This window comes from Niallia sp. HCP3S3_B10 (assembly GCF_052064465.1).
Classification (GTDB): Bacteria; Bacillota; Bacilli; order Bacillales; family Cytobacillaceae; genus Niallia; species Niallia hominis.
The window spans coordinates 1-50,444 of record NZ_JBQHVO010000040.1 but is presented as its reverse complement, the minus strand read 5'-3'; the positions used below and the strand labels follow the sequence as shown (position 1 = coordinate 50,444).

General features: G+C 33.8%; 50 protein-coding genes. 36 read left to right on the top strand and 14 right to left on the bottom strand.

Annotation, left to right across the window (positions count from 1 at the left end; genetic code table 11):
• A partial coding sequence (gene tnpA / locus ACTNDN_RS16570) for an IS66 family insertion sequence element accessory protein TnpA (protein WP_441131568.1) occupies window positions 1–192 on the bottom strand: 192 nt, incomplete at its 3' end.
• A gap of 176 nt (window positions 193–368) precedes the next feature.
• On the opposite strand from tnpA, the gene ACTNDN_RS16565 reads away from it, so the two are divergent.
• The 3 genes from ACTNDN_RS16565 to ACTNDN_RS16555 all read left to right on the top strand — a co-directional run bounded on the left by ACTNDN_RS16565 (window position 369) and on the right by ACTNDN_RS16555 (window position 3,774).
• On the top strand, window positions 369–1,517 hold the full coding sequence (locus ACTNDN_RS16565; protein ID WP_441131567.1) for a murein hydrolase activator EnvC family protein: 1,149 nt from the start codon (window positions 369–371) through the stop codon (window positions 1,515–1,517).
• Window positions 1,518–1,595: 78 nt separating this feature from the next.
• Window positions 1,596–3,602 carry a ferrous iron transport protein B gene (feoB, locus tag ACTNDN_RS16560; RefSeq protein ID WP_441131566.1) on the top strand — a complete coding sequence of 669 codons (2,007 nt, stop codon included), beginning with the start codon at window positions 1,596–1,598 and terminating at the stop codon, window positions 3,600–3,602.
• 19 nt (window positions 3,603–3,621) lie between these two features.
• Window positions 3,622–3,774: a FeoB-associated Cys-rich membrane protein gene (locus tag ACTNDN_RS16555; RefSeq protein WP_441131565.1), complete on the top strand. Its 153-nt coding sequence runs from the start codon at window positions 3,622–3,624 to the stop codon at window positions 3,772–3,774.
• Between the two features lie 103 nt (window positions 3,775–3,877).
• Here the strand turns inward: ACTNDN_RS16555 and ACTNDN_RS16550 are convergent, their stop codons facing one another.
• A complete protein-coding gene (locus ACTNDN_RS16550; protein WP_441131564.1) occupies window positions 3,878–5,485 on the bottom strand; it encodes a multicopper oxidase family protein in 1,608 nt (535 codons plus the stop codon).
• 312 nt (window positions 5,486–5,797) lie between these two features.
• Between ACTNDN_RS16550 and ACTNDN_RS16545 the strand changes: the two genes are divergently transcribed.
• Together ACTNDN_RS16545 and ACTNDN_RS16540 are read left to right on the top strand one after the other, a co-directional pair.
• Window positions 5,798–6,868 carry a YVTN family beta-propeller repeat protein gene (locus ACTNDN_RS16545; protein ID WP_441131563.1) on the top strand — a complete coding sequence of 357 codons (1,071 nt, stop codon included), beginning with the start codon at window positions 5,798–5,800 and terminating at the stop codon, window positions 6,866–6,868.
• An 89-nt stretch (window positions 6,869–6,957) separates the two neighbouring features.
• On the top strand, window positions 6,958–7,176 hold the full coding sequence (locus tag ACTNDN_RS16540; protein ID WP_441131562.1) for a DUF2933 domain-containing protein: 219 nt from the start codon (window positions 6,958–6,960) through the stop codon (window positions 7,174–7,176).
• Between the two features lie 37 nt (window positions 7,177–7,213).
• Here the strand turns inward: ACTNDN_RS16540 and ACTNDN_RS16535 are convergent, their stop codons facing one another.
• Both ACTNDN_RS16535 and ACTNDN_RS16530 read right to left on the bottom strand, forming a co-directional pair.
• Window positions 7,214–8,461 carry a hypothetical protein gene (locus ACTNDN_RS16535; RefSeq protein ID WP_441131561.1) on the bottom strand — a complete coding sequence of 416 codons (1,248 nt, stop codon included), beginning with the start codon at window positions 8,459–8,461 and terminating at the stop codon, window positions 7,214–7,216.
• Between the two features lie 978 nt (window positions 8,462–9,439).
• Complete coding sequence (locus ACTNDN_RS16530; protein ID WP_441131560.1) at window positions 9,440–9,748, bottom strand: AbrB/MazE/SpoVT family DNA-binding domain-containing protein; 309 nt, start codon at window positions 9,746–9,748, stop codon at window positions 9,440–9,442.
• 380 nt (window positions 9,749–10,128) lie between these two features.
• On the opposite strand from ACTNDN_RS16530, the gene merR reads away from it, so the two are divergent.
• From merR to ACTNDN_RS16515, 3 genes are all read left to right on the top strand, one after another.
• Entirely contained in the window at window positions 10,129–10,530 is a 402-nt protein-coding gene (gene merR, locus ACTNDN_RS16525) for an Hg(II)-responsive transcriptional regulator (RefSeq protein WP_441131559.1), read from the top strand.
• Window positions 10,531–10,548: 18 nt separating this feature from the next.
• Window positions 10,549–10,749: a hypothetical protein gene (locus tag ACTNDN_RS16520; RefSeq protein WP_441131558.1), complete on the top strand. Its 201-nt coding sequence runs from the start codon at window positions 10,549–10,551 to the stop codon at window positions 10,747–10,749.
• Window positions 10,750–11,246: 497 nt separating this feature from the next.
• A complete protein-coding gene (locus ACTNDN_RS16515; protein ID WP_031539461.1) occupies window positions 11,247–11,981 on the top strand; it encodes an urease accessory protein UreH domain-containing protein in 735 nt (244 codons plus the stop codon).
• Between the two features lie 229 nt (window positions 11,982–12,210).
• Here ACTNDN_RS16515 and ACTNDN_RS16510 read toward each other — a convergent pair whose 3' ends face one another.
• Window positions 12,211–12,858, bottom strand: coding sequence for a cupredoxin domain-containing protein (locus ACTNDN_RS16510; protein WP_231512597.1), 648 nt, complete (start codon window positions 12,856–12,858; stop codon window positions 12,211–12,213).
• Between the two features lie 821 nt (window positions 12,859–13,679).
• Between ACTNDN_RS16510 and spoIIP the strand changes: the two genes are divergently transcribed.
• The gene (spoIIP, locus tag ACTNDN_RS16505) at window positions 13,680–14,549 is read left to right on the top strand and encodes a stage II sporulation protein P (protein ID WP_269320391.1); all 870 of its coding nucleotides are present in this window, start codon (window positions 13,680–13,682) and stop codon (window positions 14,547–14,549) included.
• Between the two features lie 24 nt (window positions 14,550–14,573).
• Entirely contained in the window at window positions 14,574–14,978 is a 405-nt protein-coding gene (locus ACTNDN_RS16500) for a hypothetical protein (protein WP_048717239.1), read from the top strand.
• 90 nt (window positions 14,979–15,068) lie between these two features.
• Here the strand turns inward: ACTNDN_RS16500 and ACTNDN_RS16495 are convergent, their stop codons facing one another.
• The 3 genes from ACTNDN_RS16495 to ACTNDN_RS16485 all read right to left on the bottom strand — a co-directional run bounded on the left by ACTNDN_RS16495 (window position 15,069) and on the right by ACTNDN_RS16485 (window position 16,719).
• On the bottom strand, window positions 15,069–15,506 hold the full coding sequence (locus ACTNDN_RS16495; protein WP_031539466.1) for a hypothetical protein: 438 nt from the start codon (window positions 15,504–15,506) through the stop codon (window positions 15,069–15,071).
• A gap of 110 nt (window positions 15,507–15,616) precedes the next feature.
• The gene (gene cysK / locus ACTNDN_RS16490) at window positions 15,617–16,561 is read right to left on the bottom strand and encodes a cysteine synthase A (protein ID WP_031539467.1); all 945 of its coding nucleotides are present in this window, start codon (window positions 16,559–16,561) and stop codon (window positions 15,617–15,619) included.
• 23 nt (window positions 16,562–16,584) lie between these two features.
• Window positions 16,585–16,719, bottom strand: a complete 135-nt coding sequence (locus ACTNDN_RS16485) for a hypothetical protein (RefSeq protein WP_269320390.1) — start codon at window positions 16,717–16,719, stop codon at window positions 16,585–16,587.
• Between the two features lie 399 nt (window positions 16,720–17,118).
• Here ACTNDN_RS16485 and ACTNDN_RS16480 point away from each other — a divergent pair, with 399 nt between their 5' ends.
• The 4 genes from ACTNDN_RS16480 to ACTNDN_RS16465 all read left to right on the top strand — a co-directional run bounded on the left by ACTNDN_RS16480 (window position 17,119) and on the right by ACTNDN_RS16465 (window position 19,163).
• On the top strand, window positions 17,119–17,376 hold the full coding sequence (locus ACTNDN_RS16480; RefSeq protein ID WP_031539470.1) for a hypothetical protein: 258 nt from the start codon (window positions 17,119–17,121) through the stop codon (window positions 17,374–17,376).
• Window positions 17,377–17,952 carry a LemA family protein gene (locus ACTNDN_RS16475; RefSeq protein ID WP_031539473.1) on the top strand — a complete coding sequence of 192 codons (576 nt, stop codon included), beginning with the start codon at window positions 17,377–17,379 and terminating at the stop codon, window positions 17,950–17,952.
• Entirely contained in the window at window positions 17,952–18,728 is a 777-nt protein-coding gene (locus tag ACTNDN_RS16470; protein WP_031539475.1) for a TPM domain-containing protein, read from the top strand. The genes ACTNDN_RS16475 and ACTNDN_RS16470 overlap by 1 nt, the downstream gene beginning before the upstream one ends.
• 159 nt (window positions 18,729–18,887) lie before the next feature.
• Window positions 18,888–19,163 carry a CC/Se motif family (seleno)protein gene (locus tag ACTNDN_RS16465; protein WP_031539477.1) on the top strand — a complete coding sequence of 92 codons (276 nt, stop codon included), beginning with the start codon at window positions 18,888–18,890 and terminating at the stop codon, window positions 19,161–19,163.
• Between the two features lie 48 nt (window positions 19,164–19,211).
• Here ACTNDN_RS16465 and ACTNDN_RS16460 read toward each other — a convergent pair whose 3' ends face one another.
• From ACTNDN_RS16460 to ACTNDN_RS16450, 3 genes are all read right to left on the bottom strand, one after another.
• Window positions 19,212–21,023, bottom strand: a complete 1,812-nt coding sequence (locus ACTNDN_RS16460) for a carbon starvation CstA family protein (protein ID WP_031539478.1) — start codon at window positions 21,021–21,023, stop codon at window positions 19,212–19,214.
• A 138-nt stretch (window positions 21,024–21,161) separates the two neighbouring features.
• Entirely contained in the window at window positions 21,162–21,899 is a 738-nt protein-coding gene (locus tag ACTNDN_RS16455; protein ID WP_031539480.1) for a LytR/AlgR family response regulator transcription factor, read from the bottom strand.
• Entirely contained in the window at window positions 21,874–23,658 is a 1,785-nt protein-coding gene (locus ACTNDN_RS16450; RefSeq protein ID WP_031539482.1) for a sensor histidine kinase, read from the bottom strand. The genes ACTNDN_RS16455 and ACTNDN_RS16450 overlap by 26 nt, the downstream gene beginning before the upstream one ends.
• 366 nt (window positions 23,659–24,024) lie before the next feature.
• On the opposite strand from ACTNDN_RS16450, the gene ACTNDN_RS16445 reads away from it, so the two are divergent.
• On the top strand, window positions 24,025–24,963 hold the full coding sequence (locus ACTNDN_RS16445; RefSeq protein ID WP_031539484.1) for a metal ABC transporter solute-binding protein, Zn/Mn family: 939 nt from the start codon (window positions 24,025–24,027) through the stop codon (window positions 24,961–24,963).
• Between the two features lie 101 nt (window positions 24,964–25,064).
• On the opposite strand, the gene ACTNDN_RS16440 is transcribed toward ACTNDN_RS16445, so the two are convergent.
• A complete protein-coding gene (locus ACTNDN_RS16440) occupies window positions 25,065–25,268 on the bottom strand; it encodes a hypothetical protein (protein ID WP_031539485.1) in 204 nt (67 codons plus the stop codon).
• A gap of 455 nt (window positions 25,269–25,723) precedes the next feature.
• Here ACTNDN_RS16440 and lgt point away from each other — a divergent pair, with 455 nt between their 5' ends.
• From lgt to ACTNDN_RS16345, 19 genes are all read left to right on the top strand, one after another.
• Window positions 25,724–26,551, top strand: a complete 828-nt coding sequence (gene lgt, locus ACTNDN_RS16435; protein ID WP_031539488.1) for a prolipoprotein diacylglyceryl transferase — start codon at window positions 25,724–25,726, stop codon at window positions 26,549–26,551.
• 335 nt (window positions 26,552–26,886) lie between these two features.
• A complete protein-coding gene (locus tag ACTNDN_RS16430; RefSeq protein WP_031539159.1) occupies window positions 26,887–28,053 on the top strand; it encodes a cation:proton antiporter in 1,167 nt (388 codons plus the stop codon).
• Between the two features lie 250 nt (window positions 28,054–28,303).
• Window positions 28,304–28,468 carry a hypothetical protein gene (locus tag ACTNDN_RS16425; RefSeq protein WP_155986779.1) on the top strand — a complete coding sequence of 55 codons (165 nt, stop codon included), beginning with the start codon at window positions 28,304–28,306 and terminating at the stop codon, window positions 28,466–28,468.
• A 246-nt stretch (window positions 28,469–28,714) separates the two neighbouring features.
• Window positions 28,715–29,140: a cupredoxin domain-containing protein gene (locus ACTNDN_RS16420; RefSeq protein ID WP_048717233.1), complete on the top strand. Its 426-nt coding sequence runs from the start codon at window positions 28,715–28,717 to the stop codon at window positions 29,138–29,140.
• A gap of 15 nt (window positions 29,141–29,155) precedes the next feature.
• On the top strand, window positions 29,156–29,977 hold the full coding sequence (locus tag ACTNDN_RS16415) for a cytochrome c biogenesis CcdA family protein (RefSeq protein ID WP_031539157.1): 822 nt from the start codon (window positions 29,156–29,158) through the stop codon (window positions 29,975–29,977).
• A gap of 135 nt (window positions 29,978–30,112) precedes the next feature.
• Window positions 30,113–32,182, top strand: a complete 2,070-nt coding sequence (locus ACTNDN_RS16410; RefSeq protein ID WP_051641005.1) for a copper-translocating P-type ATPase — start codon at window positions 30,113–30,115, stop codon at window positions 32,180–32,182.
• Window positions 32,183–32,196: 14 nt separating this feature from the next.
• The gene (locus ACTNDN_RS16405) at window positions 32,197–32,586 is read left to right on the top strand and encodes a cupredoxin domain-containing protein (RefSeq protein WP_031539155.1); all 390 of its coding nucleotides are present in this window, start codon (window positions 32,197–32,199) and stop codon (window positions 32,584–32,586) included.
• On the top strand, window positions 32,583–32,735 hold the full coding sequence (locus ACTNDN_RS16400) for a hypothetical protein (protein ID WP_155986778.1): 153 nt from the start codon (window positions 32,583–32,585) through the stop codon (window positions 32,733–32,735). The genes ACTNDN_RS16405 and ACTNDN_RS16400 overlap by 4 nt, the downstream gene beginning before the upstream one ends.
• 319 nt (window positions 32,736–33,054) lie before the next feature.
• Window positions 33,055–33,750: a Crp/Fnr family transcriptional regulator gene (locus ACTNDN_RS16395; RefSeq protein ID WP_031539154.1), complete on the top strand. Its 696-nt coding sequence runs from the start codon at window positions 33,055–33,057 to the stop codon at window positions 33,748–33,750.
• Window positions 33,751–33,893: 143 nt separating this feature from the next.
• On the top strand, window positions 33,894–34,967 hold the full coding sequence (locus ACTNDN_RS16390) for a PIN/TRAM domain-containing protein (protein WP_031539153.1): 1,074 nt from the start codon (window positions 33,894–33,896) through the stop codon (window positions 34,965–34,967).
• Between the two features lie 303 nt (window positions 34,968–35,270).
• On the top strand, window positions 35,271–35,942 hold the full coding sequence (locus tag ACTNDN_RS16385) for a methyltransferase family protein (RefSeq protein ID WP_109769042.1): 672 nt from the start codon (window positions 35,271–35,273) through the stop codon (window positions 35,940–35,942).
• 80 nt (window positions 35,943–36,022) lie between these two features.
• On the top strand, window positions 36,023–36,697 hold the full coding sequence (locus ACTNDN_RS16380) for a response regulator transcription factor (RefSeq protein WP_031539149.1): 675 nt from the start codon (window positions 36,023–36,025) through the stop codon (window positions 36,695–36,697).
• 5 nt (window positions 36,698–36,702) lie between these two features.
• Entirely contained in the window at window positions 36,703–38,082 is a 1,380-nt protein-coding gene (locus tag ACTNDN_RS16375) for a HAMP domain-containing sensor histidine kinase (protein ID WP_160314245.1), read from the top strand.
• 465 nt (window positions 38,083–38,547) lie between these two features.
• Window positions 38,548–38,736: a DUF2933 domain-containing protein gene (locus ACTNDN_RS16370; protein ID WP_031539147.1), complete on the top strand. Its 189-nt coding sequence runs from the start codon at window positions 38,548–38,550 to the stop codon at window positions 38,734–38,736.
• 97 nt (window positions 38,737–38,833) lie between these two features.
• Window positions 38,834–39,175 (top strand): metal-sensitive transcriptional regulator, encoded by a 342-nt coding sequence (locus ACTNDN_RS16365; protein ID WP_031539146.1) that lies wholly within the window; start codon window positions 38,834–38,836, stop codon window positions 39,173–39,175.
• 294 nt (window positions 39,176–39,469) lie between these two features.
• On the top strand, window positions 39,470–39,706 hold the full coding sequence (locus ACTNDN_RS16360) for a cation transporter (protein WP_031539145.1): 237 nt from the start codon (window positions 39,470–39,472) through the stop codon (window positions 39,704–39,706).
• Between the two features lie 28 nt (window positions 39,707–39,734).
• A complete protein-coding gene (locus ACTNDN_RS16355; protein ID WP_031539144.1) occupies window positions 39,735–42,191 on the top strand; it encodes a heavy metal translocating P-type ATPase in 2,457 nt (818 codons plus the stop codon).
• A gap of 43 nt (window positions 42,192–42,234) precedes the next feature.
• Window positions 42,235–42,450, top strand: a complete 216-nt coding sequence (locus tag ACTNDN_RS16350; RefSeq protein ID WP_031539142.1) for a heavy-metal-associated domain-containing protein — start codon at window positions 42,235–42,237, stop codon at window positions 42,448–42,450.
• 133 nt (window positions 42,451–42,583) lie between these two features.
• Window positions 42,584–43,660, top strand: a complete 1,077-nt coding sequence (locus ACTNDN_RS16345; RefSeq protein ID WP_051641004.1) for an NAD(P)/FAD-dependent oxidoreductase — start codon at window positions 42,584–42,586, stop codon at window positions 43,658–43,660.
• Between the two features lie 219 nt (window positions 43,661–43,879).
• On the opposite strand, the gene ppaX is transcribed toward ACTNDN_RS16345, so the two are convergent.
• Window positions 43,880–44,554: a pyrophosphatase PpaX gene (ppaX, locus tag ACTNDN_RS16340; protein ID WP_031539138.1), complete on the bottom strand. Its 675-nt coding sequence runs from the start codon at window positions 44,552–44,554 to the stop codon at window positions 43,880–43,882.
• A gap of 230 nt (window positions 44,555–44,784) precedes the next feature.
• Between ppaX and ACTNDN_RS16335 the strand changes: the two genes are divergently transcribed.
• Both ACTNDN_RS16335 and ACTNDN_RS16330 read left to right on the top strand, forming a co-directional pair.
• Entirely contained in the window at window positions 44,785–49,014 is a 4,230-nt protein-coding gene (locus tag ACTNDN_RS16335) for an acyl-CoA dehydratase activase-related protein (RefSeq protein ID WP_441131542.1), read from the top strand.
• 104 nt (window positions 49,015–49,118) lie between these two features.
• Window positions 49,119–49,448, top strand: coding sequence for a four-helix bundle copper-binding protein (locus ACTNDN_RS16330; RefSeq protein ID WP_031539133.1), 330 nt, complete (start codon window positions 49,119–49,121; stop codon window positions 49,446–49,448).
• Window positions 49,449–49,654: 206 nt separating this feature from the next.
• On the opposite strand, the gene ACTNDN_RS16325 is transcribed toward ACTNDN_RS16330, so the two are convergent.
• Window positions 49,655–50,251, bottom strand: coding sequence for a response regulator transcription factor (locus ACTNDN_RS16325; RefSeq protein ID WP_197030901.1), 597 nt, complete (start codon window positions 50,249–50,251; stop codon window positions 49,655–49,657).
• Window positions 50,252–50,444 lie beyond the last annotated feature (193 nt).

The following is a 50,444-nucleotide window of genomic DNA, read 5'->3' as shown; positions in this document are numbered from 1 at the left end:
ATCCATTTCTAATGTAATCCATTGTGAAGGGGTATTTGACGTGTCTTCGGTTGTTTTAAGCTTCTTCTTCCAATACCAGAATTGATGAATATTGACCTCGTTGGCTGCACACCAATTTGAAGCACTTAGTCCGCTTGTCATATAGTTAGCAATCCGTTTTTCCCATTCAACTCTAAGATCGGATCTCTTCATATAGCAAAACCTCCATTATGTGTAATCTCTAGGAGATTATCGCATATAAAAAAGCGTCAAACCATGTGGGTATAGTTTGACGCTTACTTTAGTAATACGATAGGATTAAATTCACTCTTGTTAATAGTAGAACTTTGTTTAATTATGAGTAGCGCAAAGAAAGGAAGAATACGAACGTGAAGAAAACTCTTGTTGCATTTTCATTAATCACTTCATTAGGGTTAGGCACTGTGTTAGGCGAGGTTTCTCCAGTAAAAGCAGCAGAATATACATCATCAGATGTAGAATCTGTTAATAATAAAATACAAGAATTACAAAAGAAATTGGAAACAGCTTCACTAGAGTTAGGAAAACTCAACTCTTCGATAAAAGAAACACAGACAGAAATAAATAATAAAAATCAACAAATTACCGAAACAAAGAGGAATATAGAAGGCCTTCAGGCAGAAATCGATGAGATATGGAAGCGAATAGAAGCAAGAAATGTAGTGCTAAAAGATCGTGCACGTTCATTGCAAGAATCCGGAGGAACCATTAGCTATTTAGAAGTTTTGCTTGGCGCTCAAAGTTTTGGTGACTTTATTAACAGAACAGAAGCAGTTTTAACCATTGTAGAAGCAGATCAAGACATCCTAAAGGAACATCAAAATGATAAGGAAAGAGTCGAGAAAGCTCAAGCAGAGCTAGAATCTGAACTATTATCAATAGAATCAATGCGTTCTGAATTGAAGAATAAAGAAGCAGATTTAATCACTAGTCAACAAGAACAAGAAACCAAAGAAAAGGCCATTCAAGATGAAGTGAAAGTTTTAGAAAAAGAAAGAAATGAAATGATGAATCAAATAAAAATAGCTAATGCCAATAAAACGAAAAAGGAAAGTACCCAAAATATTCAAAAACAATCTACTAGTTCATCTAATGATATAAAAGTGGAAGCCCCGCAAGGCAACGGAGATTTTATTTGGCCAACTATCGGTGGAGTCATTACCTCTTACCAAGGACCTCGTTGGGGGAGTTATCATAAAGGTATTGATATTGCAGCTCCTTCAGATTACTCTATCATTGCTTCAAAAGGTGGGACAGTTTACTATACAGGATGGTATTACAGTGCAGGTTTAACGGTTAAAATTAAACATGATAACGGTTATACCACAGAATACTCTCATTTAGATTCTATAGGTGTTGAAGTAGGGCAAATTGTAGCGCAAGGGCAAAAAGTAGGGATCATGGGTAATACAGGTGAATCAACTGGTACCCATCTTGACTTTAAAGTCTATCAAAATGGTAATTTATTAAATCCAATCGACGTTCTGCCTAAACGTTAAGGTTATTATCGATGATAAAAATTAATGTATTGTAATTCGTAGAAAGGGAGCTTTATAGACAGAAGTGGAGAGATAATAATGGAAATTGCGCTTCTTGGAAATCCGAATACAGGAAAGACATCTTTATTTAATAATTTAACAAGTTCATATGAATATGTAGGTAATTGGAGCGGTGTTACAGTAGAAAAAAAAGTAGGCTTATTGAAAAATAAAAGGGATAAACTTATTGATTTACCAGGTATTTATACATTAAGTCCACTTTCAAAGGATGAAGCTGTTGTCTCCCAATTTTTATTAGAAGACCATGTAGACAAGTTATTAAATATTCTGGATGCGTCTCAATTACATAGAAATTTGCATCTGACCATACAAATTTTAGAATATGGAAAGCCAGTTGATATCTGTTTGAATATGGTAGATGTTGCAAAACAAAGAGGTATATTAATTGATATAGAGAAATTATCCTCCCTTCTTGGAGTGAAAGTAACACCGGTTATTGCTAGATCAGGTAAGGGTTGTGAACAATTATCAGCCACATTATCGGTTAGCAAAGATAAATATTTTAACCGAAATTTAGTTGACTACGGCAAAGAAATTAAGGAAGCAATTGAAAAGATACAAGGGTTCCTTCATGAAAATAATAGCCTATCAACTAAATGGTTAACACTTCAATTATTGGAAGGTAACCAATACGTCAAGACATATTTAAAAGGTTATATGGAAGAAGAAGTACTAAATAATTTAATGGATGATATTGAGGTAAAAATAAAACAATCATACAAAGTTAAATCAGTTAGTCAATATATATACAGAAAACGCCAAGAATTTATAGATCACTTACTTAATAATTCTGTTACAAGAACTCATCAAAGTAACATTCCTTTAACAGATAAAATTGATCGAATTGTTACAAAACGAATATTGGGGATTCCTATCTTTTTATTCATGATGTATATCATGTTTATGTTAACCTTTGATTGGCTTGGAACCCCATTATCCGATTTATTGGATAGCCTTATTTCAGGTCCTGTTACAATAGGATTTGAAAGACTGTTATCTTTTTTTGGTGTTTCCGTATTTATTCGTGATTTAATCGTAGATGGAATTATTGCTGGTGTCGGTGGGGTATTAGTGTTTATTCCCCAAATGTTTATTCTGTTCTTTTTTATTGCTCTTTTGGAGGACTCCGGGTATATGGCAAGAGTGGCACTTGTTATGGACCGTATCATGGATAAAGTTGGTTTAAATGGAAAGGCATTTATCCCAATGATTATCGGATTTGGTTGTAATGTGCCAGGAATAATGGCAGCCAGAACGATTGAAACCCCAAAGGAAAGATTATTAACGACACTACTAACGCCTCTGATGTCCTGCTCTGCAAGACTTCCTATATATGCGTTATTTGTAGGTGCATTTTTTATCAAAAATAAAGCAATAGTTGTTTTATCATTATATGTACTTGGGATTGTACTCTCGTTAGTGTTAGCAAGAGTATTTTCAAAAACGATATTAAAAGGAGAAACATCTCTTTTTGTTATAGAATTACCGCCATATCGTCTACCCCAAGGGCAAGCATTATGGAAAAGTACGTGGGAAAAAGGAAAGGGATTTCTAAGAAAAGCAAGCACGTTTATTTTTGCCGGCTCTGTCCTTATATGGTTATTGTCTTATACAGGACCTGGCGGCTTAAATGTAGAGATGGATAAAAGCTTTTTATCAGTTATTGGTGGTGTGATCGCCCCTATTCTAGCTCCACTTGGGTTTGGTTCATGGCAGGCAGCTTCTTCCTTGTTAACTGGTTTTCTAGCAAAAGAAGCCATTATTTCAACCATGAATATCATTTACTTTGTACCAGATGAAGCGACGTTACAAGGTTTACTTGTTTCTCAATACACACCTCTAGCTGCATATAGCTTTATGGTCTTTATCTTGTTGTATATTCCTTGTTTAGCAACAACAGCAACCATTTATAAAGAAAGAGGTTCAAAAAAGTGGACCATTTTTTCTATTATATATTCACTTACTTTGGCCTATATAATTTCATTTCTAGTGTATCAAGGAGGAAGAATGTTTGGATTAGCATAAAGGAAAGAGGTGAAGTGGGATGATAGCAAGTATTGTAATTGGGATAGTTATTTTCGGTTATGCTGGATGGGCTTTCATTCGTCATGTCAAAAAATCAAAAGAAGGTAAGTGTTCTTCATGTAGAGAAGAAACTTCCAACACGAGTAGTTGTTGTAGTGGGAAAAATAATTAGTCTTATAAAGTGGATTATATAAAAAGCAGAAATAACTTTAATCATAAAAAGGGAAGTAGACACCGCAAAAACGGTTTCTACCTCTTTTTTTGAGAGACTATAGTTACTCAGGTTTATTATTGGCATTCGGATCAGGTGTAAAACTTGGTTGAAATCCTTCATATTTTATCATATCCACCATACCTGCTGTTGCATGGTGTAAATCATGACAGTGGAACAGCCAGTTTCCTGGATTGTCAGCTTCGAATGCGACAACATATTCATCACCGGGCTCTAAACTAATCGTATCTTTGAAAATAGGAGCCCCATCTAATGGATGACCATTTTTACTTAATACTTGGAAAAAGTGTCCATGTAAATGCATTGGGTGAATTACTCCAGTTGGAGAATTGTTGACTAATTTTACTTTAACTAAATCACCTTTATTTACATTAATACCATCGGTATTTGGGAACGTTTTACCATTAATTGTCCAGATATTATCTGTATTATTTCCGTTTAGATCCATTGTATATTCAACGTCATACTTTTGGTCAAGAGTAAATCCTCCATTTGTTGCATTCCCATAATTCGTATACGAGAATATAGGTAATTTTTCATCCTGATTAGATTTATCATTAGAATCGTTATTTCCTTCATATTGAATCATGGCTTTCATTCCTTTTGAACCTTCCATGTCACCGTGACATTCTAGATACCATTCGCCAGGATTATCTGCAGTAAACTCGATATCATAACGTTCCCCTGGAGCAATTGAGATTAACTGATCTTTGATTTCCTTTGGTTCGTTTAATTCCTGACCGTCAATGGCTACCACTTTAAAGGTATGACCATGCAGATGAATGTTATGAGGTAAATAACCAATATTGGCTAAGCGTATCCGAATTTTTTCTCCTTCTTTTACTTTCAACGGTTCAATCGCTTCTCCACTCTTCCCGTTCATCGTGTAAATGTCGTACATATTCATATTATGTCCCATCGAAGCATTACCACTTTGTTCTTGATCATTAGAACTTGAGCCATGATCCATACCACTCATATTGCTGTGATCCATTCCGTTCATGTTGCTATTGTCCATACCAGCCATATCGCCAGAAGACATATCAGATACGGCAGAACTGCTGATCCACTCATCTAACATTAGAGTGTAATCTCTATCATATGTTTTCTCTTTTGGTTCTACAATAAAAGAGCCGTAAAGTCCCTTATCTAATTGGTTTACTGCATCTTGGTGTGTATGGTACATGTAAGTTCCTGGAACGGAAGCAATAAATTCATAAGTAAAGGATTCACCCGGTTGAACTGCATTTTGGGTTACACCAGGTATTCCATCCATTTCATTCGGAAGGGGAATACCGTGCCAGTGTATGGAAGTAGGCTCTGGTAATTCATTTTTAAAATTAATTTTAACCTTTTCTCCTTCCTTGACACGAATTTGTGAACCGGGTACAGAACCGTTAAAAGTAAAAGCCTCCACAGTCACCTTACTGTTTAATTGGTGGATGGCTTTTTTTGCTACTATAGTAAATTCATTTCCTGTTAATATTTCAAAATTAGTTGTTTTTAGCCCATCCACTTTTGATTCAGTTGCATCTACTATTTCATTTTCTTTGTTTTTTTCCTCTTCCTTCTCATTTGAACTTTGTTTTGAGGTACAGGCAGCTAGAATAAGAATCAAAAATACTACTAAAAAAGTAAGTTTACGTTTCATTAAAAATATCCCCTTTGTTTTAATTTTACAAAAAATATTTGCAGAAATTGTGGATTTTGTTACAAAATAATAAAAATAAATGACAAATATCACTTTTTTAAAAAACAGTAAAGAAGTTTAATAAGCTTTTTAGAAATAATTTGGTTAGTTTAAGAAAAACTAAAATTATAATTCTTATATTTGCATTTTCCATGGATTTTCACAAATCTTTACGAAATGAGCTTATTTTTTTATTAGTGTGAAATAGTTCACACTAAAGATACAAGTATGGTTTTATTATGAGTTTAGATTTTTATAAGGAGGAAGAAGTTAGTGAAAAAATTTAAATTAGGTATAATTACTTTTTTAATCATATTGGGGCTAATTTTAACAGGATGTAGCACTGAGAAAAATAATGAATCTCAATCAACAAAGAATACAAGTAAAGAAAACGCCCCTACGTCTGAAAAAGCTGAGGATACTCAGTATTACTTTACTGCAAATGAGGGAGGGACTATTTCAAAAATAGATGCCTCTACTAATGAAGTATTAGTGGAAATAGAAGCTGATGGGTCTGTTCACAATGTTCAAGTTTCTCCTGATGGAAAAATACTCGGAGCGGTTGTTGTTCCCGCAATGAATCATGGAGGAGAACAAATGGAAATGCCAGGATTAGCAGTATTTTATGATACGGAAACAAATGAGCTTTTAAAATCAATAGAAGTTGGTAATCATCCCGCACATATTGTTTTCACAGAGGATGGGAAACTCGCTTTAGTAACTAATAATGAGGATAATAATGTATCTGTCATTGATATGAATAACTATAGTGTCATACAAACGATCAATACAGGAAAAGGACCACATGGATTTAGAATTTCAGCAGATAGCCAAAAGGCTTATATTGCCAATATGGGAGAAGATACAGTTAGTGTCTTAGATCTTAAAACAATGAAAGAAGATAAGAAAATAACAGTAGGATCAACTCCAGTTACAACAGGAATATTATCCGATGGTAAGACGCTTGTTGCAACCTTAAATGGAGAAAATATGCTTGCGATTGTGGATCTAGAAACGGAAGAAGTTCAAAAAATAGAGGTTGGAAATGGTCCAGCACAAGTTTATATTGATGCTAATAATCAATATGCATATGTGGCTAATCAAGGTACTGAAAATGCACCTTCTAATACAGTTTCTGTTGTTGATCTTGCTACGAAAACAGTATCAACAACAATTGAAACTGGTAAGGGTTCCCATGGGGTGGTAACAAGTCCTGATGCTAAGCGACTATATGTGACAAACATGTACGAAAATACGGTTTCGGTTATTGATACAAAACAAATGAAAGTGACTAATACAATAGAAGTCGGTAAAACACCAAACGGAATCAGTATAATGAAGTAAAGTAAAAAATAATTTGATTTTCTCATTTTCTCCATAAAATCTCCACTTTTTCTTAGTATGATAAAGAAATAATACGAAGGAGTGATTTTATGGAGTGGTTACCCTTTTTACTGTTGTTGGCTTGTCCATTGATGATGATTTTTTGTATGAAAGGTCACGGAAGTCATGGGGGTCATGGGAAAGGTCATAATCATGATGCACATTGTTCAAATGATTTGGAATCAAAAATGTCAAAACTTGAATTAGAAAATGAAAAGCTGCGAAAAGAAATCGACTCTCTTTCAGCTATGGTGAAAAAAGAATCATAAAACAAAGCCGTTACCAAGATAGGTAGCGGCTTTGTTTTTAGATGCTTATAGCTATTTTGTCCAAAACTGCTGAATTCGTACCAAACTTACACATAGCATCACAATCGCATCGAAGGTCGGAAAAAAGAATATAGGAAATACTGCACATTTGTTCATGTTGAAAGGAGGGTCTTAATAGTTGGGCTTTAATTTCTTTTTCACGTTTATTTGGAGCAACTAAATATAGTTTACAATTATGGTCCTGTATAGTTAGAGCTAAATCATAGAGTCTTAAAATCCCTGAATAGATGGATGTACTTTTTTCTACTTCAAAGGCACAAATAATAGAACCACTATCATTTAACCAGAGAACATCAATAAGTGAAATGGTATCCTGTACTTGGGCTGATACGTTTGGAAGTTCCAATTGGTGTAACGAAAATTCACCTAGTTTTTGATTATTCCATTCCCGTTTATGATCATTTCTAGCAATCCAAACCTGGTATCCAAGAGATTTTCCTAATCTAGCCAAATGGTATTGCATTTCCGAATGATCATTATTTTCGATTGCATCATTGATAACCTCTGAATGTCTTTTCTGATTTGTTTTTTCTCGTTTTTCTATTTGTTTTAAAACCATCTTATGATTTTCTTCGATAACTAACCTTCCAACACCAACTTCAAAAAAGAGTCCCCCAATAGCCCCTAAATCTTTTGAAAGTAAGACACTGTTTTGTTTATTATAATCTAGCATAATTTCTCGCATCCGAAGGTATTCTGTCCATGAACCGAGTTTTATCTTTTCATTAAAAAGAACGTTAAAACCGTTTACAATTGCAGTGTTAAACGGAGGAAATACAGTAGGGTGTAAGAAATATAATATATTCGCTACTGCAGGACCCAGTCCTTTGATATTCTTTTCATTAAGTTTTAGCACTTCTTCTAATAAGGTTCTCTCATTAGTATTTTGTAGACAGCTTTTAAGGAAACGGGCAAATATTTGTTTATTATTTTCATTCTCATAGATATCAGGAATACGAAGTTTCGGTTTCCAATAAAACGCATGTGCTGCTCCTGTGAAAATCTGCTTTTGTTCTGCAATTGCTGTTACTACTACTTCTAATGAAGTACCTTTATAATCATTACCAAATTGATTACGTTCAATCTCTTCAATCACTTGTTTAATACCATTACGTATGGTCCGGAAAGCTTTTAATCGTTCATCATTATTAATAAACCAAGTTTGATAGACAGACTCTGCATCCGAACGATAGGATGCAATCAACTTTTGAATATAATTTTGCATAGTATTATTCTCCTTGGGAAATATGCATCAACCTATATTTTACCCCCAAAACGTGCACTTTTTATGCAGATTTATCCAAAAAAAAAGACGTCCAATAGACATCTTCAAAAAAGATAGAATAAATTAATCCCGGAGAAGTCATTAATTATTCTATAATAGATTGTAACAATTATATAATAGGGGAAATATTTGCAGAAAGTAAGGATTTTTTATTGCAACTTTTTTACAAGTTTAATAAGGTACTAAAAATGTTTAACTAAAAAAACGAACATGGGAATTACTATTTATTTATATTTATTTCTGATTATGCCCCAACAGATATAACGGTCTGCTGTATTGCACAGTGGGAATCGATGCTTTTCCTAATTTTGTAGTTTTTTCTCCTGGGAAATACATTAATCCCAATTTACACACAAATTTCACTCTGTTTATAGGGGTATAGTAAAAAAGACGTCTATAAGACGTCTTCGTAAAGATAGAATAAATTAATCGCGGAGAGGCCATTAATTATTCTGTAGCAGGATAAGATTATAATAAGGGATACATTTGCAGAAAATAAGGATTTTTTATTGCAACTATTTTACAGTTTAATATGGTACGAAAAATGTTTAACAAACAAACGTTGAAATTTCTATTATTTATATTTACTTCTGATTATGCCTGAAAAGATATATCGATCAACCTGTATTGCAAAGTTGGAATCGATGCCTTTCATTCTCTTGGGAAATACATTAATTCCAATCTTATACCCAAGTTTTACTCTTTTTATAAAGATATATTAAAAAGACGTCTATGAGACGTCTTCGTAAAGATAGAACAATTAATCGCGGATAGGCCATTAATTATTCTTGTAGTAGGATAAGATTATAATAAGGGATACATTTGCAGAAAATAAGGATTTTATATTGCAACTATTTTACAAGTTTAATATGGTATAAAAAATATAAAACATTCAAATGTTGGAATTTTTTTGGTTTTTTATTGTACGTCTTTTAATAAATTTTGTTTCACTATATTTATGATTATTTTATTATGTTTATTATTTATATTTATTTCTAATAATGTCCCAACGGAAATACCAAGCAGCCTGCGTAACTCAGCTGGAATGGAAATTTTTCCTTTATGGAATATACATTTGTTTAATGTATGATCTGTATGATGTTTAACAATAACAATATGATCTTGCTCTTGGTATAAATATAGCGAGTCCCCATCCTGAATTCCAATGTGCTTCTGAGCTTTATTCGGAATGGTGACTTGGCCAGATTTTAAGAGTTTATTATACATAATCTATATCTCCATCCTTTTATAATCCTATTAGTTATTATCATAAAATATATAATAAGATAACTACTAATTAATAGTTATCAGTAAATTTATCATACATAGAAAATATGAAAAAGTTATGCAGAATATATAAAATATAAAGGATTTTATTATAATAAAGTCCTTGTGTATTTAAAAGTTGAATATTTCATACAAATATAACCATCATCACGGAAAAATTGAACCAGTTTCACTCAAAGAGAGACTGTCCATCGATTTGGTACATTGATGATTCAGTAATCTTTCCTAACGACCATAGAATTGAACAAATTAAATTTCAAAGTTACCCTTTACCCTGTACTATGATACAGGGTTTATAATTTATATGAGGTGAATTAGCTATGTATCGAATTAGTGAGCTTGCAGTAAAGAGTTGTGTCAATAAAGAAACAATAAGATATTACGAAAAAGTTGGGTTACTTAAAGAGCCTCCTCGAACGAATACTGGTTATAGGATGTTTTCAGAAGAAAGCGTCATTCGTATAAAATTTATCAAAAGGATGCAAGATTTGGGATTCACTTTAACCGAAATTTGTAAATTGCTCGGAGTCGTAGATAAAGACGGTGAACGATGTAATGATATGTATAACTTTGTTGTTAATAAAGTTGAAGAAGTACAGAGGAAAATTAGGGATTTAAAAAAGATTGAACAAATCCTTTTTAATCTTAAAGAAAGTTGCCCTGATGAAAAATCTATGTACGACTGTCCAATTATTGAAACTTTAATGATTGAAGAGAAATAATATAACTGGAGGTATAATATGGTTATACAATCTAATATGTCTCCTAAAGCAATAGTTGAAGCATGGGAGATAACAGCACCTATTTTTGCGGAATTTAATGTACCATTAACTAATAATACATTAGAAAGTATTGTCGAATCTGAGATTCTTCCTAATCTTCTTAATAAATTAAATGCTGCTGTCGGAAGTTCAACGGCTACTTGTGTAGAAGGTGGCTGACAAATGCCATCCAAAAGGGAGTAGGTTACTCCTTTTAATAAAATTACAGCGAAATCAATAATCCATATTCGGACGCGATTGTTGAAATCTATTAAAGCCATAACATACAAGTTACAACTATCTGACACTGTATATTATGGCGTATTTTTTATATAAAAATAGTATCTTGTTTTAAAAGGATTACTGAATAAACCCAAAATAAACTAAATTTTCTATTTAACATTTTTTTATCCTTACTCCTCGATTTTGGCTCCCTTTTTCAGTGACAAGTGCTCGGATTTCCGTTAGAGTGGTTCAATCTAGACGAAATTCCCAAAAGTGGTAATTTAAATGAATTTGTTTAAACCTTCAGAAAAATTTCAGTTACTCATAATTTCTGCAAAAATAAATAGTAAACTAGCATTTAATGATTGATTTTTGGATAATAGGAATTTAAATCATTAATATATCTAACGAACAAAAGGGTCATTGGAATTTTAGGGATAGGGGGATAAAAAATGTATGAGTTCTTTAGTCAAATCAGTTATGTACTTAGCCAACCATTCTATAATTTGATAAGCAGTACGGAAGGGATTCCGATTTTATTTGCCTTAGTTTTAGGACTTGTTGGAGCCTTAACACCTTGTCAATTCACAGGAAACTTAGGAGCTATTACGTTATATGGAAATAAATCTATACAGAAACGAATGGCTTGGAGTGAAATTCTTTTTTTTATACTTGGAAAAGTTGTAGTCTTTACCACTCTTGGGATAATCATATGGGTGTTAGGAAATGAAGTAAAATCTATTCTTGCTCTCTATTTTCCGTGGTTTAGAAAAATAGTTGGACCGATATTAATACTAATTGGCCTTTTTATGCTTGGCATTATTAAATTCTATAAATCTATTACCTTAGGAAGTATCCCAGAAAGATTAATGAAAAGTGGAAAAATAGGCGCCTTTTTAATGGGAGTTAGTTTTACACTTGGGTTCTGTCCAACCATGTTTGTATTGTTTTTTATTACCTTAATGCCAATGTCCTTATCTGTTTCTTACGGGATTGTTCTTCCAGGCGTTTTTGCCTTGGGTACTTCTTTACCTTTAATACTTGCTGCATTTTTTATTTGGTATTTTGAATTAAGTGGAAAATTAATGAAGAAAGGAAGAAAAATAGGATTAATAGTTCAAAGGTTTGCGGGAGTGATAATGTTGGTTTTGGGTATTTTTGATACGATAACTTATTGGGGTTCCTAATGAAGAAACGATGAAGTCTATGGGAAAATCGATTTATCGGTTCATCCCATAGACTTGAATAGAAAGGGAATCATTTATTTTTCGGAAAACCTTTTGCTTGTTCTTAAGTGATTCATTCAAGTAATAACTGCCTATAGAAGTTTATTTATAAGGATGCTACCAATTTAACAAATTAAAAGTAAATACTGAACACAAAACACTAATTTTGTTATTATGCTACTGTTATACCCTATGATATTATCAAAAGCCCCACCATGCCATTTTCCTTATGACCGGGAAGAGTACAGTAAAATTCATAAGTTCCTTGTTCTAGAGGGGTAAAGGTTAATTTTGTTTGTTTTTTGGCAGGTGCATGCAAATGAAGGTTAGTATTATTGTTCATATGGTTCCGATGGTTTATTGATTCCTTTCCAGAAAATAAAATATCCTTAATTTCAATATCATGCTCGATATTATCTTCATTTTTAAGGATAAGTGATACCTTTTCCCCTTTCTTTAGGGTCACTTCTGATGGGTTATATGAAAACTGGGAGGGTAATACCTTAATAGTCCATTCAAGTGATGTATTTTCCTTTTTTACCAAATCACTTTTATTGTTTAAATGGTGAATTTGTTGTTGAGATGAATTAGATTTAGATAACATTTGTTTATCTAATTGACTTCCAATAAGTAAGTAAGATGATAAGAAAAACAAGATAAAAAGTGGTTTGAAAATCCATTTTTTGGTTTGGATTTTTTCTCCTTTATTAGAGGAACCTGATAAAATAGGAAATAAAAACAGACTACTAACAGTAAGGGCCAGAAGTAGGTTTACCATAATAATTGATTGATCATAGGTAATCATCTCCCCAAGCATGGCTCCCATCATACCACCCATTAGTCCACCCATAGAACCTTCAAGTGAAGGAAGGATTCCAAATATCCCCCCTAAAGCAGCTCCTACAAAAATGCCTATTAAAACAGAGTAAAGTGTGGAATGAAAAAGGTTCCCTTGAAATAGTGATCCGAAAAAGACCCCAACGGTTAATCCTATACTCGTACCAATTGCCATAGAGAGTATCATACTTGACATCCCTCTTAATCTACTTCTAAAGAAAAGAGACATTGCTATAGCTGTTATGAAAATAAGGCAAAGAGTTAACATGACAAAGTAATGAAAGAAATTCAATTATTTCGCCTCCTTTTTACATGCTATATAATATGTTTATTTGTGATTGGACATGCCAATAAGTTGGGAAAGAAAGGAATCAGGTACACTTTAAAATTGCTCACCCTTATCGATGTTTACAACTTTATTTTCTGAATGAAGGATGTACTCTATTAAAATAATAGGATTTTACTAGTCTTTCTGTTCTTTTCTTTTCATAAAATAGAAGACATTCAAATTTAAGAGGTGTAATAATATGAGAGAAAAGAGTAAGGAAGATTACCTTTTTTATTCAACTTCATTCGATCGTTATGATTCTATTTATATCAATATTTGGTATAGTGTTCACTGTAAACTTTTTGGATTTTAAGCACAAATTCACTTCAACTTTCATTCATTCTACAAGTGAAGGAATTTCTTCTGATTTTTTTCTCTCATTGATGGCGGGTGAAATTGGACAACTTAAGGCTATGACAGATAAAGAGAATAGCTGGCAAATTTCTATCCCAAAAATTCTATTTACTACAATGACGAATATATGACCAGACGATATTCAAACGTTTTTAGGTCGAGAACTACCTGGATTTTCCTCTTATCATACAGAAATAGCAGTGGCAGGAAATGGAACCAATTTAACTAATATACCTGTTGAGTCTGCTCCTCCACTAGAGGTATTATTAAAGGAAATCGAAGAATCAGAGAAAAAACCAGTTTCTGAGCCAAATCCAAATAATAAACAAGAATTTCCCACTACGCCAGGGGAAAATGGAGTATTTGTATATCATTCACATAGTTGGGAAGCGTTTATACCCTTCTTAAGTGGTGTTAATAACCCAGATGAAGCTGTTAGTATTAATGAAGATAAAAATATTATTGCAGTTGGTAAGAGGCTTCAAGAGGAATTAATAAAAAGGGGGATAGGTACAAGTCAAAGTAAAGCAAATGTAACGGAGGAGCTAAAGAAAAAGAATTGGAATTATAATCATTCTTACGATCTTTCAAGAGGTTTAGTACAAGAAGCCTTAGCAACCGAAAAATCGATAAACTATTTAATAGATATTCATAGAGATTCACAGCCTAAAGAGATTACTACTACAATGATAAATGGAAAGCCATTTGCTAGATTGTTTTTTGTGGTAGGAAAAGAAAATAAAAATTATGAAGAAAATTTACATCTTGCAAAAGAATTACATCAAAAATTAGAAGAAAAATACCCTGGAATAAGTAGAGGAGTATTTGTAAAAGGAAAGGATGAGGGAAATGGTGTATATAATCAGGACCTTACTAATAAATCTATGTTACTAGAATTTGGTGGTGTCGAAAATAACATGGAAGAACTCAATCGTTCTATTGAAGCCTTTGCTGAAGTATTTGGTGAATATTATTGGAAAGCAGAAGAGGTTAGCGGGAATCCAGCATAGAATATAATTATGTAGGGAATAAATATGAAATTTATGAACAATTATAGTTTAAGTGAGTTGATAAATGTGTGTATTTCAAATAATTTTATGGAACAACAAGCTTATAAAATGAGTAAAGAGATCCAAAATAATTCATTTTACAAAGTGGTAAGAGCAGAAGATTCAGAAGGAAACGATTTAAAACTGCGATTACATGATGAACAATGGAATGGAAAAGATTTTATTACAAAAATCATTCTGGAAGATAAAAAAGGGAATTATTATTCTGTTAAACCTGATTATAATGGATTAAGGTTTGCAAAAGGAGAAATTAATTATAAAGAGTATTACAAAACAATGAGAAAAGAGAACTTCAAGGGATACGGTTATTTCTTTGTTAGTATCGTTTTCATTACACTGATGTTCTCGTTAATAAGGTTTTTAACCTAAAACATAATTTTAGAATGAAGTTTCATTTTATAAAGGAAAGGGCTGTATCACTAAAGCATTACGCCAAATTTGATACAGCCCTTCTTGAAATTAATTATGATGACCTTCGTGCTCCTCTTGTTGATCCTGTAGTGGTTCTTCTTTAGGTTGTTGTTGTTGATCCTGTTGTTGGACTGGGTCTGGTTGATTTAAACTTGTAATGGTATCAGGTATTGCTGTTATGACAAGAATGATTGAAATTATAGATGAGATCAGATAAACCCACGCTGCAGGGCGGTCTTTTGACCATTTCTTCTTTGCAACTCGTAGAAACCATATAGACAAAGCCAATGAGATAACCAAAAACACTAGTCTAATGGATGGTGGCATTGCCAATAAACTTGTACCTAACGTAGTTAGGCCTAACGCTATCAGTAGAGTATGAATCCAATGATGAGAGGAAGCTATAATGGCAAATAATACAGAACCAACTGCTTTTAGGAAGGTTCTTTCTTTTTTAGGATTCGAATGATTTTTATCTTCAGTCATGTGGCAGCCTCCATTAATTTTTAAAATATAATGTATGGATAGTAAAAGAAGAGGTCGACTCTTAATACTTCCCCTTAGGTGAGTCTAACCTCTTCTTTTTCATATTGTAACTAGTCTTGGAACAAAGCGGTTGATAGGTATCTTTCACCTGTATCAGGGAGAATCACTACTATTGTTTTACCTTTATTTTCAGAACGGGCTGCTACTTGATAAGCTGCAGCAATGGCAGCACCAGATGAGATCCCGACCAAAATACCCTCTTCTTTTGCTACACGTCTGGATGCTTCAAAAGCGTCCTCATTAGAGATTTTTATAATTTCATCATAAATCTCTGTATTTAAGACATTAGGAATAAAACCAGCTCCAATTCCTTGAATTTTATGTGCTCCTGAGTTTCCGCCAGATAAAACAGGGGAAGATTCGGGCTCAACCACAATAGAAAGGAGAGATGGCTTACGTTTCTTTAGAACCTCTGAAATTCCGGTAATGGTTCCTCCAGTACCAACACCACTAATTACAATATCAACATCTCCTTCTGTATCATTCCAAATTTCAACTGCTGTTGTTTTTCGATGAATCTCAGGATTTGCAGGGTTATTAAATTGTTGAGGAATAAAGGAATTTTGAATATCTTCTGCTAGTTTATTAGCTTTTTCAATCGCTCCTTTCATGCCTTTTGCACCTTCCGTTAGCACAAGTTCTGCCCCAAATGCTTTTAATAATTTACGGCGTTCTATGCTCATTGTTTCCGGCATAACAAGAATACAGCGATAGCCTTTTACAGCAGAGATATAAGCTAGAGCAATTCCGGTATTTCCACTAGTTGGTTCAATAATAACCGTATCTTTATTAATTAGCCCTTCTTCTTCTGCTGCTTCGATCATGGCCAAACCAATGCGATCTTTCACACTTCCTAAAGGATTAAAATATTCCAATTTTGCCAAAACTTCTGTCCCTGTTTCATTACTAATTCTATTAAGTTGAACAAGAGGGGTATTACCTATTAATTCTGTGATATTATTAACTACTTTTGGACGATTAAGTTTTATTGACATATTTTCAAACCTCTCCTTATTTTTTAATCAATGAAATAAATGAGCCCTCCAATTACAACAAAACCAATTATCCAGGGCCAAATCGATGCCATTAAAGAATCCTTTTTTGAATGTTTATCATTACTAGAATGATTATGACCACCACCACAACAACTCATAAAAATCTCTCCTTTCCATTAATTAAATAAAACTTTTATCACAGTAATAAGAATAAATAATAAATATGGAGAAAATATGAAGTATCAATGGAGAAATAATAGATTCACAATTTGTTCACATTCCTAAGGGATTTTAATTAAATAAGATATTTTCCTTTTTAAAATAAAAAGTCTAAAGTTCATTGGAGCAATCAAAATTTATCGGGTGATAATTGGATAATATAGATACGAAATAAATTAGTATTGTTATTAAGAAATATTAATTTGCACTTTTTATTCAAAAAAGCATAGCATTTTTTCGATTCTTAAGAAATTCTCATATCTAATTAATCTTGAGTTCAGATTTCCTATATAAAATGAGATAAAAGATCTATATCAAAAATGAGAGGAGACGATCATTTGCTTCTTATTAGGCATAAGTTTGAAAAAGGACAATGGAAATATTCAAATAAACTAGATTTATGGTTAACTAGAGGGGAAAATTTAGATGAGGTAGGCTATCCATATGGTTTGCACTATCAACTTAAATATAGTACTCATGAATGCAATGATCATCAATATGGTTATCATAGATGTCAATTTATATTTCCATTATGTGCAGACCTAGATAATCCCACTGAAATAAAAAAACCAATTGATAGAAAGGAGTCTGTATAAGTGAAAAAAAGTTTCTTGGTATTCGGAATAATAGCAACGGTAATACTAATTTTAGGTGCTTTGATTGTACCTAACTATAATAGTTTTATTGATTTGGAGGAAAATGTAGATCAATCGTATGCTCAAATTGAAAATCAGTTACAAAGGAGACTTGACTTAATCCCAAACCTTGTTAATACGGTTCAAGGATATGCCGCACATGAAGAAGACGTACTAACAGAAATATCAAATGCCCGCGCTAGGTTAGCAGATGCCAATTCCCCAAAAGAAGAAGCAACAGCTAATAATGAATTATCTGGTGCTTTAAGTAGATTACTAGTTGTAGTGGAAAATTATCCCGATTTAAAAGCGGATCAGCAATTTTCTCAATTAATGGATGAATTATCTGGTACAGAAAATAGAATTTCTGTTGCTCGAAAGGATTATAACGAACGTGTTGCAGAATATAACAAAAAAGTAAAAAGCTTTCCTGGGGTGATTGTGGCGAATGTAATAGGTTTTGAAGAAAAGGAATATTTTGAAGCTGACCCTAGTGCACAACAAGCACCAAAGTTTGACTTTGAAGGCAAAGAATAATGAGGAGTAAACGGATCTTCAGTATTTTGATGCTATTATTCACCATTTTTCTTTTTGCTGGGAAATCATTTGCTGAGATGCCCCAAATTCCAGATCCTATTGGAGATATATATGTACAAGATTTTGCAGGTGTTTTAACTGAGCAAGAAAAAATAGAGGTAGGAAGGATTGGAAGTAATGTTGAGGAAAAAACAACCGCACAAATTTCTGTCCTAACCGTAGAATCAATTGGTGATCAATCGATTGAGGAATTTGCAAATGAGGTATTCCGTCAATACAAAATTGGCAATGAAGAAGAGGATAATGGAATATTAATGGTTATTGGGATGAATCCATCATCAGGTAGTGATGAAAGACCATTAAGAATTGAAGTTGGTTACGGTTTAGAGGGTAGACTACCAGATGGGAAAGTTGGTAGGATTCTTGATGAAATTACAATCCCATACTTACAAAAGAATGAGATAAATCGTGCTATAATTGAAACATATAAGGTGCTAGCAAGTGAGGTATTGGCTGAATACGTTATTGAAGGAGAAAAACAACAAGTCGAGCAGCCAACTCAAGAGCTTAGAGAAGATGAGGGGATTGGGATTCCCTCATGGTTATTGATCATTATTGTTGTGGTAGTATTGTATTTAGATTTTAAGTTTTTTGGAGGAGTCCTTACTCATATTCTTCTTTCTATCCTCTCACGAGGAGGAAGAGGCGGAGGGGATGGTCCTAGAGGTGGTGGCGGCGGTTCCTCAGGCGGTGGCGGTGCAAGCAGGGGATGGTAAAAGTCGTTTGTACCCAATAATTCTTTTATTTCTAATGAAACTTTCTATACCAATTTTTAGTCTATCAAATTTCAATCTTAAAATAGTTCATTTTTAAATTCGTATACTAAATTAATATATATAATATGGATTGCCAGGTAGAAAAGGAGGGATTGGTGAATGCATGTGGAAATAGACGAAGAATCAAAAAAGTGGATTGAATCTAAAGGAAATCAACTAACAGTAAAAATGTTAGAAGTCGATGCTTGCTGTGCACCATGTGTTCAAGAATTAGTTGCAATTCCAGGGGAACCTAAAACGTTTGAACAATATAAACTATTAAAAATAGGAAATCTTACAATCTATATACAAAATTTCTTATACAGTAAAGAAAAACTCACATTAAAAATATCAGGTGTAAGCTTTTTAAAATCTATTTCTGCAAAGATTCAATAGGATAAAAAAAACAGCACCCAAATCACTTGTGTGAATGGGTGCTGTTTTTTATGCTACTTCTGCTTCTGATTGTTTTACTAATTCCACCTGTGGAATTTTCCATAATGCAATCCACTTCTTGATAGCTGCAACCAATATTATTATACCAAGGATCAACATAACTATTGAAAGTATTCCATTTATTACGTTATATCCAGCACTTTCAGTATTCAAGTAGACATTCGTCACCATCCAATATCCACCAACCATAACAGTTACAAATAGGTATGCAAGAGGGATTAAGCATGTAAGCATGTACCATCGCTTGTTGGCTATTTTAAGAATCACTGTTGCACCAATAATTAAACCAATCGAAGCCATTAATTGGTTGGAAACTCCGAAAAGTGCCCAAACAGAACTTATGTCTCCGGAGAAAAGTAGATAACCCCAGAAGAAGGAGGCAAGAGCACTAGCAATAAGATTTGCTACTAATGAGTCCGTCTTTTTTAACGGTTTAATAAAGTTTCCAAAAAAGTCTTGTATCAAGTAACGGGCAACCCGTGTCCCAGCATCAATAGCTGTTAAGATAAAGACAGCCTCAAATAATATGATGAACTGGTAAAAATAAGAAGCGATTTTTTCAAAAGCTGGAAATTCTGTGAAGATATATGTCATTCCTGCAGCTAACGTTACTGCACCGCCCGTTCTCCCATTAAGGTCCTGTTGAACTTGTCCTTCTAAAGTATCTAATTCGACGGTTTGCATTCCCAGTGTTTCATATGCCTCTGGTGTTGAATTGATAGCAAAGTAATCTCCTGGCTGCATGGAGATAGCTGCTATTAAAGCCATGACACCTACTACACACTCAACAAGCATAGCCCCAAATGCAACAGGTTTAATATCCTTCCAACGATTAATCATCTTTGGTGTAGTACCTGAACCAATAAATGCATGGAAACCCGAAATTGCTCCACAAGCAATGGTAATAGAAATGAACGGCCAAACTGGACCGGCAACAATTGGACCTCCACCATTAATAAATTCTGTTAATGCCGGAAATTGAACAGTTGGATTTACAATAAAAACCCCAATTATCAATGCACCAAACACACCAATTTTCATAAAAGTACTTAAATAATCCCGTGGTGCCAGTAATAACCAGACAGGTAAAACTGCGGCAAAAAATGCATAGGTTGGAAGTGCTATTGCTAGAGTGCTTTTTTCAAGTGTTAAAAAATCACCAAGCCATGTACCTTGCAGGTAAGGCCCAATAGCGACAGCAACCATTATAAGAAGAAAACCGACAGTAGATGCAAGTTTTAAGTTTCCTGTCTTTTTATAATATAAACCAACACCCATTGCGATTGGAATCGTCATACCTACAGCAAAGGTTCCCCATGGGTTTCTTTCTAGTGCGCCCAAGACTACTAATGATAGACCTGCCATCGTAATAATAATGATAAATAACATTGCTAAACCAGCACAAAACCCTGCGACAGGACCAAGTTCATCCTTGGCTACTTCTGATAAAGATTTTCCATCTCTTCGCATAGATGCAAAAAGTACGACTAAGTCATGAACAGCACCACCGATTACCGCCCCTACTAATAGCCATATTAAGCCTGGTAAATAACCGAACTGTGCTGCTAAAATTGGACCAACTAATGGACCTGCAGCAGCGATTGCCGCAAAATGGTGTCCAAACGCAACCCATTTATTCGTTGGAACATAGTTTTGACCGTCTTCCATTCTATGAGCTGGAGTCGGTTTTGTTTCATCTTCGGTAACTTTTAAAACTTTAGCAGTCATAAAAGTACCATATAATCGATAAGCAATGGCCAAGATACAGAGAGCACCTATTACAATTGTAATCGCATTCATTTCATCATTCTCCTTTATTATTTGGCTTAATTTCATTTTACAAATGAAAACGGGGATATTTCATTTTTCAAACTAAATTACACAAATAACAGGATGAAAAGCAATAATGAAAAGATGAAATACAATTTATAAATGATTTTACAAACCAAGACACTTTTTCAATTCTTTTACATAGGTTCTACTAACTGGAACTTTAGAGTTATCCTTCATGATTAAATTATATGTTGAATTAAACCAAGGATCGATTTCCGCAATATGATCTAAATTGACAAGGTAGCTTCGATGAACACGTAGAAACGGAGCTTTATTTAACTTCTTTTCCATTACGACAAGCGTATCATTAACTTTAAATTCCTGTACCGATGTTTTAATCAAACACTTTTTCTCAAAGGATTCTATATAAAGAATTTCATCATAGTTTAATAAGATTATTCTATCATCTACAAGAATAGGTATTTTTTCATTTCTATCGTTTTTAATATAAGGATTGGTAGAAAGATCTTTATTCCCAAGGCTTTGCAATTGTTTAATTTTATCTAATGTTTTTTGAATACGTGCTTCATCGAAGGGTTTTAAAACATAATCTAGCGCATTTAACTCAAAAGCTTGCAGTGCATATTCGTCATAGGCCGTGGCAAAAACAACTATGGGGGAGGGATCAAAGGTTTGTAACTGCTTTGCTAAAGTCAATCCATTATCTTCAGCAAGTTCAATATCTACAAAAACAATATCGGGTTTTAATGTAGCGACTTCCATCTCTGCATCCTCGATACAATCTCCTTCCCCTAATATTTTTACTTCTTTGCTTCTATTTAATAAATATTTTAATTCATCTCTTGCTAAAGGTTCATCATCCACTATATACGCTGTTAGCATCTTGATCAAACACTCCTTTATTTTCGGAAGGGATCGAAATAGTTATGTTTGTTCCATTACCCACTTGACTTTTTATAACTAAACTTGCTTGGCTACCATAAATTCCTTTTAGTCGTTCATTTATGTTAAAGATAGCTGTACCATTTCCTTTTTTAGAGCTTACTATTTTTTTTCCGAGGACATCAATCTTGTCATTCGGTATCCCTATTCCATTATCCTTTACAATAATGATTAAACGACTATTTTCAGAGAAGATACGAATTTGAATAATTCCTCTATTTTTACTTCCCGGGAACCCGTAATGAATGGCGTTTTCAACTAAAGGTTGTAACATGAAAGGTGGAATAAGTACCTTTTTAAGATTGGGTTCAATGAGATAATCTATTTGATATTTATTTGGAAATCGTGTTTGCTCTAACGAAATATACGCTTTTACATTTTCTAAGTCTTTCTCCAAAGGGATAAGCATCTGCCTTGCTCCTTGTAGATTTCCTCGAAAAAAGGAACTTAGCTCTAGTAACAATTTACGAGCCTTATCTGCATCAGTACGGCAGAGTACAGAAATTGTATTAATGCTATTAAATAAAAAGTGAGGATGAATCTGTGCTTGTAATGCTTTAATTTCAGCATCTTTTAATAGCTTCGTTTGTCTTTCCGCTTCTGCAAGTTCCAATTGTGTAGAGAACAAATTAGCAAGACCTTCTGCTAATTGTTGCTGTACCTGATTAAGCTTTTCAGGATCGGTATAGTACATTTTTAAAGTCCCAACCATATTATTTTTCACCTTTAATGGTAGTACAATGGCAGCTTCTAAAGGGCAGTTACTATGAATACAGGAGATTTCTGCTTTCGTTCTTGCAACTAAGATCTTTCTGTATTCGAGCACTCTTTTTGTTAAAAGAGTTTCAGGTTTTGCAAGAGGAATATGGTGATCGGAAGCAGCGCCGACATGCGATAATATTTTTTGATGATCGGTTATTGCAACAGCATCTGCGTCTGTCAGCTTCAGCATAATTTTTGATATTTCCTTACACGAATTAGTATTAAGTCCTTCACGAAAGAAAGGGAGTGTCTGTTCTGCTATATAAAATGCATGGTTCGTTTGATTGGCACGTGTACGCTCGTGATCGCGTTTGATCGATTGGATCATAAACATGAACAATAGCGTTCCAAAACCGTTAACGAAAATCATGGGTAAACCAATAATCTGCACGAGTTGCCATGCTTGTTCAAACGGTTTGGCAGTAACAAGAATGATGAGCATCTGAACCGTTTCTAATGCCATACCAACAGTTACAGCAAATGTGGAAGTAATCTTTTTTTTCTTCTGTTTTCGTACTTTCCCTAAATATCCTGCTACGGTTCCTGCCAAAATGGTTGAAATAGCACAAGAAAATGCTGTAAATCCACCCAATGTATAACGGTGGACACCTGCAATCATCCCAGCGCCGATACCAACCATAGGTCCACCAAGCAGACCTCCAATGACTACTCCCATTACTCTTGTATTTGCTAAAGCGCTTTCGGAGTCTAGTTCGTAATTCCACTCAGCTTTGTTAATGATATTATGATGAATTTCTATTCCTGTATAATTACTAATTACTCCAAATGCACCAAAAAGTAGTAAAAGCATAACTTTTTCACTCGTTTTATGCTCATGTTGAAAAAGCTGGCGAAATGAATTCATTTGAGAAAGAACATAGGCAACAATAACGATAATTCCAACCTTTTCTAGCATTATTGGAACTAAATAGAACATTGTTTCATTCCTCCGATACAATTGTCATTCAACAACTTCTTTGGTTTCACATTGGATATTTTTACCCCTGAAATAATGTAATTCATTCTTTTCTGAATGAAAGTTCCCTATATTATGAAAAACAGTACAATAACTTAAACCAACCTTGCTGATTTTCAAATTTAATAAAAAGATAGTATATAACTATATTAATTATAGCAATACAGAAATATTTTAGAGTCTCTAAATTTGGTTTGAAAGGAACTTTTTTAAATAAATTTTTTATTTCTCAATACTTTTTGCATATTTATTGATTATATTTTGATAGTTGAATTGATTATAAGTTGTAAATCGTAATAATTACTATTTAAAGTTAAGGAGAAATTTATGAAAAAGTATATCGTTGTCATTATTTCTATTTTATTTGTATTTTTAGTCCTAACAGGCTGCAGCCAATCATTATCTAGAAATGAAAGTGGTATCGGAAAAGAGAAACTTAATATCTATACCACCATTTTTCCACTTCAAGATTTCTCAGAGAAAATAGGCGGTAAATATGTACAGGTAGAAAACATTGTCCCAACTGGTTCCGATGCGCATTCCTTTGAACCCTCCACCAAAACAATGGTTAAAATATCTGAGGGAGATGCCTTTGTTTATTTAGGAACCGGAATTGAAGGTTTTACGGATGCTGTTATTGAAGCTGTTAAAAATGAACAGACAAAAATAGTAAAAGCATCCGAAGGTGTTGCTTTAATAGACTCAAACGGAATCATAGTGAAAGAAAAGGCGGTAAAAGGGGATGTCGACCCACATGTATGGCTTGATCCTAATAGAGCTATCCAACTTGCCGAAAATATTAAAAATGTATTTATTGAAATAAAGCCAGAACAAGAGGAGTATTTTGAAGAAAACTTTAAAAAGCTGAAAGAAGAACTAGAAATATTGGATTTATCCTTTAAGAAAATGGTCAGAGAATCTTCCAATAAGAATTATATTGTGGCTCATTCTGCTTTCGGATATTGGGAGGATGCATATGGTTTGGAACAAATAGGAATTAGCGGACTTTCCCCAAGCAATGAACCTTCGCAAAAGCAATTAGAAGAAATCATTAAAGCTGCAAAAAAACAAGAAATTAAATATATACTTTTTGAGCAAAATGTGGAAAATAAGGTAGCTGAGGTACTTAAAAAAGAAATTGGGGCAGAAACACTAACTCTGCACAATTTAGAGGCCTTAAATGAAGAAGATATTAAAAAAAATGAGGATTATATTTCTATAATGGAAAAAAATATCGAAACGCTTAGAAAAGCTTTGGACTATTAAGGAACAGGGGATATTTGATTAAAAATAATTGAAAGAAGAGTACGAAATTTGTACTCTTCTTAATAAAAATGAAAGAAAATCAGTATAATTGAGCTCTCTCACTATCCTTTTATATCAATATTACCACCTAGGTAAGGTTGTGCTGCTTGTTCTAGAGCTTTAGTACTAGCCTCTTCTAACAACTTGTTGCTTTTATTGCTGTAATCAATCTTTCCTTCTGTTTGATCCAATGCTTTCATCCTAGATGATCTAGAAGCCATCTGCTGGTTCTGACCCTGACACTTTTCAACAGACGTCATTTCCATAAAATTTTCACCCTTTCCATTAAAAATGATGTAAAATATTTCTTCATTTTGTTTTTTAAAAGATTTTTAATCTTATACCAGCTTAAGTTATTTAATTTAGGAACTATTTTAAAAGGATTTGATTTCTGTAAAGTAATTATGAAACCTCTTAAAAACTTGATATAGGGAAGAATAGGAGCTAGGGGAAAGCGCCTATTCTTCTGTTAGGGATAAAAGCAGATGTTTCAAAAGTATAATAATCAATTAATATGCAGAAATTTAGGATTAATAAATACTTTTTGTGTAAATTTTTATAACAATCTCATCAAAATGAATCGTTTATTTTACAATGTTAAAATTTTATACACATTTTCTCGATAAAAAATTCACTTTTTGCTTTTATGATAGTTAACAAGTTAGAAGTTATGCTTTTTTCAAAAAACTACTAGACGATACATTAGAAATGAGGAAAATACATGATACCTTTATTTAGTATAGGTCCGTTAACGTTTTACTTTTTTGGTTTAATGATAGCGGTAGGTGCATCAGTTGGCATTTATATTTTTACAAGAGAAGCCAAAAGAAAAGGGCTTGATCATAAGGTTTTGATGGACATAGCTATTTATTCATTAATCGGGGGGATTATTGGAGCCCGAATAACTTATATATTAGTGTATAATCCATCCTATTATTTTGCCAATCCTATTAAAATACTCCATATAACGGAGGGTGGACTTTCTATTCATGGTGGAATTTTAGGGGGATTATTAGTTGGTTACTGGTTTTTAAAGCGTCACAAAATACCTATTTGGGAAACATTAGATATTGTAGCTCCAGCATTAATAATAGCTCAAGGAATTAGCCGAATAGGCTGTGATGTATTTGGCGGACCAATCTCAAGTGCATTACCTTGGGGAGTGGAGAAGTATGGTGAATACCTTCATCCTGCCCAAGCCTATGAATTTTTATTAGACTATTTATTATTTGGGTATCTATGGTTGCGTTTAAAGAAGCCTTCTTATTCAGGTCAAGTGTTTATTCATTATTTAATCGGATTTTTAGTTATTCGTGGCATTGTGGAGTTTACTAGAGTAAACCCAATGGTTTTTGGTCCTTTTAGTGTAAGCCATGTGATGAGTTTAATAGGAATCATCATTGCATTTATTCTAGTAAAATACCGAAAGAAGCATAAACTTATCAATCAAGAAAATGTAATTAACACCAACGAGTATCTAAAAACTGGATTGTTTGTTTTGATCATGATGGCCGTATCCCTCGTAATCTATTATTTAGTTCAAGTTTAGAAGTTTAATTTTAAACTATTAATTTCTTAAGTAATTCTTATATTCATTTCATCTATTTCTAAGGAAAGACGATTATTATGAAATATACATTTAGATTTTGATAGGAGGAGATTAGCTCAGATTTTGAGAAATATTTGTTAAAACAGCTCGTAATATAAACAAGATTCTAGTTAAACGTTGTTAAAATAGTATAAAAAAGCATACGATTAATTCTTTGTTTAATAATAATATAGAAAAACTTTGGAGGAGTCTGTCATCAAGGGATAATTATGTCCTTAGATGATGGATCCTTTTTTATTTTATACTAGATATACATTTTGAGAGGTGGAGGGATATTGTTAGTACTTCAATTAGCTATAATTATATTGGCAGCCAAACTTGCAGGAAGTTTAAGCGTAAAATTTGGTCAGCCATCCGTTTTGGGAGAAATCATAGTTGGTATTCTAATAGGACCATCTGTTTTTGGATTAATAAGTGCGACTGATACCTTATCAGCATTTAGTCAAATTGGTGTAATTCTACTTATGTTTACAGCAGGATTAGAAACAGATATAGATGAATTTAAACGATCTGGCAAAGCATCTGCATACGTCGGTTTTGGAGGAATTCTGGTCCCTCTTGTTTTAGGTTATTTTGCAGGGATAATGATGGACCTAACCTCGTACCAATCTTGGTTTTTAGGCATTATGCTTTCTGCTACAAGTGTAAGTATTTCGGTTCAAGCACTTAAAGAAATGAACCAACTAAAAACACCTGAGGGAACCACAATTTTAGGGGCTGCTGTTATTGATGATGTTGTTGTTATGATTGTTTTAGCATTCTTAATGAGTTTTGCAGGTGGAGAAGTTTCTTTAACTACAGTCATTTTAAAGAAAGTATTATTTTTTGGAGGAGCTATTTTGATCGCTTGGAAAGTTGTTCCTTGGTTCATGAAGAAATTCGTATTGTTAAAAGTCAGTGAGCCTGTTATTACGGCTGCTTTATTTATCTGCTTTGTTTTTGCTTTTGTCGCAGAATACACGGGGGTCGCCAATATCATTGGGGCTTATATAGCTGGTGTAGCGATAAGTGTAACAGGTTATAAACATGAAATATTTGAAAAAGTTGAAACGATAAGTTCTTCAATCTTTGTTCCTGTATTCTTTACATTCATTGGTATTTCAGCTCAGTTTGTTGGTATTCTTGATAATCTAACTCCAATAATATTGTTAAGTATTTTAGCTATATTAACAAAATTTATTGGTGCAGGTACAGGTGCTAAATTAGCTGGATTTGGTTGGAATAACTCAATGGGAATAGGTTCAGCAATGGTATCTCGTGGAGAGGTAGCATTAATAGTAGCAGCAATTGGTTTAGAATCAAATCTAATTACACAAGGTTTGTTTGCTATTATCATAGTTGTAGTTATTATTACAACCATTGTGACTCCTCCAATGATGAAGTATTTTCTACAATTAAATATAGGACGAGAATTAATACGAAGTAGGAAAATTTATGATTAATTAGAATTTTTTGATTTTGATTCTGTCTTCCTCTTATTATAAAACATTAATTTTCCTATTTCATATTAATTGAAGACTTGACCTGAGCAAGATATCCAGTCTTTCATTTCTATCAAAATTGAGTGATTTTTGAAAACTTATATAATCTAAGACAGTTTAATTCTTAGGTTATTCTTATATTCATTTCAGCTGATACTAAGGAAGTTAAATTAGAATAACATTGTAAATAAGGAATCTAGGAGGAGATTTTATGTTAGATAAAAATGTAAAAAAAGAAGAAAAATGTTGTTGCGAAGAGGAAAAACAGACTGAGAAAAATGAGCATCAACATGATAAGCATCATGACGATGACCATTGCTGCGGTAAAGGTAAAGATCATCAAAAACACCATGAGCACCATCATCATTGTCATTAATAAGCTAATAACAATATAAATAATAGGAGAATCTCTATTTTTAAAAATCGTCTGGAATGTGATTCTAGACGATTTTTTTAAGAACTTATTAAGATCAAACGGAATTTTTTTAAAAAATACAAAATAACGTATAAAAGTTTAATCGTTTGTATTAAATAGAATCTTTTATTTAAATTCATTTATCAAGGAATGTTAAATAGTTTCACTGCAAAAAAACAAAAATTCTATCTATAGTGGGGATAAAAAATGACGAAAGTAAAAAAAAAGCAAGCTAGAAAATATTTGTTAGAATTCACATTTATACTAATTATCATAGCCGCACTTATTCCATTAATATTGAGTATTACTAAAAGCATGGCAAATCAAGAGGATGAAAAAGGGACTCGTATAGAAGTTTCCATGGCAGGTTTTACTCCATCAACTATTGAGGCTAAAGCAGGAGAAGAGATAACCCTTCAATTAATAAATCCAGACAACTCAGCACATTCCGATGGTGGTGGATGGCATCAATTTGCTAGCGATGAACTAGATTTTGATTATAAATTGTCTCCTGAATCTACCAAAACAATTAAGATAAAAGTCAATGAACCTGGAGAATATGAATTTTATTGTGATATATGCTGTGGAGGTCGTGAGAATCCAACTATGCAAGGTAAGTTAATCATAACGTAGTGAAGGAAAATTAAAATGAAAACACCATTAAAAACTACTATTATAAGTTTGTTTCTCTTTTTTATATTATTGTTTTTTTCCTTTTTATTAAATCAAAGTATTATGGCTGCTAGTATAGCTGCAACAACAAGTATCATCCTTCTATTTGGGTTTATGTTATTAGCGGGAATTTTGGATGGATTTAATCCTTGTGCATTTAGTACTTTATTATTATGGACAGGGTTTTTGCTGAACCGCTTTGGATCAGAGATAGACAATGATTTGAATATTGAAAGACAACGAAAAAATATTTTAAGTTATGCCTTTTTTTATGCATTTGGTATTTTCTTGATTTATATTCTTTTGGGAATAGGAATTCTTGAGTTATTTCAAATATCATCCTTTCAAACAAAAACACTCGCACAAACTGCTGGATTTTTAGTTGTTGTTCTCGGTGTATTCATGGTCCGTGATTCCCTATTTAAGCAATCACAAGCAATTATTAAAATGCCAAGATTTTTACATCCCATTTATAAAAAATATAGCAATCCTGTTTCCAAATTTGGCAGCTTCTTTAGTGGACTAGTTATTGGGCTTTGTACCGTGCCATGTGGCGGAGCCATCTATATGGCCATATTAATCATCATCCAATCTAAACCATTTGTAGTTAAGTATCCGTTATTATTTGTATATAATTTGGGCTTTATTTTGCCTGTGGTTATCTTTGCATTAATCCTTTCAAATAAAAAACTATTACAAAGTATAAGTCAGGATTTTATTTTAATGAGAAATAAATTGAGATTAATGATTGGAATAATCACCATACTACTAGGTTTTTCTTCCATTTGGTTAGCCTAAAGAAACAAGTTTTTTTAGTTGATAGCGAATAAAAATATAATTCTTATGTAATTCTTAGATTTGTTTCAGCTGAAGTTAAGTAAAGTTTTTTAGAATCGAAGTAAAGAAAGACATTTGATGAAAGGAGAATGGGAGATGGGAACTCAAAAAAATAGCCATGTTCATGAGCATCATATGCATCAGCAGGAAGAGCCGACAGAAGAAATGGAATATCGTTCTTTAATGAAAAAGTGGTGGTTTGCAGCTGCTATTTCCGTACCGATTATTGTTGTTTCCTATCCAAATTTGATTCCAGGTATACGTGATTGGCTTCCAATGGGTAGTGTGGAACTATGGTGGGCAAGGTTAATAATGGGATTTTTTGCTCTCCTTGTCCTGATTGTAAGTGGAAACCAATTTTTTATTGGCATGTGGGAAGGATTAAAACAACGTTCTGCTAATATGCACACATTAATTGCCACCGGTGTAAGTGCAGCTTGGCTTTATTCTCTCGTTGCTCTCTTTTGGCCTGGGATTTTCCCAAAAGAGGAAATGGCTGAGGTGTATTATGATGTCACAACAGTCGTTACAGCTCTAGTAATTCTTGGAATGGCGATGGAAGTAAAGGCGAAAGGACGTTCATCTGAAGCGATTAAAAAATTAGTTGGACTTCAGCCAAAGACTGCAAATGTAATAAAAGAAGGAATAGAAGTTAAAGTACCAATTGAAGAAGTGAAGATTGGTGATAAAGTAATTGTTCGACCGGGAGAGAAAATTGCTATAGACGGGATTATATTAGATGGGAATTCTGCCGTTGATGAATCCATGTTAACAGGTGAATCCATGCCGGTTGATAAAATCCCTGGTAATGAAGTATTTGGCGGAACTTTGAACAAAACAGGTAGTTTTACTTTCGAAGTTACAAAGGAACAAAAAGATTCGGCTTTAGCTAATATAGTAGAAATGGTTAAACAAGCACAAGGTTCACGGATTCCCGTTCAAAAGGTAGTGGATAACGTATCCGCTTACTTTACTCCTGGTGTAATTATTGCAGCAATATTAGGATTTATCGTTTGGTATAATTTTGGTCCACAGCCTGGTTGGGTATATGCATTAATCGTCGCCGTAACTACTTTAATTATAGCATGTCCATGTGCACTCGGAATGGCAACCCCAATGTCTTTAACAACTGGAGTTGGAAAGGGGGCCGAAAATGGTATTTTAATCCGTTCAGGAGAGGCCTTACAAGTTGCCCAAAAATTAAATACAATTGTATTGGATAAAACAGGTACGATTACGGAAGGGAAACCTTCTTTAACAGATATTGTATCATTAGGTAAGTATTCAAAAACAGATTTATTAAAATTTAGTGCTTCCATCGAAAAGGGATCAGAGCATCCCCTTGCAACAGCAATAATGGATAACGCAGAAAAAAAGAAAATACCCCTTGCTAAAGTAACCGGGTTTAATGCTATACCAGGACATGGTGTAGAAGGAATCGTGGAAGATAAGAGAATTTACTTTGGAAACTTAAAGTTAATGAAAAAAGAAGGTATTCCACTTAACGGGTTTAACAAGTATGCATCTTCGATGGCAGATGAAGGAAAAACCCCAATGTTTATGGCTATTGACGGGGAGGCAGCAGGTATCATAGCTGTAGCAGATACGGTAAAAGAAGACTCCTTGTCTGTTATTCAGGAATTAGAAAAGATGGGTTTAGAAGTGGTAATGATTACTGGTGATAATCAACGCACGGCTCAAGCTATTGCAAAGCAAGTAGGAATAAAACGAGTATTAGCAGATGTACTTCCACAAGATAAGGCGGAAAATGTTCGAAAGTTACAGGCAGAAGGTAAAAAAGTGGCTATGGTCGGGGATGGTATAAACGATGCACCTGCCTTGACACAGGCAGATGTTGGAATTGCCATTGGAACCGGAACAGATGTAGCAATTGAAGCAAGTGATATTACGTTAATCTCAGGAAGCTTAAAAGGCGTTGTAAGTGCAATTAAAATTAGCAGGGCAACCATGAAAAATGTTTATGAAAACTTGTTTGGGGCGTTTATTTATAATACTGTTGGAATTCCCATTGCCCTTGGTGTACTGTATCCATTTACAGGAATCTTATTATCACCTTTGCTTGCAGCAGCGGCAATGGCCTTTAGCTCCGTAACAGTCATTTTAAATGCAAACAGGTTAAAAGGTCTAAAACTAAAAACATTTTAAAGGAGTGGAGAAAGATGGATGTTTCTAATTGGATCGTCACAATTGGGGGACTATTATTTATTGGCTTAATTGCATGGTTTTTCTGGAGACCCAAAAAAGGTGGAAGCCTTGCCGCGAAGGGAAATTCAGGTTATCAAGAAACAACTATTCAAGTGAAAAATGGCTATCATCCTGCACGAGTTATCGTACAAAGCGGAAAACCAGTTCGCTTTGAGTTTACAAGAGAAGAAACAGCTGCCTGTTCTGAAATGGTCATTTTCCCGGATTTTCAAAAAAGTGCTACATTACCTGTTGGAAAAAAAGTAATAATTGAACTCCCACCAATGCAGACAGGTACTTATGATTTTACTTGTCAAATGGGAATGTATAGAGGAACCATTATTGCTAAAGGGGATAAGAAATGATAAAAAAACTTTTTTTGTGGTTTATCATTTTAGAGATTATAGGGGCAATTTTTATATATTGGGATGTTAAAACGTCCGAGGAGCAAGAGACATCCATTTTTTACGTACCTAATGTAGGAGAAGGTACTATTTCAGTGGTAAATTTATAAAAGAAGAAACAATAGATACGATCCCCTTGGTATTCATGTAATTAATATTAGTAATAACCGGAATATCTTTATGTTACCTTAATCAATGGAGACGGGGCCCTTTCTGTTTTGAAAACATATAATATGAAGAAAATTATCAAAAGTTAAGACAGGAGGCTGCCCTGCACTTGTTGTGTAAAACCTAGTAGGATGAATTATTATAAAGAAGGAAAGTCTGTATTATCATTGTTAATGAACATTAAATTATTTATTCTAATATCGTAATCACAGGGCATTAAGTCATATTTCAAATAAAAGGAATCAGTGTAAGAGGTGAAAAATGATTAAAGAGGAAATTATAAAAATATTATCTGAATTTCCACTATTTCACGAACTAAATAATCATGAAATAGGTGAAATTGCTAGTATCTCTATAACAAGAGAATGGAATAAAGGAAGCCATGTTTTTTTTCAAGATGAACCAATCGAAAACGTTTATTTTATTTTTGAAGGTAAAGTGAAAATATATAAAACGGATATGGAAGGAAAGGAACAAATAGTTTCTTTATTAAAAAAAGGAGATATGTTTCCACATGTGGGTTTTTTCCGAAAAGGAGGATATCCAGCCTTTTCGGAAATACTAGAGAATTCCATACTTATTGTTATTCCAATAGCACAATTTGAAAAAGTATTAATTGAAAATCCTGATCTATGTATTAAAGTATTAAAGGTATTAGGAGAAAAAATTATTGATTTTCAAGAGCGCTTAGAATCACAAATACTGAATAATACCTATCAACAAATTATTAAATTAATCATTAGACTTGGGAAAGAACATGGACAAGTACTTCGCGATGGCAGTATACTTCTTAAAAGTGAATTTACAAATCGAGATCTGGCAAGAATGATTGGTACAACAAGAGAAACAGTCAGCCGTATGCTAACAAAACTTAAAAAGGAACATCGAATTAAAACAGATGCTAATCATAATTTAATTTTTGACCCTGATTTATTGGAAGAATATATTTATTCATAATTCCATAATAAAAAGTAGCTATAGGAAAAGATTAACTCAGTCTTTGTTTGACCTTCTTTTACCACAGGTATAGAAAGACAACCAGAATAAGAATAGTTTGCTAACATAAGATCAATAATTTCAAAAAATAAGAAGGTGAAGGATTGTTAAAACGTATTGTTCAAGCATGCTTCCTCATTATTGGAGGGGCATTAGGTCTTTTTTTAATTCATGATTTATTAAGGTTAATTACTTTAGATGACATTCCCCTATTAAATAACCCATATATATCAGTTATTTTGGGCGCTATTATATTTTATTTAATTACATTTTGGGCGATTGACTATGTGATTCATTTTGTTAAATGGATGGAAGAATCATTAGTGAAGGCACCTATTACAGATATCATATTTGGAAGTGCAGGGCTTGCTTTTGGACTTATTATTGCCTTTTTAATTGGTTATTCCCTTAATGCAATTGAGGTTCCTGTTTTAAACACGGTGGCTCCTATTTTACTAACATTAATTTTTGGCTATTTAGGCTTTCAAGTCGGTTTTAAAAAGAAAGAAGAATTACTTGGCTTATTCTCCAAGAAGAAAAAATTGGTGGAAGAGGACCCTAAAAAAGAGGTTAATAATGCTGTGAAGATACTGGATACAAGTGTTATCATCGATGGTAGAATTGCAGATATTTGCCAAACTGGTTTTTTGGAAGGATCGCTTGTTATTCCTCAGTTTGTTTTAACTGAGTTACAACATATTGCAGATTCCTCTGATTTGTTAAAAAGAAATAGAGGTCGAAGAGGCCTTGATATATTAAATCGAATTCAAAAAGAACTTGAAATAAAAGTCGAGATATATGAAGGAGATTTTGAAGAAATTCAGGAAGTGGACAGTAAACTTGTAAAATTAGCTAAAATCACAAATGGTGTAGTTGTAACCAATGATTATAATTTAAATAAAGTATGTGAATTACAAAAAGTATCTGTTTTAAATATTAATGATTTGGCTAATGCAGTTAAACCAGTAGTATTACCAGGGGAAGAAATGAACGTTCAATTAATAAAGGACGGTAAAGAGCATAATCAGGGAATAGCATATTTAGATGATGGTACGATGATTGTCGTAGAAGCTGGCCGCGAGTTTATTGGTAAATATATTGATGTACTTGTAACAAGTGTACTGCAAACCTCTGCTGGAAGGATGATCTTTGCAAAACCCAAGCAATTAACAGTTTAAAATATTAAATTAAATAATAAATTATATAAAGTTTGATAACCAATTATCAATTCATCATTACCCTATCAGTGGGTTATGAGTATTAAACGGAAAATGATGTAAGATTGAGTTACTACTTTAATTTAAAAGTTTTCTAATAAAGGAAGAGATTGATTCATAAGGGATTTAAAACCTATGAATGGATCTCTTTTTTCATTATTTGTACAAACTTATATTATTCTTGAATCAATTTTGGTTAACTCCATCATTTCTCCATACTTTTTTATTAAAGTTAATGAAAAAAGATAACATGGAGGAATTGAAATGCATGGCGTAGACCAAACTGCCTATGGATTATGGGCTGCAGTTATTTTTAATATTTTGATCTTTGGGTTATTTACATATACCGCTTTTAAACCAACTACAAAAAGAGATTGGAGAACTATGGGAGCATTTACTGCCTTTCTCGTAGCTTTATTTAGCGAAATGTTTGGTTTCCCTTTAACCATATATTTTCTCACTTCAATATTAGGCCAAAATTATCCGGTCCTTGACCCATTTACCCACGCAAACGGACATTTGTGGGTAGCGTTAGCTGGGGGATCACCAATCCTATTTAATATTTTACATCCTCTTAGTAATATTATAATTTTTAGTGGTCTTATTGTGATCGCTATTGGATGGAGAGGAATTCACAAAGGGTCAGGACAATTAATAACGAAGGGGATTTATCGCTTTGTACGCCATCCGCAGTATAGTGGTTTCATCTTAATGATCGTAGGTTTTCTAGTTCAATGGCCCACAATCATAACCCTTTTGATGGCCCCTGCATTAATTGGTATGTATAATTGGTTGGCAAAAAAAGAAGAGAAAGTAATGATCAATTTGTTTGGGGATGAGTACCTATCATATATGAAGAACGTTCCTAGGTTTATTCCTAAAATCCATTTTGGGAATAAACCAATAAGTAACAGTAATCACACTCAAAATTTATGATACTAATCTATAAAACTTTATCTTTTTATTATTACTTCTAATCAAATCGACATCGATAATACTCAGAGGAGGTATATAAAGTGAATGCAAAAATAATTGTAATAGATGATGACACCAAAATTACTTCTATGATTAGAAGAGGACTTACCTTTGAAGGTTATGATGTAATCGTTGCTAATAATGGTAGGGAAGGTTTAATGATGATACTTGATCAGTCACCTGACCTAGTTATATTAGATGTAATGATGCCTGGAATTGATGGTCTAGAAGTTTGCAGAAGGTTAAGAAAAGATGGGAACATCCCAATTTTAATGGTGACTGGAAGGGACTCTGTTGCAGACCGTGTAGAAGGTCTAGAAACCGGGGCAGACGATTATCTTATCAAACCTTTTGCTTTTGAAGAATTGGTTGCCCGTATAAAAGCACTATTAAGAAGAACGGATAACATTAATACTGGGGATTATATTCATTTTGCTGATCTAACCTTGGATTTAGCTTCCCGTTCAGCAGAAAGAAATGGGAGGTCCATCGAGTTGTCTACAACTGAATTTAATTTATTGGAGCTTTTTATGCAAAATCCAAAAAGAGTTTTGCCTCGTGAACTGATTATGGAAAAAGTTTGGGGGTATAACTTTCAAGGAGAATCAAATGTTCTCGAAGTTTATGTGGGTTATTTACGTCATAAGCTCGAGTTGAACAAGGAAAAAAGATTAATTCATACAGTCCGAGGCTCTGGGTATGTGATGAAGGAATGAAATCCATGCCCATCCGATTAAGACTCACTTTATGGAATTGCCTACTTTTTGGAAGCATTATGGCTTTAGTCATTTCTATTATTTATTACACTCATAAACAAGCATCCTATGAAGCTGGAGATAAAATGCTTACGAATATATCTTCTCACGTACAGGAGGAGATTACACGACAGTTAAAAAAAGGAACCCCATTAGAGAAAGTAAATATGTCAGTTGATTCCTTAACGATTAATGAATATGCCGTAATGATAAAGGGGAAAAAAGATGAGCTTATTCAAACGACTTCTCATTTATTTTTAAAAAATCATCCATTTTCAAAGGAAAAGGTCTTTTTAGATGGCTCAGAATTCCAAACTGTTACGGATAAGAATGGAATAAGGATAAGGATAAAGATTAATCCTATTTATCTTGATCAATCAAAAATAGGCTATATCGAGACTTTATATTCATTAGATTCTATTGATAGATCTTTAAAAAGATTTAAGTGGACAGTAATCGGTTTAAGTGGAATAGGTATTATCATAGCTTCTATAGCTGCTTGGTTTTTGGCAAAAAAAACATTATGGAGAGTGGATTTAATTGGAAAAACAGCTAAAGCGATTACGGCTTCCCAAGATTTTGAACAACGCGTCTTATATACAGGTCCTCCTGATGAACTAGGACAATTAACGGGGACTTTTAATCAAATGCTGGATAGCTTAGAAAAGGCTTATAAAAATCAAAAACGATTCCTTTCTGATGCCTCCCATGAACTGCGTGCACCATTAACGACTATTAGAGGAAACCTGGATATTTTACACAAGATGAAAAATATACCGGAATCAGAAAGAGAAGAGATTCTAGAGGATATTAGGAATGAAGCCATCCGAATGTCAAAATTAGTCTCGGACCTTTTATCACTAGCACGTGCTGATGCAGGGCAAATTTATCAAAAAAATATTATTAATTTATCTACCATTACAACTGAAGTATTAGTAGAAATGGAATTATGGGAAAAAGCAGTTTTAATAGAATCAAAAATTAAAGACCAAGTAATGGTATGGGGCGATCAGGATTTAATCAAACAATTATTAATCATATTCCTTGATAATTCTATTCAGTATACCAATCCAAAAGGAAGAATTTATGTAATGGTTACGGAAGAGAAAAAACAGGCGGTTATTCAAATAAAAGATACTGGGATTGGGATCCCAATGGAGAAGATACCATATATTTTTGATCGGTTCTATCGAACTGAATCAGCAAGAAAACAATCCCCAGACGGCACAGGTTTAGGGTTATCGATTGCAAAGTGGATAATCGACGAACATCAAGGAAGAATTGTCGTTAATAGCAAATTAGAAGAGGGTACTGAATTTATCATTTACTTGCCTCTCGTTTATTAAAGTGAATCAACTAATAAATTTATTTTCGATATTTGTAATTTTATTTGGTTTTCTATGTTCATAAATGTTGATAAACTACATTCAAGGAGAAAACTCTAGGTTGGGAGTTTTCTTTTTATCAAATGTTAATCAAATCATACTAAAGTGTAAGGATGGCGAAAATAGAGAAATCCTCAATGGAAAGAAACTGAAAATGTTTTTTTGTTTGGACGATATTGGGATTAGCCTTTGCTGATTTCAACCCTTCGTCCTTTAGAGAATATCAACAGGATATAGAGTTTAATGAAGTATCTGACGGTGATGATAAAGAAGATCCAAAAGATAATTAGAAAACAGTTCAAGACATGCTTTGATTTATAGATAGGTTAACCCTTTTAATTCTTATGTAATTCTTATCTTCATCTCAGTTTAAATTTAACTTAAGGATTTAAACTTAAACCATAGAATAGAAGGAGGTTTAATACGTTGACACTTAAAAAGCTAGCAATACCTATTTTATTAGTAATAATTATTGGAATTGTAGCAGCTATATATGGGAAATGGGATTGGCTAATATGGGGAATATTCCTACTTTGTCCACTTATGCACCTATTTGGTCATGATCACTCAGGGCATAATCATAGTAAAGGCAGACATTCAGGACATCACCATTAAATAGTATTCTTAAGGAGAAGTAAAAGGATAAAAAAGAATTTGCTTTACATAGGGTAGGGGGGTAAGGTACAATGTAAGTATAAAGGAGGAAATGAAAATGGCGCCCGATTTAGAAAATAGTCCAATAACTGTAGAAAGCTATTACTCTATTTCAAAGGAAAGAAAAAGCCATAATTCAGAAAAGGTAAAACATAATCTTGTAACCAGGCTAAATCGAATCGAAGGACAAGTTCGAGGTATTAAAAGATTAATTGAAAAAGATGTGTATTGTGATGATGTAATTACACAAATTTCTGCAAGCCAAGCAGCTTTAAATAGTGTAGCAAAAATTCTACTAGAAGGTCATATGAGAAACTGTGTTGTAGATAGAATTCAAAAAGGTGATATGGAAGTTTTAGATGAAATGCTAATATCGATTCAGAGATTAATGAAAAAATGAAAAGTATAACTTAAAGCTTGAAAAGCACCAATAAAAAAACAAGATAGATTCTGTTATTGGAATTTTATTTTTTTTTAATAAAAATATACCCTATATCCGTATGGTGGATAAAAGAATTAAATGAAGAAGTAACGAATGGGGAGAAATTGCTTGTTCTCGATTGACAAAGTGATCAACCACTTAAAGGAAAAAGAAATTAATGTTAAGAAAGTTTTATCTCGATCTGAATTAATGAAGTGGTTAATAGGGTCAGTTCAAAATGAAAATAATCAATTAGAAAAAAGGAGGACTGTTATGAATCAGGTAATACTTAATGTTCAAGGAATGACATGTGAACATTGCATAAATCTAATTGAAGGAAAGATTGGGAAGTTAGACGGTATTGAATCCATCTATGTCCTTCCTAATGAAGGAAAGATCAACATAACCTTTGATTTACATGAGGTTGACTTAAAAGACATTACAGATTCTATAGAGGATCAGTGTTTTAATGTGGAAGGTTGGGAAATCCCAAAACCAAACTTTTCCTAAAAGAATATAAATAAGGGAGGTTAAGAGAATGGCTGAAAAAACGTTAAATATAGAAGGCATGACATGCGCATCATGTGCCCAAAGAATAGAAAAAGTGACAAAAAAGCTACCTGGTGTGAAGTCATCAAGTGTGAATCTAGCAACCGAAAAAATGAATATTCAATATGATGAAAATGCGATTTCATTACAAGATATTCAAGAAGCTGTTGATAAAGCGGGATATAAAGCTGTGGCAAATACAGAAAAGAAGACCTTTGCTATTTCAGGTATGACCTGTGCATCCTGTGCTCAAACGATTGAAAAAGCAACAAGAAAATTAGAAGGCGTATTGGAATCCAATGTGAACTTAGCAACGGAAAAATTGAGTATTGAATACGATTCTTCGGTGGTATCAACTTCGGATATCATTCAAGCTGTTTCCCATGCAGGTTACGAAGCGCATGAAGACATTGCATCTGAAGAGTCCATTGACGAAGATAAAGCGAAAAAACAAAGAGAAATTAAAAAACTATGGAAAAGATTTTGGATATCAGCCGTATTTACTGCTCCATTACTTTACATCGCCATGGGCCATATAGTGGGGGCACCATTACCTGGAATTATTGATCCGATGATGAATCCAGAAGCCTTTGCACTGATTCAGTTACTGTTAACCATACCAGTGGTTATCGTAAATAGGAAGATATATACAGTTGGATATAATACTTTGTTTAGAGGACACCCAAATATGGATAGCTTGATAGCTTTAGGAACAAGTGCAGCCTTTTTATACGGTATTTTTGCGACAGTCATGATTTATTTAGGAAATTCAAGTTATGCCAGTGAATTATATTATGAAACGGCAGCCGTTATTTTAACTTTAATTACATTAGGAAAATACCTTGAAACTTTAACAAAAGGAAAAACATCAGAAGCCATAAAAAAATTAATGGGTCTTGCTCCTAAGACTGCTATTGTTTTAAGAAATGATCAAGAAGTGGAAATTTCGATAGACGAAGTGGTTGTAGGCGACATTTTAATCGTTAAACCAGGTGAAAAAATGCCTGTGGATGGTATTGTCGTTGAGGGGACAACGGCTGTTGATGAGTCCATGTTAACAGGGGAAAGCATTCCTGTAGAAAAAAACGCAGGAGACAATATAATAGGCGCCAGTATCAATAAAAATGGTACGATCCAATACAAGGCAACAAAGGTTGGTAAAGACACGGCCCTATCTCAAATTATTAAATTAGTAGAAGATGCGCAGGGCTCAAAAGCTCCTATTGCTAAATTAGCTGATATTATTTCAGGTTACTTTGTGCCAATTGTTATTGGGCTTGCTGTCCTTTCAGGATTAGCCTGGTACTTTGGAGGTCAAACAGGTATTTTCGCATTAACTATTGCCATCTCAGTTTTAGTTATCGCATGCCCATGTGCACTAGGTTTAGCTACACCAACAGCCATTATGATTGGAACTGGTAAAGGAGCGGAACACGGCGTTCTGATTAAAAGTGGTACAGCTCTAGAAACTACGCATAAAATTCAAACCATTGTATTTGATAAAACTGGAACGATAACGGAAGGGAAACCAAAAGTCACTGACATTGTTACAGCAAATGGTATTTCCGAAGAAGAACTATTAATTTTAGCAGCATCTGCTGAAAAGGGTTCTGAACATCCATTAGGTGATGCAATCGTTAAAGGTGCTGAAGAAAGAGGAATGAACTTCAAGAAAACGCAGGCCTTTAAAGCGATCCCAGGACATGGAATTGAAGTAACCATTGACGGCCACCATATGTTATTAGGAAACCGAAAATTAATGGATGATCGTAACATATCATTAGGATCTTTATCTAAAACATCAGATGAATTAGCCAGTCAAGGGAAAACTCCAATGTATATTACGATGAATGATAAAATTGCCGGTATTATTGCGGTAGCAGATACGGTTAAAGAAAATAGCATAAAAGCAATCCAAAAACTTCACAAAATGGGTATAGAAGTTGCTATGATTACTGGTGATAACAAACGTACCGCTGAAGCCATTGCCAAGCAAGTTGGCATCGATCGGGTACTAAGTGAAGTTCTACCAGAAGATAAAGCGAATGAAGTGAAAAAGCTGCAAGAAGAAGGCAAAAAAGTCGCAATGGTTGGAGATGGAATTAACGATGCACCTGCACTTGCACAAGCCGATGTTGGGATAGCCATTGGATCAGGTACCGATGTTGCAATGGAATCAGCTGATATTGTCTTAATGAGAAGTGATTTGATGGATGTTCCTACCGCAGTTGAATTAAGTAGATCAACCATTCGAAATATTAAGCAAAACTTATTCTGGGCATTTGGTTATAATACGGCAGGAATTCCATTTGCAATGGGAATTGTTTTCCTTTTTGGGGGCCCATTATTAAGCCCGGTCATTGCAGCTGCAGCTATGAGTTTTAGCTCTGTATCAGTATTACTCAATGCGTTGAGACTAAAACGTTTTAAACCTTCTTCTATTTAGAAGGAATGAAATAAAAATGAATAAATGAAAGGGGAAATATTTAATGAAAAAGAAACTAACCATAGAAGGAATGAAATGTGAAGGATGTGCCGATACGGTTCTTAAATGTTTAAAATCAATTGAGGGAGTTACGGAAGCTTCCGTTAACTTAGGAGATAAAAGTGCATTGGTTGAAAGTCATAATGAAGTAAGTGACCAAGCCATTCATGAATCATTAGCAAATGAAAAATATAAGGTTGTAAAGATTACTGAAGAATAGTCATTCTAAAAGTTCTTCAAGATTCATAATAAAAGTCCGATTTCTTCATTCAAAGGTATGGAGAAATCGGACTTTTTAAATCAATAAGCCCCAAAATGCAAAGGTACTTTGAAATAAGGGAAGGAGAATTAACTTGCAAAAGATTGCAATCATTGGAGGTGGCCCTGCAGGTTTAACTGCAGCAATAGAAGGAGCAAAAAGCGGATTAAGCGTGACGTTATATGAAAAGTTGGAAATTGGTGAAAACATTCGATGTGCGGAAGGTTTTTTTGATACATTAAACATGCTTGGGAAACCCCGATATGGGGTTAGGTTTAAGGTAGAAGAAATAGAACTCAAAATAAAATCAAAGTATGTATTTCCCTGTGACGACAAAATAAATATTTGGATGATTGATCGACGTGAATGGCAAAAAGGTTTAGCTGAAGAAGCAAGATCATTAGGCGTAAACATTATCGAAAACATTACTATAACGAAGGAATTCTTTATAGAACTCGTTTGGGAATACGATTGGATCATTGACAGTTCAGGAGCTATTTCAATAACTTCTCAAGTATATGGATTCCATAAATATTATAAAGATACATCTGCAGTTACGGTCCAATACACATTGGCAGGTGATTTTAGCGAATATTATGGGAGAATTAAGTTAGTACTTGAGGACCCTTATACAGGATATTACTGGATTTTTCCAAAATCAAAAAACGAAGCAAATGTTGGACTAGGAGTTTTTAAATCAACTAAATTAAATTTATGGGCAAAGCTAGATAGAGTACTTGAAAAAGAAGGGCTGTCTTCTTATAAAATAACAAAGAAAATGGGTGGGCTATGTCCTACTGTAAAGCTGGATAGATTGGTATATGATAATGTGTTGCTTGCAGGAGATGCAGCTGGCTTAGTTTCCCCATTACATGGTGGAGGGATAGATACTGCCTGTATTTCAGGCAAAATGGCCATTCAAAATATTTTACATAATCGTGTTGATTGTTATGAACGAGATTTGAGCAATATTTTAGATAGAAAGTTAGAGGGTGAAAGAGAGCTTTTTGAACGTTTAGTATCTTTAAATTCAGGAGTAATAGATTATATTATCAAAATAGTGCATCGATCGGGGAGAACATTAGGGGATTATGGAGTACTAAATGGAAGAATCCATAAATTTTTACAGTTAGGAATTATCCAGGCTCTGTTACCTACCAAGAAAAAGTGATTAATAAAATAATAGATATTAACTTCTATTAATCAAAAAGATCCTATTTCAATATATGAACCGGTTCTCTTGATGGGTGAAAATTAGTAAAATTGTTGATATCAGTGTGTTTTTAAGGGAATCACAATGGATTCCCTTTGGTTGTAAAATCTAGTTATCGTTTATTAATTCCTTTTGTTCTTACAGTTTCATTATTATAAATTTATTTATAGGGTACCATCAGGATAAACGGGCTTTCCTGACGGTACCCTTTTCAGAGTTAATAATTTTTAAAAGGTCAAGAAAGTCGTCCAGCACAAAGTCAGGCTGGTCCACCAGTTCCTCCTTTTTTAACTCACTCCATGACACAAATACACTCCGTACACCCGCATTTTTTGCACTAATAATGTCTTCGACGCTATCCCCGACCATTAATGCATGTTCAGGTGATTCAGCTAATGCATATAATGCTTTTTCTATTGGCTCGGGATTTGGTTTTGGATTAGTTACATCGTCAAAGGTAATAATGGTGTGAATAAAGTTGCTTATTTCGTCTAAATGACTACACCGACTAGTCATATAATTATGTTTGGAAGTGACAATCCCTAACTTGATACCTTTATCTGATAATAGCTGTATCACTTCTTTCGCATGAGGAAAGAAACTAGTAAGTGCATCATGGTTCGCGACGTCAAATTGACGGAAAGTATGCAACAATTCGTTAATATTACCTGAATAATACCTTTGAAAAGTTTTTGTTAATGGCTCACCAAAATAGCGTTTCAATTCCTTTTCATCTACATCTAAATTCAGATGTTTTTTTAATGTATGCTGAAAGGAAGCAACTACTAATTGGTTTGTATCCAAAATCGTTCCATCAAGGTCAAATAGAACAGTTGATATATCCTTGCTCATTATTTTTATATTCTCCTTTTCGTATCACTTTTTATTTCTCTTTTAAGTTTACAAAGGGAGAATGAGATGAATATGAGAAGAAGCTTAAATATAAATAAAAATTTTTACTTATTCCTGTTGATACTGGTAATTCTTATGTAATTCTTATCATTAACTCATATTTAATTTAACAAACGTATTTAAACTTAAAGTGGAGATAAAACGAGGATTATAGGAAGGTAGGGATTGAAATGAAGTTTCAAATAGGTCTTGATGTTGGTTCAACAACAGCCAAAATGGTCGTACTTAACGACAATAAAGAAATTGTCTTCAAATCATATCAGAGACATTTTTCTGATATTAAAAATACAATTTTACATCTATTTAGTACCTTAGCTCAAAAGGTTCCAACTGCTGAATTAAAAATAAATGCTAGTGGTTCTTCAGGATTAGGTTTATGTAAGGGAATGGGTGTTCCTTTTATTCAAGAAGTGGTTGCATGTACAGAGGCAGTCAAGTCCACTATGCCAAATATCGACGTTATCGTTGAACTCGGTGGAGAAGATGCGAAACTAATTTATTTAACAAATGGAATGGAGCAACGGATGAATTCAGCTTGTGCAGGTGGTACAGGTGCTTTTATCGATCAAATCGCATCATTATTAAATACAGATGCTGCAGGTCTTAATGACCTTGCTGCTTCAGCTGAAAAGATCTATCCGATTGCTTCAAGATGTGGTGTATTTGCTAAAATGGATATCCAACCACTCCTAAACGAAGGGGCAAGACGTGAAGATATAGCTGCTTCGGTATTTCAAGCGGTTGTCAACCAAACGATTGCCGGTCTTGCTAATGGCCGACCGATTCGTGGAAATGTTGCTTTTTTAGGTGGGCCGTTAACTTTTTTACCAGAACTTCGGAAACGGTTTATTGAAACCCTCCATTTAAAAGATGAACAAGTCATGTATAGCCAGGATGGACAGTACTATGTAGCGGTAGGGGCAGCTTTAGAAAGTGAAAAAAATGATGTGATCAAAATAGAGCAAATCATACAGCTATTAACCGATATGAATGAAGCAAAAGTGTCTTCTGCCTCCAGTGGAAATGAGCCTCTTTTTAGAGATATTCGGGAGTTAGAAGCTTTTTATCAACGTCATCGTCAAGCAACAGTAAAAAAGAGACCCCTTTCTACATATGTAGGAAATACCTATTTAGGCATTGATGCTGGATCAACAACAACAAAAATGGTTTTAATTGGTGAGGATAACGAAGTATTGTTTCATTTTTATGAAAAAAATAAGGGCAATCCCATTGAAACCGTTAGAGAAGGATTAATCAGCTTGTATCAAGTTCTTCCAAATGAAGTTACTATTTCTCGGTCAACCGTTACAGGATACGGTGAAAAATTAATTCAAGCAGCCTTTCACGTGGATGATGGTGAAATCGAAACAGTTGCTCATTATCAAGCAGCAAAGCAATTTCAGCCTGATGTTGATTTTATCATTGATATTGGCGGACAGGACATGAAGTGTATTAAAATCAAGGATGGCATCATTGATCGGATTATTCTAAATGAAGCATGTTCATCTGGGTGTGGATCATTCTTAGAAAGTTTTGCCGAAACATTAGGGCAGGTTGTTCAAGATTTTTCCCAACTTGCATTAACTGCAAAAAATCCGGTAGATCTCGGATCTCGCTGTACAGTCTTTATGAATTCAAAAGTGAAACAGGTGCAGAAGGAAGGAGCAAGCCTTGCTGATATTTCCGCGGGTTTATCGTATTCAGTTGTCATGAATGCTCTTTATAAAGTTATCAAACTGAAATCAGCAGACGAAATGGGAAATAAAATCGTTGTACAAGGTGGAACCTTTTTAAATAATGCTGTATTAAGAACCTTTGAAAAATTGACAGGAAGAGAAGTCGTTCGGCCTGATTTAGCTGGACTGATGGGCGCTTATGGAAGTGCATTACTTTCTAAACAAAGAAGAAAAGTAGGGGAGGAATCGACACTTCTTCCTGCTGAAAGTCTTCATGAATTTCAAGTGACTACCACGCATCGACGCTGCGGACTTTGTGGATATCGCTGCCCACTTACGATTAACCGTTTTGCGGATAGACAAACATTCATTACTGGAAATCGTTGTGAACGGGGTGCCGGAAAACCAAAAGTTAAAAGTACCTTACCTAATTTGGCTAAAGAAAAATTACACCATTTGTTCCATCGGACAGGTGTAACAGGGACGGCTGCATACCGAGGGAAGATTGGCATTCCTCGCGTATTAAACTTTTATGAGAATTATCCATACTGGCACCGATTTTTAACTGAGCTTGGATTTGAAGTTATTTTATCAGACCATTCAAGTAAAGAGATGTTTGAAAAGGGAATAGAAACCCTACCATCTGAATCGGTTTGTTATCCAGCAAAACTTACTCATGGACATATCATGAACTTAATAGAAAAAGGAGTAGAGAAAATTTTTTATCCTTCTATCGTGTATGAAAAGAAGGAAAATGAAATGCAACAAAACCATTATAATTGTCCAATTGTTGCTTCTTACCCTGAAGTCATTCGCGTAAATATGGATAGAATATTTACAGAATATCATATTCAATTTTTAAACCCATTTTTATCCATTGAAAAATCAACTTCCCTTGTGAAGGAATTGTTCATTTGTTTTGGGGATATTTCGAAACTGGAAATTAAGCAAGCTTTAAAGGAAGCTGAACGAGAACAAATGGCATATATAGAATGGCTGCATCAGCGTGGCGAAGAAGTAGTAGCGCAATTAGAAAAAGAAAATAAAAAGGGAATTGTGATGGCGGCTCGTCCGTATCATATTGACCCAGGCATTAATCATGGATTACCGGATGAAATTATTCGCCTGGGAATGGCCGTTTTAACTGAAGATTCCATTGCACACCTTGTTCCAGAGCAGAAACATGTAGGATCAGTCAATCAATGGACCTTTCATTCCCGTTTGTATCGTGCTGCAGATGTGGTAAAAAAATACCCTCAATTGGAATTACTACAACTAACTTCTTTTGGCTGTGGAATTGACGCTATTACGACGGATACGGTCGAAGAAATTTTGGCTGAAGATGATCAACTATATACTTGGATAAAAATGGACGAAGTAAGTAACTTTGGTGCGGCCAGAATTCGTCTTCGTTCATTAAAGGCAGCCATGGATGAAAGAGAATCGGGTGTGGCTTCTGCAAAGGTTAAACCTTTGCAGAAAAGACACGAAGAGATTTTTACTAAGGAATCGAAAGAAGGCTATACCATTCTAGCTCCACAGATGCTGCCTACCCATTTTTCGCTATTTGAAAAAGCATTTCAACTTCATGGTTATCATATGAAGGTTATTAAGAGAGTCTCCAATCATGATGTGGAAGAGGGATTACGGTATGTTCATAATGATGCTTGTTTTCCGGCTATTATTACAATAGGTCAATTGGTCGCAGCTTTGAAAAGTGGCGAATATGATTTAGACCGGACTGCCGTTATTATGTCACAGACTGGTGGAGGATGCCGGGCAACCAATTATTTACCACTTCTGAAAAAGGCATTAATAAGTGCTGGAATGTCTCAAGTTCCGGTCCTTTCATTGAATGCTGGTGGAATAGACGGAGTCAATCATACAGGATTTAAAGTAACCCTTCCGTTGGTAAAAAAACTCGTTATTGCTGCATGTCTTGGTGATCTCCTGATGAGATTAAAATTGGCAGTCAGACCATATGAAATAGTAAAAGGGACCTCTGAAGCACTGTATGATAAATGGGAAGAGCACTGTAAAGAATTGCTAGAATACTTTTCAATGAGAGAATATAAAAAAGTTGTCCATTCGATGATAAAAGATTTTAAGCAGATTAATGTAATGCCCATGAACAAACCACGTATTGGTATTGTTGGTGAAATCCTTATTAAATTCCACCCTTATGCTAATAATCAGCTTATCGACATTATCGAGAAAGAGGGAGGAGAAGCCGTTGTTCCTGACTTTATTGATTTCTTTTTATATGGTCTTTATAATCGCAACTTCAAAGCAGATCATTTTGGAATGTCAAAAATAAATGCAGGGCTTGGCAAAGTGGCGATTGAATTTATTGAATATTACCGAAGTCCAATACGGACTGCATTATTGGAGAGTGAACGCTTTGAAGCACCATTGGAAATTACTGAAATTGCAGGTAAAGCATCAAACTATTTAAGTTTAGGAAATCAAATGGGTGAAGGATGGCTCTTACCAGGAGAAATTGCAGAACTCATGGACACCGGTGTCGAAAATGTGATTTGTGTGCAGCCATTTGGTTGTCTGCCAAACCAAGTAATTGGAAGGGGAATGTTTAACGCCATTAAAAAGGATTATCCTAATGCCAATCTTGTTTCAATTGACTATGATTCGAGTATAAGCAAAGTAAATCAGCTTAATCGCATCAAACTTATGATGAATATTGCCAAAAGTAAAATAGAGTGTTAAATCGAATAAACGAAAAAAATGTCATGGTTAGGATAAAATACTTCAACTAGGAAACAATACTCTGTATTCCATTAGGACCTAATTATTCAAAGGAGGATTTTAAGATGACAATGTCATATGAAGAGTGTATCAAAGCCTGTTTGGAATGTATGGAAGCATGTAATGGATGTTATGATGCTTGTTTAAAAGAAGAAGATGTAAAAATGATGGCTGAATGTATTCGCATTAATCGGGAATGCGCTGATATTTGTGCGTTAGCAGCAAAGGCAATGCAATCAGATAGCCCAGTCGCTAAGCAGATTTGTCGTCTATGTGCAGAAATTTGTGAAGCGTGTGGGAAAATATGCGAACAGCATAGCCATGCTGAACACTGCAAAAAGTGCGCAGAATCTTGCTTTAAATGTGCAGAAGTTTGTCGCAAAATGGCATCTTAATTTGAAAAATAAATTATTCAATCAATACGGCGACTTTTATTGATCGCCGTATTTTTCAATAGCCAATAATTTAAATCCACTAATAAAAATTTGTATAGTTAAAGGAAGTTGAAAGTCTACAAAAAAGCTTAAATCTCAGTTAAACGGTTGAGAATTGGCCTATGTAATTACGTTGTAAATACGTTTTTCCTGAAGGTACCCCTTTATTACTTTTCAGTAGCAGAAAAACTCACTTCTATATTTTCGGAATTTAACCCATGGGTATCCCACCGATAACCTACACCCCAAATAGTTATTAAGTGTAAATCAATAGGAAACCCTGCTTCTTTTAATTTATGTCTGATATTTCTTATATAGGAATGCACGGTACGTTCACTAACCGCAGTTCTTTTCCCCCAGATAGTTGTGACCATTTCACCATGGGTAATCACTTTGTCAGGATTTTTTAAAAGGAATCCCAAAATAGTAAACTCCTTTGGGGCTAGAGAAATAGGTTGATGAAAAAATTTTAGGTCATATGAATCTTCCCTCCAAATAAGACCATTAAATCGAATCGTACTTTGGTTCTTTTTCCTACTTCTCCTTAGAATTGCTGTTACTCTTGCTAATAATTCCTCTTTATTAATTGGTTCAAATAAACAGACATCTGCCCCTTCTCTTAAAGTTTTGATTAAGTCCGATTTTTTCCTGTTATTAAATATAAGAACAATTGGTACGGATGAAGAACTTCGGATCTCTTCAAAAATATTTTTGTACTTAGAATAATTGGAAATTAAAACAAGATCTATTGATTCCTTTTCCAACCAAAAAAGTACTTTTTTTATAGAATTTTCTCTAATACAGGCAAAATTCTGTGCCTTAAAAAAAGATAGCAAATCTGATGTGGTTTCTTCATTCTCAATAATTACCTGAAATATTCATAGCACTTTAAAAGATGCACGTTTTTCTAAAATGCAGGTGAGAGTTTTCTATCTTTTTATAAGATTGAACATTTTC

Coding starts and splice junctions, on each gene's coding strand:
- feoB (WP_441131566.1), top strand. CDS start 1,596: ATGGAAATTGCGCTTCTTGGAAATCCGAATACAGGAAAGACATCTTTA.
- ACTNDN_RS16555 (WP_441131565.1), top strand. CDS start 3,622: ATGATAGCAAGTATTGTAATTGGGATAGTTATTTTCGGTTATGCTGGA.
- ACTNDN_RS16550 (WP_441131564.1), bottom strand. CDS start 5,485: ATGAAACGTAAACTTACTTTTTTAGTAGTATTTTTGATTCTTATTCTA.
- ACTNDN_RS16540 (WP_441131562.1), top strand. CDS start 6,958: ATGGAGTGGTTACCCTTTTTACTGTTGTTGGCTTGTCCATTGATGATG.
- ACTNDN_RS16535 (WP_441131561.1), bottom strand. CDS start 8,461: ATGCAAAATTATATTCAAAAGTTGATTGCATCCTATCGTTCGGATGCA.
- ACTNDN_RS16530 (WP_441131560.1), bottom strand. CDS start 9,748: ATGTATAATAAACTCTTAAAATCTGGCCAAGTCACCATTCCGAATAAA.
- merR (WP_441131559.1), top strand. CDS start 10,129: ATGTATCGAATTAGTGAGCTTGCAGTAAAGAGTTGTGTCAATAAAGAA.
- ACTNDN_RS16520 (WP_441131558.1), top strand. CDS start 10,549: ATGGTTATACAATCTAATATGTCTCCTAAAGCAATAGTTGAAGCATGG.
- ACTNDN_RS16515 (WP_031539461.1), top strand. CDS start 11,247: ATGTATGAGTTCTTTAGTCAAATCAGTTATGTACTTAGCCAACCATTC.
- ACTNDN_RS16510 (WP_231512597.1), bottom strand. CDS start 12,858: ATGGGTGGTATGATGGGAGCCATGCTTGGGGAGATGATTACCTATGAT.
- ACTNDN_RS16500 (WP_048717239.1), top strand. CDS start 14,574: ATGAAATTTATGAACAATTATAGTTTAAGTGAGTTGATAAATGTGTGT.
- ACTNDN_RS16495 (WP_031539466.1), bottom strand. CDS start 15,506: ATGACTGAAGATAAAAATCATTCGAATCCTAAAAAAGAAAGAACCTTC.
- cysK (WP_031539467.1), bottom strand. CDS start 16,561: ATGTCAATAAAACTTAATCGTCCAAAAGTAGTTAATAATATCACAGAA.
- ACTNDN_RS16485 (WP_269320390.1), bottom strand. CDS start 16,719: ATGAGTTGTTGTGGTGGTGGTCATAATCATTCTAGTAATGATAAACAT.
- ACTNDN_RS16470 (WP_031539475.1), top strand. CDS start 17,952: ATGAGGAGTAAACGGATCTTCAGTATTTTGATGCTATTATTCACCATT.
- ACTNDN_RS16465 (WP_031539477.1), top strand. CDS start 18,888: ATGCATGTGGAAATAGACGAAGAATCAAAAAAGTGGATTGAATCTAAA.
- ACTNDN_RS16460 (WP_031539478.1), bottom strand. CDS start 21,023: ATGAATGCGATTACAATTGTAATAGGTGCTCTCTGTATCTTGGCCATT.
- ACTNDN_RS16455 (WP_031539480.1), bottom strand. CDS start 21,899: ATGCTAACAGCGTATATAGTGGATGATGAACCTTTAGCAAGAGATGAA.
- ACTNDN_RS16450 (WP_031539482.1), bottom strand. CDS start 23,658: ATGTTCTATTTAGTTCCAATAATGCTAGAAAAGGTTGGAATTATCGTT.
- ACTNDN_RS16445 (WP_031539484.1), top strand. CDS start 24,025: ATGAAAAAGTATATCGTTGTCATTATTTCTATTTTATTTGTATTTTTA.
- ACTNDN_RS16440 (WP_031539485.1), bottom strand. CDS start 25,268: ATGGAAATGACGTCTGTTGAAAAGTGTCAGGGTCAGAACCAGCAGATG.
- lgt (WP_031539488.1), top strand. CDS start 25,724: ATGATACCTTTATTTAGTATAGGTCCGTTAACGTTTTACTTTTTTGGT.
- ACTNDN_RS16425 (WP_155986779.1), top strand. CDS start 28,304: ATGTTAGATAAAAATGTAAAAAAAGAAGAAAAATGTTGTTGCGAAGAG.
- ACTNDN_RS16420 (WP_048717233.1), top strand. CDS start 28,715: ATGACGAAAGTAAAAAAAAAGCAAGCTAGAAAATATTTGTTAGAATTC.
- ACTNDN_RS16415 (WP_031539157.1), top strand. CDS start 29,156: ATGAAAACACCATTAAAAACTACTATTATAAGTTTGTTTCTCTTTTTT.
- ACTNDN_RS16410 (WP_051641005.1), top strand. CDS start 30,113: ATGGGAACTCAAAAAAATAGCCATGTTCATGAGCATCATATGCATCAG.
- ACTNDN_RS16405 (WP_031539155.1), top strand. CDS start 32,197: ATGGATGTTTCTAATTGGATCGTCACAATTGGGGGACTATTATTTATT.
- ACTNDN_RS16400 (WP_155986778.1), top strand. CDS start 32,583: ATGATAAAAAAACTTTTTTTGTGGTTTATCATTTTAGAGATTATAGGG.
- ACTNDN_RS16395 (WP_031539154.1), top strand. CDS start 33,055: ATGATTAAAGAGGAAATTATAAAAATATTATCTGAATTTCCACTATTT.
- ACTNDN_RS16385 (WP_109769042.1), top strand. CDS start 35,271: ATGCATGGCGTAGACCAAACTGCCTATGGATTATGGGCTGCAGTTATT.
- ACTNDN_RS16375 (WP_160314245.1), top strand. CDS start 36,703: ATGCCCATCCGATTAAGACTCACTTTATGGAATTGCCTACTTTTTGGA.
- ACTNDN_RS16365 (WP_031539146.1), top strand. CDS start 38,834: ATGGCGCCCGATTTAGAAAATAGTCCAATAACTGTAGAAAGCTATTAC.
- ACTNDN_RS16360 (WP_031539145.1), top strand. CDS start 39,470: ATGAATCAGGTAATACTTAATGTTCAAGGAATGACATGTGAACATTGC.
- ACTNDN_RS16355 (WP_031539144.1), top strand. CDS start 39,735: ATGGCTGAAAAAACGTTAAATATAGAAGGCATGACATGCGCATCATGT.
- ACTNDN_RS16350 (WP_031539142.1), top strand. CDS start 42,235: ATGAAAAAGAAACTAACCATAGAAGGAATGAAATGTGAAGGATGTGCC.
- ppaX (WP_031539138.1), bottom strand. CDS start 44,554: ATGAGCAAGGATATATCAACTGTTCTATTTGACCTTGATGGAACGATT.
- ACTNDN_RS16335 (WP_441131542.1), top strand. CDS start 44,785: ATGAAGTTTCAAATAGGTCTTGATGTTGGTTCAACAACAGCCAAAATG.
- ACTNDN_RS16330 (WP_031539133.1), top strand. CDS start 49,119: ATGACAATGTCATATGAAGAGTGTATCAAAGCCTGTTTGGAATGTATG.